This window comes from Flavobacterium profundi, assembly GCF_006491645.1.
Taxonomy (GTDB): Bacteria; Bacteroidota; Bacteroidia; order Flavobacteriales; family Flavobacteriaceae; genus Flavobacterium; species Flavobacterium profundi.
The window spans coordinates 1-57,671 of the sequence record NZ_VDCZ01000006.1 but is presented as its reverse complement, the minus strand read 5'-3'; the positions used below and the strand labels follow the sequence as shown (position 1 = coordinate 57,671).

Sequence of the window (57,671 nt, the reverse complement as noted above, 5' to 3'; positions counted from 1 at the left end):
TCCGTTAGTGTATTTTAACTTATTTGTATTAGTTCCGAAATTTGTTTTAAAGCCACACTATTTAAAATTTGGGCTTGCACTTTTGGCCAGTTTATTTCTCATCTATTTATTAAAAACGGGACTAACGTATTTTTTAATTTCTGAAAATATTTGGCCCGAAGCCAATAGAGAATACAAACCTTTTGATGTGAATCATATCGTAGCAGTTTGTATTGGAGAACTGTACGTTTTGTCTATGGCATCATCAGTCTATTTTACGCTAACTTGGTTACGAGAAAGAGAAAGAAATAGAGCCTTAACGGAAAGCCAGTTTAAAATAAAATTGAAATATTTAAAAACGCAAATTCAGCCCCATTTCTTTTTTAATACGTTGAATAATCTATATGCTTTATCTTTAGCTTCATCAGATAAGGTTCCTGTTGTGATTTTAAAGCTTTCAAAATTAATGGAATATGTACTTTATGATATTAAAGACACCAAATTTGTTCCCTTAATTAAAGAAATCGATTATATCGAAAATTACATTGAAATTGAAAAACTTCGCTTTGAAGAAGTTGATGTAACTATCAATATAGATTCAGATATAGAAAATGTAAAAGTACCACCTTTATTATTCATTTCTCTTATTGAAAATGCGTTCAAACATGGTGGTATGAATAATAAACATTTAAAAATTACAATTAACTTCAAAATGGATAAAAATGAGAGGTTACATTTTGAAATAATAAATAATTTTGTATCTTCACAAGTGCCCAATTTAAAGAAAGGAATTGGTTTACAAAACACTAAAAGTAGACTCAAATTGCTTTATAAAGATAATTTTATTTTTGAACAAAAAATAAAATTCAACTATTTTATTATTCTTTTACAAATACCTGTGTATGAAGATTAAATGTGTTTTAGTAGATGACGAACCACTTGCTGTAAAAGTTTTGCAAAATTATTTCATTAATTTTCCAGAATTTGAAATTGTAGGGGTCTTTTATAACTCTTTAGAAGCGCTAGATTATATTAAAAATAATCCAGTTGATGTGGCATTTTTAGACATCAATATGCCTGTAATGAGTGGCTTTGATTTAATAAAGTTGATAGATACTCGAGTGATTATCACCACTGCTTTTAGAGAATTTGCAGCAGAAAGTTATGATTTAGATGTGGTAGATTATTTGGTAAAACCCATTCCATTATCCCGTTTTATTAAATCTATTGGCAAAATAACTGCTGAACTAGATGTAAAAAACGGAATTAAGCAAGAAACATCTAAAACCGATCATCATATTTTTATTAAGTCTGATAAAAAAATGATTAAAATTCTAATGGAAGAAATTCTTTTCATTGAAGGAATGAAAGAATATATTAAAGTAGTTACTGCCGATAAATCATACATTACTTTAAAATCTTTAGCATCCTTATCAGAAGAATTACCTATAGATAAATTCATTCGCATTCATAAATCTTTCATAATAGCTATTGATAAAATTAAATCCATTGAAGGAAACAGAATTCAAATTTTGACTCATAAATTACCTATTGGAAGAAATTATGGGAAAGAAGTTAAAAATAAAATCTTAAATACTTAAAATAAAAAAGCAGTGTCCTAATAACACTGCTTTTTACTTTGTAGTTACATCTTATTTTTTGATAAAACGTCTTTCTTCTTTTTTACCTTCATTTTCTAACACAAGACTATAAACTCCTGGTTTCAAATGAGAAACATCAAGTGTTTCACCTTTTACTTTCACTTCAATTGCAGTTCCATCTTGAACATTGAAAATCGCAATTTTTGAAGTTGCAATTTCCGTATTAAAGTGAAGCGTGTTTTCAACAGGATTTGGATAAATCACTAATGCTTTAGTATCTTCATTAGAAGAAACCGTATTTCTAGAAGTAATTGTACCAACTTTAGTAATTCGAATCCAATTCAAATTCACACCACTACTCTGAATGTAAATTCCAAAATTATACGTTCCCGCATTTATAGTAACCGTGTGAGAAACCGTTTGCCAATTTTGCCAACCGCCAGTATTAGGAACCGCTACATTTCCTAAGGGAATAGCACCTGCATTAAAATCGGCAGACAAAGCAGCACCATTTACTGCACTAGCCACACGGTATTCAATTAAATAACTTCCAGAAGAAGGAAATGTAATTCCATTATACGCCATCCAATCCCCTGTATCGGCATAACCTACATTAAGACCTCCACCAGTATCAGTAGTAGGTTCCGTTTGAACCCCATTCATAGCACTATAATTTTCCGCTTGAATTAATACCGAAGAACTATTAGTAGCTGGTCTTACACGTACAGAAGTCGCTACATCATTAAAATTATTATCAACCAAACAAGTATCGTCACCTCTAACAACAATTGAATTACCTGCAAAATTATCATTGGCATACAAAACCATTTCATAACCACTTTGCACTTTTACAGATGAAATATCATTGTCTAAAACTCCTCTAGCTTGTAATTGACCTAACGTATAATTTCCTTCGGGTAGAGAAACCGCATAACCACCGTAATTGCAATGCTTATAAACTGTTGCCACACCATTACTTGGTGGGTTTACTCCTTTTTGGTACACTCTAACATAATCAATCAACATTCTTGCTGGAAAACCGTTATTATCAATGTTAAATCCTGGCCAGTTGCCACCAACTGCTAAATTAAGTAAAATAAAAAAGTTATTATGAAATTCACTTGTTCCATTAACCCCACCTGCAATACTCACTTCATGATATTTTACGCCATCTACAAACCATTTAATTAAGTTTTCGTCCCATTCAACCGTATATAAATGATAGGCCGTTATATTGGCATCTGTATAACCCGAATAAGAAGCATGGCCGTTTTCTTCCCAATGGATAGTTCCTACTACTTGTCCGCCTCCATTTACGTGCTCCATGATGTCAATTTCTCCACAACTTGGCCAACCAACTGAGCTGATATTATCTCCTAACATCCAAAAAGCAGGCCATATACCTTGAAAAGAAGGCATGGCAATACGAGCTTCAATTTTTCCATATTTCCAAGATTTTCGTCCTTGAGTTTTCATTCTTGCGGAAGTATAGTTAGATCCTCCAAAAGATTCTCTCTTAGCCGTAATAACTAAGTTGCCGTTTTCAACTGTAGCATTTTGTTGTCTGTAGTATTGCAATTCATTATTTCCCCAGCCACCATTACCAGTTTCGAAAACCCAGTCTGGACCAATTCCATTTGTAAATTCGTCTTGCCAAACCAATTGCCAGTTCTGCGCATATAATACAGGAACAGAACACACGAATAGCAACGTATATAGAATATTTTTCTTATTATAATTCATATTTTTAATTTTTAATTAAAAGATACAACAAAGCCCTAAAACTACTTCTAGGGCTTTTTGTTATTTTATTTTTTTATAAACTTTTTGATAATTTTTGTTTCAGAAGTATCAAAAACAATGACATATATTCCTGATGCTAATCCAGATACATCTAAATAATTTTCAACAGTTTCAGTTGTAATTACTGGTAAACCAGAAAGTGTATATACGGTAACTTTTACACCCTTCATTGGAGAACTAAAATTCAAACCGTTTTCAACTGGGTTCGGATAAAAGTTAAAATCGATTGGAGTTGTTTCTTTTTGCTCCTCTTCTAAAGCAACAGTTCTAGCAGCGTTACTTACTTTCGTAATTCTAAACCAATTTAAATTGACACCACTACTTTGGATATAAATACCAAAATTATAGGTTCCTGCATTTACATTTACTGTATGTGAAACCGTTTGCCAGTTTTGCCAGCCTCCTGTATTTGGAACAGGGACATTACCTAATTGAATTGATCCAGCGTTTAAATCCGCTGAAAGCATAGCTCCATTTACAGCACTCGCAACGCGATACTCAATTAAATAAGCACCAGAAGTTGGAAAAGTAATACTATTATAAGCCATCCAATCACCGGTATCGGCATAACCCACATTCAAACCACCGCCGGAATCAGTAGTGGGTTCTGTCTGAATGCCACTCATATTAGAATAGTTTTCGGCTTGAACAAAAACAGAAGAAGAATTTGTAGCAGTACGAACGCGTATTGAAGTGGTAGCGTCATTAAAATTGTTATCTACTAAACAGGCATCGTTTGAAGTAATAGTTACTGCAGTACCAGTAAAATTATCATTTGCGTACAGTACAATTTCGTAACCACTTTGCACTTTTACAGAAGAAACATCATTATCTAAAACGCCTCTAGCTTGCAATTGACTTAAGGTATAATTTCCAACTGGCAAAGAAACGGCATATCCATCATAATTACAATGTTTATAAACCGTCGCAACTCCATTTTGAGGTTGGCCACCATTAATAACTTGATCAATAGCAGTTAATAACGATTTTGAACCTACAGCATCTTGAGCCAATTGCCAAATCATAACGCCACCAGCATTTTGAACGGCAAAAGTAGTTTTCTGTTTAATCGTGGGAATACCATTATAATAAATTGTATTCGCTACTTGATCTACATTTTCTGCACCTGGATAGGTATTTACAATGTCAGCATATGAAATTCCTTGATTGGCTGAGCTTCCAAAACCATATCCATAAAAAGGAACACCAATTATTGCTTTACTACTAGGTAATCCTCTACCGGTCCAATAATTTAACTGATCTACCGCCATACTATAGGGAGAATGTTGGCCAGGATTATTAGGATTCCAAGGTCCAGTAGCATCATAAGCCATAATGTTAATCCAATCGAAATAAGAAAAAGTATACGAAGGCACATTGGCTCCGCCATATCCTTGAGATAAAGCAGCCGTAATTTGTTTATTATTAGCATGCATACTATTAGCTAAATCAATAATAAAACTGCCATAATCTCCATTAATTGCTGGGCCTTCTAAATCTACGTCAATCCCATCAAAATTATGACTAATTACATAGTTGGTTAATTTTTGTACGAATGAAGCTCTGTTACCTGCACTCATTTGATTGAAAAAATTATCACGAATAGCACCTCCTTCTGAAATAGCACCTCCACCGATTGAAACAAATACTTTTACATTATTTGAATGCGCTCTTTGTATAAGCGTATTGTTTGCACTTTGAAAGGAAAGATAGCCATTGGCATCAGGGTTTTCAAATGCAATATTAATATGGGTTAATTTACTGTATTGAATACTATTGGAAAAAGCATTCAAATCAATCCAATTGGGAACATATCCAATTACTTTTTTTTGTGCATGGGAAAAATTTAAAATTCCTAACACTAAGATGAAAGCCAACTTATAGGATAGCTGTTGTATTTTTATCATAATACCAGTATTTTTAAATTAGGAACCTCACTTTTGTGAGGTTCCTAACCTATTTATTTTTTTATAAAACGTCTTTCTTCCATTTGACCATTGTGGTCTACTAGAACAGAATAAATACCTGGTTTAAGACTAGAAACATCTATACTTTTACCATCCCCTTTATTAACAGGAATAAAAGTACCTGTTTGTGCGTCAACTATTGTAATTTTAGAATTTTGAACATCAGCAGTAAAGAACAATGTTGTTTCTACTGGATTTGGGTAAATTACGAACATTTCTTTAGGCTCTTCGGTTGCCTCAGTTCTTGCTGCATTACCTACTTTAGTAATTCTAAACCAATTTAAGTTTACACCACTATTTTGGATATAGATACCAAAATTATAGGTTCCTGCATTAACATTTACCGTTTGAGAAACCGTTTGCCAGTTTTGCCATCCACCCGTATTAGGTACATTAACATTACCAAGAATAATACTTCCCGCATTTAGATCAGAAGAAAATACAGCACCATTCACCGCACTAGCGACTCTGTATTCGATTAAATAAGAACCAGAAGTTGGAAAATTAATAGCATTATAAGCCATCCAATCGCCTGTATCTGCATAACCCACATTTAACCCACCACCTGCATCAGTAGTTGATTCTGTTTGAATACCACTCATAGCAGAATAATTTTCGGCTTGAATTGTAACACTTGAAGAGCTACTTGTTGCTCTAACACGTAAAGAAGAAGCCAAATCATTAAAACTATTATCTACTAAACAAGCATCATTGCTTCCAACAACAATAGAGGAGCCAGTGAAATTATCATCAACATATAATACCATTTCATAGCCACTATTTACTTTTAAAGAAGAAATATCATCATTTACAACTCCTTTAGCTTGTAGCTGACTTAATGTGTAATTACCTGGTGCTAAGCTCACCGCATAACCACCATAATTACAATCTTTATAAACTGTTGCTACACCATTATTTGGAGGAATTGTACCAGTAATAGTATAACTTCCTATTGAACCATAAGCAGAATAACCTCCGTAACCAGCGTCACCAGCACCTGTACCATCAACACCTATATAATAAGTCCCTGCTGCTAAATTTGCATTCAATGTAGCATTTAGAGCAAATGGATCAGAGTTCCAGTACGTTCCAATTTGAGTTCCAGAAGCATTAAACAAACGTATTATTAAATGTAAATTTCCGTTTCTACTTACTGTATTTGCATTAATGACAACATTTCCACCACCTGTAGTGAATGTAAAGAAATCATAATCCGCTTCACTAGAAATGATACCACTTTTTTGATTGATACTTCCGTTTGCATTATAACTTAAAGCCGCTGCACCAGAAATACCATTACTGTAATCATCACCTCTGTAACCAACTCCAAATTTAGAACCCGCAATTGTAGCTACATCATCTTGTAAGTTATTGGCATAATTATATTGTCCTTTGCTCCATTGAACTACAGGTCTGTAATAACCTGCACCCATAATTGGCGCCCAAGAAGTACCATCAATTCCAAGAAAATAACCTTCTTCTGGATTTGTACGTCCATCATGACCTAAATCGAAAGTATGCCCGATTTCGTGAGAAGAGGCATCACCACCCGATTTACCTGAGGTAATAAATACCCAACAAGGCACATCATTATCCCAGTTAAAAGAACCAATATACGCGACACCTCCAGCACCAGGCGCTGCGGTGTTTGTTGGTGTAACAACTACTCTCATTCTTCTGTTTCTAGGATAGGAATTAAATACAGATTCGCTAGTAGTAACATTTAAATTAAAAGGTCTATAATCTTCAGATACAACTTCCCAATGTTCTTGAACTGCAGCATCGCTCATTCCTGACGGAGCTGCATTAATCGCATTCCCATTGTTCCATAAATTACCCGCTGGCATATAATATCCATCAAAATCTAATAATACACAACCAGCTGCTCCTGGTAAACTTTGTAAGTTCAAAAGTGCTTGTGCAATTGGAGCTTCTTGAGGTGTATCTACTCTTTCAGAATTCGTTAGTAATTCATTTTTAGGAACATTTTGATAATTGATACATATTAAGCTATTAATATCTACTTCTTTTACAAATGCATTTCCGTTTTCAGAATAATATTTATAAGCCTTTTCAGTAGCTTTAATAATAATATGACCTTCAAGCTCTTTTTTACTAATGTCTAAGTAAAAAGTTCCTCCATTACTTTTTATTTCTCCAATAAGATACTCACTTGAAGCACTGGATTTTTGGAAATTGATTTTTCCGTTAAGCGAAATGTCATTCGCAATTTTTAAAAGGATGTCCTTTTCATTTCCTTTTGCTGTATTTGAAGCTAAATTCTTTTTAACATTGGATAGAAAAGTCTCATTTTTTCCTAATGAAGTTTGTGATATAGCCCAATTACAAAATGTAACCAAAGCTATAAAGCTAAAGTAAATTCTTTTTTTCATGTTTGTTTGTTATTTGTTTATGTTAAGATTTTAGATAGTAATTCTAAGAGAAGCGTCTTTTTTTATACATGGATATCTTTTTAAAAAAGTTAAAAAATATTTTTTATTGATACAAAATTTCAATTATCTATATAAATGTATTGTAACATTTTTTTTGAAAAAAATAAATTAAACGAACAGCGTTTTATTTTCAACGAACAGCATATTTCAATCAACAAAATGCCTTTTTGCCATCAATTTAAGCAACTAAAAAATATTTATAAATTATTCATTTTCAAAAGAATATTTATTTCTTAAAAAGAGAATACAGGAAACAAAAGGCGCTAGAATAAAAAGCGCTCAAACTTTATTTTCATATTCGTTTGAGCGCTAACAACCTTATTTTTTTATAAATTTCATTTCTGTTTTTACGCCATCTTTTTCAATAATAACCGCATAAATACCCGGTTGAAGATTTGAAATATCTAAACTATTTGCATCTGCTTTAGGAACTTTTAAATAAAGACCTCTTTGAAAATCTGCCACCTGAATGGTTGCTTTATCCAAAGATGTGTTAAAATGCAAAATATTTTCAGCTGGATTTGGAAACAAGGTTACCACTTCTTTTTCATCTGAAGAAGTTGCTACTCTAAGAGCATTGCTAACCTTAGAAATTCTAATCCAATTTAAGTTAACACCTGAATTTTGGATAAAAATTCCAAAATTATAGGTTCCAGCGTTTACATTTACGGTTTGTGAAACAGTTTGCCAGTTCTGCCAACCACCCGTATTTGGAATATTTACAGAGCCTAAAACAATTGAACCTGCATTTAAATCTGAAGAAATTTGGGCTCCGTTAACAGCACTAGCCACACGGTATTCAATTAAATAAGCACCACTAGTTGGGAAAGTAATATTATTATAAGCCATCCAATCACCTGTATCAGCATAACCTACATTTAGACCACCTCCAGTATCTGTAGTAGGTTCTGTTTGAACACCATTCATGGCAGAGTAATCTTCAGCTTGTATGAATACTGATGAAGCATTGGTTGCAGTTCGAACTCTGATAGAACTAGTAACATCATTGAAATTATTATCCACTAAACACGTATCATCTGAACCAATAATAATAGAATTACCAGAATAATTATCATTCGCATATAACACTACTTCAAAACCACTTTGTACTTTTATAGAAGACACATCGTTATCTAAAACTCCTCTCGCTTGTAATTGTGCTAATGTATAGTTTCCAACAGGTAAACCGACAGCATAACCACCATAATTACAATGTTTATAAACTGTTGCAGTACTTGGTGCCGCATTTCCAAAACCACCGAAAACTGCTACAGCTCTAGTAGGTTGTGTTGTGTGTAATGATGGAGAATGATCCGCAACATCATCATATGCAAAACCATACGAAAGATTATCAACACTTATTCCTGGTAAATGCCAAAATTTAGAATAATGATTCATTGGATTCGCTTGATAAAATGAAGCAATGTTATGCCAGTTTTGTTGACCAGGATTTGCACTTGTAACATCTACAACGTGTCTATTGATAGCTGCTGTTAATTGTGCTTGAATCACTAAGTCCAAATCACCATCTACTAATCTTCTATCTAATACACCTTTTCCTTCTAAAGCTTCTTGAGTAGAGGGTCTATATTGTACTCTACCTGTTCTTCCTACGAAAGCCCCAGATTGTCCAACCATTTCCAATTGTTCTCCTATAACTCTTCCTTTAAAGACACCTGCTTGACCTGCATAAAAAATTAAATCTTGATTTTTATACTTGTTCCAAATTGCGTCAATATACGATTTCAGATAATTTGCATAAGGTCCTGGAGTTGTACCACCAGTTCCATCTGCAAAAGCAGGAGTTTTAGAAGGTGCAGTAATTTCTCCAGTCGTATTATTTAAACAACCTTGAAATTCTGTTGGAACATTAGCTCTAAAAGCAGCTACAATCTCGTCATGCTTTTTTAATTCCCCTACTCTTTTGTAATATCCATTTGCACCATACAATTCCAATCCCATTGGATATTTATAGGAATCTACACGTGTTGGGTTGCCAAAAAAACCATATTGGTTATTGGTTAATTCAATCATTTCATATAAAATTCCATTATTTGGATCTGTTGGATTTAAAGGGTTATGTCCTGCATAACCTGATGGTGCTCCCGTAGATCCAAAGAAGTAAAGATACATTTGTGATCCTTTAGAAATAAAAACTCTACAACCTGCAATTAAAGGTAATGTAAATGTCTTGTTTGGAATGTCACTTAATCTTGTAAAACAGTTAGCATACTTCCCATTGCCTCCTGGACCAAGGTTTCCACCTGGTGTAGGCCCTTGAACTGTATTATAAGAAGAATTCATTGGGTACACCTGACTTGTTCTCGCATCTACCCAAACGTGTGCTCCTGTATTGTAATTAATCCCTACAATAGCCACATACAAATCGGAATCATTAAATGTAGAGGTATTCTTGATTTCAAATGGTATAGGACCTTGACTATAACCCAAAGAAGTAATCAATAAGAGGAAAAGAAATTTCCAACTTACAGCATAAGTTTGTTTTGTTTTTTTCATGTTTTGTTTGTTAAATGTTAATAAATAGTTTGGTTTCACATAGCAATTTTATTTTATGAACTTTTCTATTTGAGAGCTTCTTATAAAGAAACATAGTACAATAAAGAGTAAATCGTTTTTTACGCTTCATTACAATTTTTAACAATACATTTTTATTCCTAAAAATGATGCAACAAACAGGAACTTAGTTATTGATATACTTTGATATAATCGATACTAAATTCTTGAGGAAATACACTATTATCAATGTCGGGACCGCCAAAGTTTCCGCCAATAGCCATATTAATTAAAAAATAAAAAGGTTGGTTGTAAGGCCAAGTATTTTCATTTTTAACTTCAGGTTTAAAAGTATATACCAAATGATTGTCTACATAAAATGCAATTTGATCTTTATTCCAATCAATTGCATAAAGATGAAAGCCTTCTTCAATCCCTTCAATTTTAGTTTTTTTTGTGTTGATTGTATTTCCATGACTATCTTGTGTATGTAAGGAAGTAAAAACTTGTCCTGGTTCTTTTCCTATATACTCAAGAATGTCAATTTCACCCGATTTTGGCCAACCCACTTGAGAAATATTGGATCCTAACATCCAGAATGCTGGCCATAATCCTTTGCCTTGAGGCAATTTTGCACGCACTTCCATTTTACCATATTGAAATTCCTTTTTATCTTTTGTGGTAATTCTTGTGGAAGTATACTGCGTTCCATCATAAGCAGCAGTAATCGTTAGCATACCATCTTCAACTTTATGATTATTCTTCGTATAAATTTGAGATTCATTATTTCCCCAACCACAAATATTAGGGCATCCATTTCCTAATTCAAAATTCCAAACCGTAGTATCTAGAGCTTTTCCATTAAAGTTTTCTTCCCAAATTAATTTTCTATTGTCTTTTTGAGCATACGTCAAATTAATAAGGAGTGCTAGTAACGCTATTTTTTTCATTATATCTTAATTTAAAAATTGAAAAGTATCTTCTAAAGTAGCATCAGAACTACCTCCAATAAATACTTTGAAATCTCCAGGTTCTGTTTCCCATTTCTTATTGTTAGTATAAAAAGCTAGCATTTTTTCATCTATTACAAATGAAATTACTTTGGATTCATTAGCATTTAATTCAATCATTTGAAAGCCTTTAAGCTCTTTAACAGGTCTTGTTGAACTTGCCACTAAATCTCTGATATACAATTGCACAACTTCTTTCCCTTTAACTTTACTATTATTTTTTAGAGTTACAGAGGCAATAATTTTTTCAGAAGTATTTAAATTCTTTTTACTCAAAGTAAGATTTGAATATTCGAACTTAGCGTAGCTTAATCCATGACCAAAGGCAAAAAGTGGCGTATTTTTTTCATCGATATAATGAGACCAAAAAACACTTTCTGGTTCATTCATGATAGGTCGACCTGTGTTTTTATAATTATAATACAATGGAACTTGACCTACACTTCTAGGAAAAGTCATGGGTAATTTACCACTAGGATTATAATCACCATACAATACCTGCGCAATTGCGTGACCCGATTGTGTTCCTAAGTGCCATGCTTCAACAATGGCCGGAATATTTTCTTTTGCCCAAGGAATAACCAATGGACGTCCATTATTTAATACTAAAACAATGTTTTTATTTACTTTGTAAACAGCTTCAAGTAATTCTTGTTGTAGACCAGGCAAACCTAAATCAGATCTACTTCTTCCTTCTCCAGATTGTAAACCGTGTTCACCTAAAACCATTACAACTACATCTGCATTTTTAGCAATAGCAATTGCTTTCGAAAATTCTGAATTGTCTGAAGTATTAATTTTGGTTTCCCACATAAATTCAGTTCTACCTGTAGCTACAGTAGTTCCTTTTGCAAAAGACAATTGATTCCCAACGTAAGCTTCCATCCCTTCTAAAACTGAAACAGCTGTTTCGTCGTCAGCACCGATTCTCCAACTTCCTAACGGACTTGTTTTATCGTTAGCTAAAGCTCCAATTAATGCTATTTTTTTACCGGTTTTAGATAACGGTAATAAGTCATTATCATTTTTAAGCAAAACAATCGACTTTTTAGCCATTTCTAAAACGCCATCATGAAACTCTTTTTTACCAACTGTTGCTTTTTCATAGGCTTCATCACAGTATTTATAAGGATTTTCAAACAACCCTAATTCAAATTTTGTCCTTAGAATTCTTCTAGCTGCATCTTCTACATCAGTTTCTTTAACTTTGCCTTCCTCAATTAATTTTTTAAGATAAGTAACATATGCATACGATTCCATATCCATATCAGAACCCGCATTAACGGCTATTTCCGCAGCATGTTTACTGTCTTTTGCATAACCATGAGCAATCATTTCGTTAATAGAACCCCAATCAGAAACTACAAAACCATCAAAGTTCCAATTTCCTTTAAGAATTTCTCTTTGCAACATTTTATTCCCAGTAGCAGGAACTCCATTTAAATCGTTAAATGAATTCATAAATGTACGCACACCTGCATCAACAGAAGCTTTAAAAGGAGGCAAAATAACATTTTGAAGTGTTTGTTCACCTACATCAACGGTATTGTAATCTCTACCGGCTTCAGCAAAACCATATCCTGCAAAGTGTTTGGCACAAGCCAGAATTGTTTTTTTAGAAGCTAAATCTTCACCTTGAAAACCTTTAATTCGAGCTTCAGCAATTTTACTTCCCAAATAAGGGTCTTCTCCAGCTCCTTCCATGACTCTTCCCCATCTGGCATCTCTTGAAATATCCACCATTGGAGCAAAAGTCCAATTAATTCCTACTGCCGCAGCTTCTTCAGCCGCAATAGCAGCAGATTTTTGAATAACTTCTAAATCCCAACTTGCAGCTTCTGCTAAAGGAATGGGACTAATTGTTTTATAACCATGAATAACATCAAATCCAAATAATAGCGGAATTCCTAATCTGGTTTCTTCTACAGCAATTTTTTGTAAGGTATACACTTCTTTAGCTCCTTTTACATTAAGCATAGAACCTACTAGTCCTTTTTTTAAATCTTCATATTTTTTTGCAGCTTGTCCTTCTTTTGGAGCTGGACCTGTAATTTCCCAAAAGCCATTGTATTGATTCATTTGACCAATTTTCTCATCTAAAGTCATTAACTTTAGAATGGAGTCTACTTTTTGTTCAATCAAATCATTTTTTTCAGATGCAACTGTTTTTTTTGTTTGGCTTTTGTTACATCCAATAAAAAACAAAAAGGATAAAGATAAAATACTATATGTAATAGGTTTGATTTTCATTAGAGATAGGTAATAATATTCCAACCCTTAAGAAAGCTAGTAATTGAGATACTAGACTTTCTTAAGATTGAAATGATAAAAAATATTTTATAAAAAAATGAAAAAGTATTATTGATAAACTCTTACATAATCCACTTCCATTGAAGATTGTGTAAAACTTGGATCGATTGCTCCACCAAAAGTTCCTCCCATTGCTACATTTAGAATTAAGAAGAAATCATGGTTGAATGGAACTGCGTTTGAATTAGGTACAGAGTGAAACAATACATCATCTACAAATATTTGAATTGATGTTGGGCTCCAAATCGTTTTATATATATGAAATTCAGTGCTTGCACCAGTTATGGTTGTTGTATTTCCATTACCATTTCCACCAGAATTACCTGGATAATGCAAAGTTCCATGAATAACATTTGGGACATTCCCTTTGTGTTCCATAATATCAATTTCCCCACATGCTGGCCAAGCGAATCCTGCCTGGTCATAATTAGCTCCTAACATCCAAATCGCAGGCCAAGTACCACCACCAACAGGTAGTTTTGCTCGAACTTCAACTTTACCGTAAGTAAATTCAAATTTATTTTCAGATTTTAATCTTGCTGAAGTATAATTTCCGCCAGAATTGATTGCTGTAATGACTAAATTCCCATTAGACACCACTGAATTTGTAGCGCTATTGGTATAGTTTTGTGCTTCTTGATTTCCCCATCCTCCAGCACCTAAATCATAGCCCCATTTTGTAGCATCTGGTGCCCCATCAACATCAAATTCATCCGACCAAACTAAATTTGTATAATCTGTAGTTGGATTTTGAACAGGTCTAGTAGTTGTAAAAGTATGATACCATGCTAATCCAGGATCATTCCCCATAATTGCTCTTACTACCATTCTATTTGCAGTTAAAGAAAGTATTTCATACGAATTTTGTCCTATATAATAACCCATAAATCCATTATCTGAAAAAGTCATTACAGTACCTCTCGTTTGGGTAGCTGCATTTGGGTTCATACTCACTACAGATTCTGACGGGCTCAAAGTAACAATCTTAACTCCAGATACATCATAATTATAGCACATATCTGAACCTGCACTTCCACCTACAACACCTTCAAAAGCCGTATTGAAAAATGTATTTCCTCCGTTATCTAATTCATATTTTAACATATCACCATCTTTAGTAAATGTTAAAACATTATCATATAAACAGCTAGAATCAGGACTTGCTGCTTTTTCCCATGGAGCAGCTTGGTACCAAAAACCAAAATAATTTTGAGTTTCATCAGTACTGTTAGGACCAACTCCTAAATGTCCAGGTTCCGATGCTGACCAATACCAATCTTTACTTGTACCATCAGTTAGAAGTTGAATTGCTTCATCATCTGAGAAATCACTTCTGACTTCAACACTTATAGTTTTATTAGTAGCCACACCACCTTTTCCGGATGCAACTACAGTAACATCATAAACATTTATTCCTGGTTGAGCAAAACGTTTTTGAAACACCCCTAACGGAGAATTCTGCGAAGTTCCATCACTAAAAATAAACTTATATGAAATCGCATTATTTGCTCTTGCGCTAAAAATCACAATACCAGTTCCATCACCATAAGGATTTGAACCATCTTGTCCTTGAATCTCAGCTTCTATAACTAGATTATCTGGAGCTATTATATCTCCAAAACTTTTATCTTCTTCTTGACAACTTACCAAAAATGTAAGTGTTACTACTAGTAAGATATATTTTTTAATATTTTTCATTTTATTATATTTTAATTGGATAATTGAATGTCATCAAAATAGTAAGAAGCTCCTGTACCCGCATTCCCAAAATCAAAAAATACAACTACTCTCTGATAATTATTCGCATTATTTATTCCTGTAAAGTCATAAGTAAGCTCTTCCCAAGCATTTGACTGAGTTGTAGTAGCATCTAATTCTGTGTTAATTGTGCCTCCATTCAATAAGTTTTCTAATTTTAGTTTCACAACAATACCAGCTTGAGGAGACCATACTTTCATTTTAATTTTTTGCATAGTAGCAAAATTAATTGGGTTACCTAATTCAATAAAAGATCCTGCCCAAACCTCAGCTCCATTTGCTTTTACCAATTTACCAACAGTAGCAGAAGTATTTATTCCAGACATATCAGGATTACTTACTACTGTAGTAGCAGCACCTCCAAAATTATCAAATGAATAGGTTAAAACAGTAGATTCAAAATCTAAAGGCAATTGTACAGATGGTGCACCTGAAGTTAATTCTATATCATCAAAATAATAATTTGCTCCTGTTCCAGCGTTCCCAAAATCATAGAATACAACAATTCTTTGATAGTTATTTCCATTATTAACGCCACTAAAGTCAAATGTTAACTCTTCCCATCCGTTAGCCATTGTATTCGTTGCATCAACTTCAACATTAATATTAGAGTCTAATAAATTTTCTAATTTCATCTTCACCACAATACCAGCTTGAGGAGCCCAAGATTTCATTTTTATTTTTTGCATGGTTGAAAAATCGATAGGTGCACCTAATTCAATTAAAGAACCTGCCCAAACTTCTGATCCGTTATTTTTTGTCAAACGAGCTACATTAGCACTACCATTATTAGCATCTATATTTGGATTAGCTACTTTTACTGTATTTGCTCCACCAAAACCAACAAAATCGTAGTTTAATGTTGCTGATTCGAAATCAATTGGCAATAAAACAGGATTTGTAATAGTAACGTCCTCAGTATATTCAGTTGTTGCTACACCACCACTTAGAGCCACTACTCTAACCGTATAAGTACCTACAGTTGCATAGCTAAATGTAATTGTTTCACCTTCCATAAATACAACAGGAGTTTGATTAGGGTCTTCTCCAAAATAAACTTCAAAAAAAGTTTCATAATCAGCTGTTGCTGCTACCGTAATACCTAAATTATTTCCAGGAACTGAGTTAATTGTTACTTCTAAATTTTCTGGAGCCACAAAAGAAACGGTTAAATCTTGAGTTGCTTCTGAAGATTGACCATCTAATGTTTTTCCAACAATTCTAACCTGATAATTCCCTTCAGTATACACATGTTGAGTTGAAGCTCCAGGATTTACAAAAGCTGGTGTAGTTGTTGTGTCTCCAAAATACACCTCGTATTGGGTTACACCTTCTCCATTAGGGACTATAGTTACAAGACCTGAATTATCTTGTTTTATGGTCATTACTGCCCCTATATTTTTAGGTGCACTAATACTATCTAAGTTTACAGTATCATCATCTTTGGAACATCCCATAAAAAGAGAGAAAACCAATAGACCTATTACTATTTTAATTTTATTCATAATACGTATATTTTAATAGTTTGGATTTTGTTGCCAATTTCCATTAGCAAATTGCAATTCTTCAAAAGGAACTGGGAAAACTTCATGTTTATTAGCCGTAAATCCTGCAATTGTACCCACAGCTTTATTGGTTCTAACTAAATCAAAGAAACGATGTCCTTCACCCACTAATTCTAACCTTCTTTCTTCTAAAATAAAATCTGTTAAAGCAGCTCCTGAAGCTGAAATATCATGATTGGTATCACCAAAAGCTCTTCTTCTCACTAAGTTTAGATATTGTCTTGCTTTAGCGTCATCAATTCCACCTCTGTTGAAAGCTTCAGCAGCCATCAATAATACATCTGCATAACGAATTGCTCTATAATTATTTGGATTTGTTAAATTTTGATCACCCATATTTGCATCTCCTTGACGAGGTAAATATTTACGGTTGAAAAAACCAGTATGTTTATATCCTTCTCCATAAGTAGCACCCGTATTAGCTGCCCAATCAACGATATTTAAAATAGCAACATCTCTTCTATTATCACCTACTTCAAAAGCATTATAAACTTGTTGAGTAGGTACATTAAAACTATATCCTGAATCGAAAAGTGGTCCACTGTAATTTCTTATTCCATTAAAGCCAACTGCTACATTTCCTTGACTACATTGCAAACAATCAAAACTAGCTCCTTGTGCATCTGTGTATTGCACTTCGAAAACAGATTCTGGTCCATTTTCTGCATTATTTTCGAAAAGAGTAGAATAATCCGCAACAAGAGAATAATTACCATCTAAAATAACTTGTTCTAAAACTGCTGATGCATTTACATATTTATTTTGGTATAAATATACTTTTCCTAATAAAGCTTGCGCAGCCCCTTTAGTAGCTCTTCCTTGTTGAGAAGCTGTAGGATTTAGATTGTCAATTGCAAATAATAAATCACTTTCTATATTAGCATATACTTCGGTAATTGGTGCTCTTGGAAACGTTTTTTCATCTCCTGGTAAAAAACGAGCATCTGGTTTAATGGGTATTGGACCAAACCATTTTACTAATTCAAAGTTATAATAAGCTTTTAAAAATCGAGCTTCAGCAATAATTTGATTTTTACCTTCAAAATCAATTTTATCTTTAAATTCTAAGATGTAACTGGCTCTATAAACACCTGCAAACATCCAATCCCAAATATTTTTAAGTTGAGCATTTACTGGAGTGTGTATCATTTCATCAACTTGCTGAATTCCAATTACATCATTAGCACTTTCACCTCCCGAAAGGGTGTTATCTGATGCAATTTCTCCTAACATAACGTTTAAATAAGTAGCATGTAATAATTCATATGCTCCAATTAAAGCATTGTTATAGTCTTGAGGATCATTAAAATAATTTTCAGAATCAATAGTATAAGGAGGTGCTTCATTCACAAATTCATCTGAACATGCTGAAATTAGAGACACCAATAATGTCAGAATAATTCCAATTTTTACTGTATATTTTTTCATAGTCATATTTTTTAAAAAGTAACATTTAAACCTAACATATAAATTCTTGGAGAAGGATAATAACCAAAATCAATTCCTCCAGAAATGGGTTGGCCACTGTTAGCTGCTGGATCAAAACCTCTGTATTTTGTAAATGTGTATACATTGTTTATCGATCCATATATTCTCACTTTAGTTAATTTAATATTTTCAATGAATTTGGATGGTAATGAATATCCTAATTGAATGTTTTGAATTCGTAAGAACGATGCATCTTCTACAAAATAATCTGAAAAAACATTATTAGCAGAAGGTCCAGCTGTTACTCTAGGAACTTCTGTACTGGTTCCTTCACCTGTCCATCTACCTAAAACATAATTCATTTTATTCAATCTATTTTCAGTTCTTTCATAATTACGAATCATATCATTTCCAATTGAAGCAAAAGAATAAGCCATAAAGTCGAATCCTTTATAATTTAATCCAAAATTAAAACCTAAATTATAATCTGCTATTGCTTTACCTATAAAAGCTCTATCGTCCAAATTAATAACACCATCACCATTCATATCTTTATAACGTATATCACCTGGCTGTGCTGGTGCACCCAAAGCCACTTGTGAAGGATGATTGTTTACTTCTTCTTGATTTTGAAAAATTCCATCCGTTACATATCCAAAAAATGACCCAATAGGTTGTCCTTCTTGCATTCTTGTAGGTATCGGTTGACCTACACCAAAAGCCCCAATATCGATAAACCCTGATCCATTATTAACCTCATCTACATTGTTGTTTATAGAAGTAATATTAAATCCAATATTGTACTTGAATTCATGGTCATTATTTTTATAATCTACTGCAAACTCAAACCCCTTGTTAGTAACACTACCCGCATTGATTGTTGGATTACCTGATCCAGGTGCTCCACCACCACCAATTCCTGAAACAGGTGTTCCTATTATTAATAAATCTTTTCTCTTATTTTGATAGTATTCAATAGTTACTTCTAACTTATTATTGAACATTTTTGTATCTAAACCAATATCTAATTTGGTATCTGATTCCCATTTTACAGATTTATTTGGAATAACCCCAGGAGCAAAACCATTAAGAATAGTTCCATCTAAAACGTAACTTGATGTTACTAAGTTTGATCTAAACACATTATTATCAATTGCATCTACACCTAAGCTTCCATAACTAGCTCTTAATTTTAGAAAATTTATTTTACCATCAGTATTAAAAAAATCTTCATCAGAAATAACCCATCCAGCAAGTATCGAATTAAAGTTACCCACATTAAAGTCTGGACCAAATTTTGATGATTGATCTCTTCTAGCGATTAAGGATAATAAATATTTACCCTTGTAATCATAGTCTAAAGTCGCAAATAATGACGGCCTTTTGTAAGTTGGAGATTTATAAGATCCATTAGGTTTAACGCCGTCTGGAACATTTCCATTTGCTAAAGCAATATCTGCATACTCCCATGAATTATATGGAACATCATATCCTGTAGCATTAACACCTTCACCAGTTTCAGCATATAAAGTTCCTCCTAAAGTTACTTTAAACTTATGATTTTCAAAAATTCTTTTTTCATATTCACCAAATACATCCAAAGTATAATTACTGAATTTTCTTGCGGATTGATTTACAAAACTTCTAGTATTATTAAAGACTTTACCTGTTCCATAAAAAATTTCTGGGCTAAAACTTTTCGATACATCGTTAGCAGTACTAAAACCATATCGAGTCGTAACTTTAAAATCTGTAAAAGGTTTGTATTCTAAAACAAAATTTCCGTTAATTTTTTCTTGGTTATAGGAATTGTAGGTATTATGTATTTGAGCCAAAGGATTAATTACTTCCAATCCGTACCCCGAAGTATCAGGTATTAAAGTATAATTCCCATTGGAATCATAAGGAGTTAAAGTAGGTGGTGCATTTAAAGCATTGAATAAAACAGATCCTAACCCACCTTCATTTAATCCTTGACGATTATAGTCGGTATAAATAATATTAGTTTTAAAATTTAATTTTTCAAATAAATCGATACCAAATGCTAACCTAGCTGTACTCCTATCAAAACCAGATTTTTCTAAGCCTACAATGCCATCTTGCTTAATTTTTGAAGCACTTAACATATAAGTAGTTCTGTCTGTACCACCTGATATAGAAAAATCATTATTTGTAATTGGTGCTTTTTGGAATACTTCATCCTGCCAGTCTGTTCCAATACCAATATTTTCAACATTAGGATAAGGCAAAGCTTGACCGTTATTTGCAAAACTTTCATTTAAAATTAGAGCATACTCAGTTGCATTTAAAACATTTAATTTTTTAGTTGTTTCTTGAAATCCTGTATACGAATTGAAAGATACTCTAGTTTTTGTATTTTTCTTACCTTGTTTTGTAGTAACTAAAACCACTCCGTTTGCACCTTGAGCACCATATACAGATGCTTGAGCATCCTTTAATACAGTAATAGATTCAATATCATTAGGATTAAGTAGACCTAAATCTCCTGCATATCCATCGATTAATACTAGTGGACCATTTTGACCATTGGAAGAAATTCCTCTGATTCTAATATTAAATCCTGAACCAGGAGCACCTGAAGCAGATGATACATACACACCTGAAACCGTCCCTTGCAAAGCTTGTGTAGCAATAACAGGCCTTAAATCTTCGATTGTTTCAGATCCTACTACACTAACAGAACCCGTTACGTCCTTTTTAGCTTTTGTATTATATCCTATTAATACAACTTCTTCTAAAGCTTTTAAATCTTGAACCATACTAATTTTAATGATTTCAGATTTGGTTACTTTGTATTCGTAATTATTGTATCCCACATAACTAAAAACTAAAGTAACACCTACTGGTACATTAGAAAGAGTAAAATTCCCATCAAAATCTGTGGAAGTTCCAATCTTATAATCTTTAGCAAAGATGTTAACACTAGGTATTGGTTCCCCAGTACCTAAATCAAGTACACTTCCAGAAACATCTACGTTTTGTGCAAAACCCATAGCTGTTAATAATAGAAATGCAATTAGTAAAAAATTTGATCTCATAATATGTTTCGGTTTATAAAGCTAAAATTAAACGATTGATTTAATAATAAATTTAAAATAACCTCAACAAAAAATATACACTGTAAAAAAAATATCTTTTTATTGCGTTATTGATAAAAAACCGTCCTATTTTTAAGCATTATACAATCTTAAAAAAATCTTAAAATTAACAACGAAAACGTTGATGTTGTGGCAATGTATAGGTAAAATTTTAATTGTATAGGTATTAGAAGGACAAGATGTACTCTACTAGTCCTTGCTCATGATCTAAATTCATCTTTTTACGCAAACGATACCTTTTAATTTCCACGCTTCTTACAGAAATATTCAGCAAAGGAGCAATCTCTTTTGAAGACAAATTTAATCTTAAATAGGCGCAAAGTCTTAAATCATTTGGAGTTAGAGTAGGATGATCTAGTTTTACCTTTTTAAGAAAATCATTATCTGCATTATCAAAAGCTTCTTTAAAAATATTCCAAGAATCTTCTTTATTTATATTTTTTGTAATGGTAGTAATTACCGATTTAACACTTTTGTTAGTAATTTCTGGTGCGTTTTTTAAATCTTCCTTAATCAAAGCCAATAATTCGTCTTTTTTAATTAAGCTCATCGTTGAAACAGCCAATTCTCTATTTTTACTGTCTACATCTTGTGCTAATTGCTCATTTTTAATTTTCATTAATTGTTGGGCATTTTCAAGCTCCTTAATTTCTAGTAATAAATTATTCTCTTCTATTAATTTTTGTTCTTTTTGGATATAATACCTTTTATACCTTCTATGAATATAAATTGCAATTACCACTAAAATTAAAACATAAATTAACAACGCTAAATTTGTGAAATACCATGGTTTTAGAATAGTGAAACGATAGGTTACGATATCATCAGGTTTAGAATTTGCAATTTTTGCCCTCACTTTAAACGTATAATCACCAGGTGATAGATTTTTAAAATTAGAACTTGTTTTTGAAGTCCATTCACTCCACTCATCTTGAAAACCTTCTAATAAAAATTGGTATTCTGCATTGATATATTTATTATACTCAGGAACTGAATAATTAAAAATGATATTGTTTTCATTGTATTTAAAAAGTCCGTTATCCACAATAGAGCGACTACTCAATTTTTCATTAAGTTTATTAATAGCAATATTGGTTATTTTTAATTTATAATCTTTAAAAGTCAGATCATTTAAGTTTATTGTATAATAACCATCAGTAGTTCCAATTAAATACGTGGAATTATATAACTGAGTAATATTTTCATAACCCAGCATAGAATTTGTTAACGAAGCTGGAATTGGAATTACATTTTCTTTCAATTGATTACTTAATTTACTTAGAGAGAAATAATGAATGTAATTTTTGGTAAACAACCATAATTTATTGGATTGATCTACAATAAGTTTCCCAGAGGTATATTCGTCTTTTTCAAAAACAGCGCTTAAAACTAAATCTTTTTCAAATTGCTTGTTTTTAGGGTTCAATTTAAAAACTCCCTCTTTGTAAGCATAGTATATACTATTATTATATTGTATTAAGCAAGAATTTTTCCCTTTTGAAGGAGAAGGATAGGTATAAAAAGAAGTTGCTTTAGTGAAATTTGGATCCAATTGCAGACGAAATACACCCTTATATTCATGACTAATATAAACTTCTAGCGATTTCGTCAATTCAAAATGTTTGGATGAGTAATCAAACCCTTTAATTTTATGACTAAAAACCCATTGATTTTTCACTTTTTTTAAAATAGTCAAACCAATATAGTTTCCTTGAAGTAACAAATCGGATCTATTGGGTATTTTTTCAATTTTCCAAGTACCTGAACCAGCATATAAAAGATTTGCTTTAGTATCATCTATCAAAAAAGTGCCAACATTATGCGCGCAAAATAAATCGTCCTTCTCTGCAAATAAAGACCAAACTTGCCCTTTAGTTCCTTGAATAAATTGAAAAGAATCATCATCTTTTATTTTTTTAACAAACAAACCTTGATTGGTTCCCACATACAACTTATCCTTATGAACTATAGAAGCATAAACCGTTCCTAAAATTCCGGTATCATCAGAAAAGCTTTTTATGGGGGATTGTAAGTTAATGCAATTAATACCATTATCAAGACCAATCCATAAATTCTTATCAACATCTTCAAAAAGTGATAAAGCTGTATTATTACTCAATCCTTTATTTTGTGTTAAATGGTATTTAATTTTCCCATTACTATCTAATACAAAAACACCATTTGATACCGTTCCAACAGCAAAACTACCATCAGATAATAACAAACTACTATACACATTACTCGATGCAATTTCTGTATCTGCATCTGTAACAAATTTATTTAATTTACCGTCTTTTAATTTGAAAAATCCTAAAAACTCAGTTTGTACTAATAATTCTTCATTTATAAAAAACAAGTTTACAATTTTACTATTTAAAAAAATTGGATCATTTGAAATGAGTTTGCTCTTCCCTTTTTCAATTTCGAATAATCCTTTATTAATGACATGAAAATAAATCGCATTATTAACCACAAATGCTTTTAATATCGCTTCTGTTTCAGAAATAATATTAAATTTCTCTGTTTTAGTATCATAAATATAAATTCTATTAAAAGATTGAAAAATAATCCATTGTTCATAATGCAGTATGTTCCAAAATTGTTCATCATCAATTAATTTCTCTTTTACTTTAGAGCTTAATGAAGTGTACACCAATTCGTTATTTGGATTTCGAGACCAAAAACCAAATTCCATATAGGCACCTGTAAAAACTTTATCGTCAATAGCATTAACCGATCGAATAATCGTCTCATTAGGCGATGGATATAAAATCCAATTGGCACCATTAAATTCTAACAATCCTTCATTATTAGCAAAAAAAACAGAATGCATTTTGTCTTGAGTAATCATCCAGTTTTGATTCCCAGCTAAGTAAGCACTTTGAGGATACTTTACTATAGGCGGCAATTCTTGAGAAAAACTATTCAAAAAGCAAAAAAATAGAAAAAGAAAAATTTTTGATCTCAAAATATATAAATTAGTCGATTAAAAGATTTAAAAATAAAGTATGACATTATAAAAATATAAAAAAAGGTATGCACAGCACACCTTTTTCATATTTTAAATTATAAAACAATTAATTTTTAATAAAAATCTTTGTTATTAAATTATTATCTGATTGTAACGTAACAAAATACTGTCCCTTTTGCAACCCATCAACATTAATTGAGAATTGATTATCATTTATTGTGTTTACCAAAATTACTTGCCCTAATTGATTAAGCACCTTAATTTGATGAATTGTTTCGTTCGATTTAAAATTTAGAGCAGTTGTCGCAGGATTAGGATACATCTGTAAGTTTTGTACATCAAAATTATCCGCATCCAAAGCTGCAGACGTGAAATAAATATTATCAAAATAAACTGTACCAGCTGTAGCCGCTACCACATCAAACTTATACTGAAACCAAGTAGTTGGATTAAATCCTAAATTAGTAAAGTAGGACATGGGTATGGTAACACTTTTCCATGTATTTAAAACAATTGCTTCTTGTTCTGGTAAGCGATACACATATTCCATAACTGGGCTATTTGAAATCAAATACAACCCAAACGTAGTTGCATCACTTGTCCAATAATCAAAATGAACAAACTGAGCACTCGTTACATCTGTTTCAGTATATCCTGCTCCAAAACCCGCTACAGCAAAATTTAATTTTAATGCATTGTTAACTCCCGTTCCAGAATCTAAATCTACATCAGAACCTGTTCCAAAAGAATATTGATACGTATTTGGATACGATTCACTATACATACTCACTACAGTTGATGGATCTGCTGTAGGAACAGGTGCAGGCCCAGAAGGTGTTGGCAACGGTGGTGGTGGAGCTACATTGGTTCCTCCAGCAAAATCATCCACCCAATACGTATCTGTTTCGTAGTTATTGAAATCGGTAAAAAACACCACTTTTGAATAATTCCCTAAACCACTTCCAAAATCTAACGATATAGTTTGCCAAGTTGTTCCAGAAGTAGTAAAAGGTAATTCTACTGTAGCTGGACCACCTACTCCACCTTCAAACTTCAACAAATGATTTCCTGAAGTTGTACCAGCAGCTGGTTTAATTCTAAAAGTAATGGTATTATTCGCATCGTCTGCTAAATTTAAATTCTGAGCTAAATCTAATTGCGCTGTATCGTATAATTGTCCACCTCCCACAACTTGAGCCACCATATCACCTGCATCATCAACTATGGTAACATTACAACCATCATAGCCCGTCATTAAATCCAAAGGGTCTGAAAAATCAAGAGGAAAAGATTGGGAATACCCTATCGAAATTCCTAATAAGATAATTAAAAGAGTAATTTTTTTCATATTATACAATTAAAATAGTTAAAAAATAAGAATATCTAAATTTATAAACTAAAAAGTCATGAAAAACAAAATGAGTGTTATAGAAACTATACAACTATATATTTTAAGACAAACTATTACAAAACATACTAAAACACTGAAAAACAAAGATTTTAACGCTAATAATAAATTTGAATCAGAACATTTTCAAGTCAATTACAACGCTTTCGTATAGGTTATGTATAGGTAAATATTAAGTATAAGAACAGGGTTAAGACCTATAAAAGTTAAAAAAAATCTACAAATTAAAATGAAATGCTAATGCATATGGAACTTATTTTTAGATTAATTATCTTTGCATTCCTTTAGATTTTATTATGGTAAAAACAGATTTTTCAAAATTAGAGCCTAAAAAAAACATCCTTATTAAAGGAGCTCAATTGCATAATCTCAAAAATATTGATGTTGCTATTCCTAGAAACAAACTTGTAGTTATAACGGGTTTGTCTGGATCTGGTAAATCAAGTTTGGCTTTTGATACCCTTTATGCAGAAGGTCAAAGACGTTATGTTGAAAGTTTATCTTCATATGCGAGACAGTTTTTAGGTCGTTTAGACAAACCTAAAGTAGAATACATTAAAGGAATTGCACCAGCTATTGCCATTGAACAAAAGGTAAATACTACCAATGCACGTTCTACTGTTGGTACTTCTACCGAAATATACGATTATTTAAAACTGTTATATGCCAGAATTGGTAAAACCTACTCTCCTATTTCAGGAAAAGAAGTAAAAAAAGATACCGTCACTGATGTTATCCAAGAAATAAAGACTTTCGATTTAAATTCAAAATGGTTGCTTTTAGCTCCTATTCATTTGGAAAAAGGAAGAGCATTGGAAGACAAATTAAAAGTATTGCTTCAACAAGGATTTGCTCGTATTTTGGTAAATAATGAAATGATTCGTTTGGATGACTTCTCGACTTCGCTCGAAGTGACCTCAGATAATGAAATATTTTTGATTATTGATCGTATTATTGTAAAAAAGGAAGAAGAATTCTACAATCGATTAGCTGATGCCGTTCAGACTGCTTTTTATGAAGGTAAAGGAGAGTGTTATTTACAAGAAGTAGATACTCAAAAAAGACTACATTATAGTTCCAATTTTGAATTGGATGGGATTACTTTTTTAGAACCTAACGTCCATTTGTTCAGTTTTAACAACCCTTATGGAGCTTGTCCTAAATGTGAAGGTTACGGAAACATTATTGGTATTGATGAAGATTTAGTAATTCCAAATACAGCATTATCAGTCTATGAAAATGCTATTTTCCCTTGGAGAGGAGACAGTATGAGTTGGTACCGCGACCAATTGGTAAACAATGCCTATAAATTTGATTTTCCTATTCATAAATCCTTTTTTGAGTTAACCAAAGAACAAAAACAACTCATTTGGGACGGAAATAAATACTTTACGGGTTTACATGATTTCTTCACGGAATTAGAAGAAAAAAATTATAAAATTCAAAATCGCGTTTTATTATCTCGTTATAGAGGTAAAACCAAATGCACATTGTGCAAAGGTAAAAGGTTGCGACCAGAAGCGAATAATATTAAGATTGCTAATCATACTATAACCGAATTGGTAGATTTACCAATTGTGAATCTAATTGAATTTTTCAAAAAACTTGAACTTAATGAATACGATGCTAAAGTAGCAAAACGATTACTCATTGAAATTAATAATCGTTTAGGCTTTCTAGCGAATGTAGGCTTAAGTTATTTGACGTTAAACCGAAATTCTGCGTCTCTTTCAGGAGGAGAATCACAACGTATTAATTTGGCTACCTCTTTAGGAAGTAGTTTAGTGGGTTCGATGTATATTTTGGATGAGCCAAGTATTGGTTTACACCCAAAAGATACCGAACGTTTAATAGAAGTATTGAAAAACCTACGTGATTTAGGAAATACTGTAATTGTAGTGGAACACGATGAAGACATCATGAAAGCAGCCGATATGATTATAGATATTGGTCCGGAAGCAGGTACTTTTGGTGGAGAATTAGTAGCACAAGGGACCTATGAAGAAATCTTACAATCGGAATCTTTAACAGCTAAATATCTAAATGGAAAAGAACAAATTGCTGTACCTCAAAAAAGAAGAAAGTTTAAAAATTATATCGATATTATTGGGGCTCGTGAAAACAACCTAAAAAATCAGAATTTCACTTTCCCTTTAGATTGTTTAACAGTTATTACAGGAGTTTCTGGTAGTGGAAAAAGTACGTTAGTTAAGAAAATTTTATTTCCAGCCATTCAAAAAAAATTAGAAGGCGTTAGTGAAAAACCTGGACAATTTACAGAGATAAATGGCAGTTTTGCAAATATTAAGCATATTGAATATGTAGATCAAAATCCTATTGGGCGAAGTTCGCGTTCCAATCCAGTGACTTACATTAAGGCCTATGATGATATTCGAGATTTGTTTTCCAAACAAAATTTATCCAAATTAAGAGGGTATCAAGCCAAACATTTTTCATTTAACGTAGATGGAGGTCGTTGTGAAACTTGTAAAGGAGATGGTGAAGTAACCATTGAAATGCAATTCATGGCAGATGTGCACTTAGAATGTGAAACCTGTAATGGAAAACGATTTAAAAAAGAGATTTTAGAAGTTACTTTTGAAGGCAAAAACATCGATGACATTCTAACCATGACAATTGATGATGCGGTAGCATTCTTTGATCTTCATAAACAAACTAAAATCACTCAAAAATTACAACCCTTACAGGATGTTGGTTTAGGCTATGTGCAATTAGGACAATCTTCATCTACCTTGTCTGGTGGTGAAGCCCAACGTATCAAATTAGCTTCCTTTTTAGTAAAAGGTACTATTAAAGACAAAGCCTTATTTGTTTTTGACGAACCAACAACAGGTTTACATTTTCATGATATTAAAAAATTATTACAATCCTTTGAAGCCTTGATTGAAAAAGGACATTCCATTATTGTAATTGAACATAATTTAGATCTAATAAAATGTGCCGATTATATTATTGACATTGGTCCGGAAGGTGGTGAAAATGGTGGTGAATTAATTGCTTTTGGCACACCAGAAGAAGTGGCAAAAAATAAGAATTCAGTGACTGGGAAGTATTTGAAAGAAAAGTTGAATTAATTTTAGGGTTTGTTGATTTGAAGATGAAAGTAATTTTAGAAAAACCATTTTATATTTTTTGGATTTTAGTTCCAATAATTTTGCTTATTGGATTTTTTAATGCAAAAAGAAATATTGAAATAAATATTCATGACACATATTATATCGCTACAATAAAAACACTCTTAATTATCTTAAGTTTTTATTTTTGTTTGATTGGTTTAATATATTTCTTAATTAATCATTTTCAAATTAATTTAATTTCTATATTAACAAAATCACACCTATTGATTTCTTTATTTACTTTTCCAGTAATTTATTTAATTAGTCTGTTTTATAAAAATGAAATTAGCTACGATGTGTTTACAATATTAAAAAATGAAAAATTCAATGATAGAATAACATACATAATATTTTTTATTTTAATCATATTTCTTCTAAATCAATTCCTTTTTATTTTTAATATTTTATTTTCACTAATAAAAAAATGAACATCAAATTACTAACTATAGGAAAAACGGATAATAAAAATTTGCAAGCTCTAATTGATGAGTATACCAAGCGTTTGGGTTTTTATATAAAATTTGATTTAGAAATTATTCCCGATATAAAAAACGTAAAGAATTTAAGCGAAGCCCAACAAAAAGAAAAAGAAGGCGAATTGATTCTTTCCAAAATTACAGCAACTGATCATTTGATTCTTTTAGACGAAAATGGAAAAACATTTTCAAGCGTAGGTTTTTCTGAGTTTTTACAAAAGAAAATGAATGCAGGTATTAAAACTTTAGTATTTGTGATTGGCGGCCCGTATGGTTTTAGTGAAACCGTTTACAAACAAGCGGTTGGAAAAGTTTCTTTATCAGAAATGACCTTTTCCCATCAAATGGTACGTTTGTTTGTAATCGAACAAATTTATAGAGGTTTTACTATTTTAAGAAATGAACCTTATCATCATCAATAAAATGAAAAAAATATTTTTTTATTTCTTACTATTTACCTTACTATCCTATTCTCAAGAAGAAACGCATATTGATAATTTATTTACTATTATTGATGCTCAAAAACAAATTCACACTTACAGTACAAAAGTCAAATTCAAATTCATTAATATATTACTTAAAAACAACCAATATTCATCGAAATTAGATCCAGCAATCGATGAAAATTTTATTGTATTTGAGGAAGAAATTTACTTTTATTTGAGGAAAAGGTATTTAAAAAAATTTAGTGCTAAAAAAGTAGAAAAATTAATTTTAGAAATGAATCAATATGAAAAAAGAATTGATTTTTTGAAGAAAATCGATTTCTTTAAAGAACTAGAAAAAGCAAAGAAATGTCCAAAAGAAAAATTAAAAATAAACCTACAAAATGAATTTGAACGACTAGGCATCGAATAAAAAGATTCTTTTTTAAATTTTAAATTAGACAATTTATTTTTTGTCAGTATGAATTTTTAACATATATTTAGCAAAAATAAATAACACTTAACCCAAACTGATAAAAGTTATGAAAAAAGTCATTATTGCCCTTGCATTAATCTCAAATTGTATTGCATTTGCCCAAATTAAAGTGATTGAAACCACTCCTGTAGTAAGATTAGGATCTATCGGCCAAAATGATATGTTTATTCAACATGAAGGTGAAGAATATACGTTCTTCTACAAAAACGTTGAAAAAGAAGAAGAAACAAATACACGTTCTTTCTCATTTAAAGATATTGATAATGATTTCGCAAAATTGCAAGAAATTATCGTTTCTGGTTTTAATGCAGATCCATTATTAGACATTAAATTAGAATTACCAAACCAATTTGTATGGTTACATTATTCTAAAAACTTAGATCGTACTTTTGTACAATTCATGAGTAAAAATAAAAACAATGAAGTAACTGGAGTTTCTAAAGCGTTTACTTTAAGTCAAATTGACAAATTATTTGAGAAAAAAGCAACGAACGGAAAAAGCAAGAAAAAAGCTGACGATGTAATGTCGGAATTCAAATAAAAAATAAAATTTATACAATTGAAAAAGGTATCCAAATTTGGATACCTTTTTATTTATATGAAAATTAAATCTTACAATTTACATCCACATTCTGGTAATTGCGCTTCATCATAAACAAACTCATAAGAAGATAATTGAATGGCATCAGAGGTTAATTGCCAAGCCATCAATTTATTTTGAATGTATTGTCCATAAGTAAGTCTTTTGTCAAAATTTAAATGAATGATGGTCGTTTTTTCACCACTCATAAAATCAGCAAAATCTTTAATAAAAGCAATAAATTCTTCACGTTCTACTTCATTTCCATCTACTGTAATTTGGTTATCCTTATTAAAATTTACCGTTAAATTAAAATAATCCAAATACAAATCGCCATGATCTTTGATATAAAATTTAGAAAAATCTTTATCGTATTTAAATTGAACATCTGTAAAAGGCAAAAAGGCCAAATTCTTGGTAATACTATCGGAATATGAAAACACATTTATAGCTTCTTCATTCGTATGACTGGCTCTTTTTTTCATAGATTGTAACACTCTCACTTCCGGAATAACCAAGTCAAGAGTCAATCGCTTATCTATGTTAAATATCCAATTGGTCGTGCTAATACTATTTTTGGCATTCACTAAAGCAATCGTATCAGTTGCATTTGCTTCGTAAAATAAATAAATAGGAGAATGATCTGTAATGGTTTCCATAACAGACATATTAGCTTGTGGAAGCAAAACATCTTCTTTTTTACAAGAAAATAAAAGAGCAGTTACTATTAGTATCAGAACACTCTTCAAGGCTTGGTTTATTTTCATTAGTTCAATAATTAGGTTATTTTTTTAATTCTTCCAAAATAGTAATACATTCCACTGCTTCTTTTACATCATGAACTCTTAAGATTGAGGCTCCTTTCTGTAAAGCTATAGTATTCAAAATAGTAGTACCATTTAAAGCATGCTCTGGAGTGGTTTCCAATAACTTATACAGCATCGATTTTCTGGAAACACCAATTAATATTGGCAAATCTAAATGCTGAAAGTAATTTAAATGCTGCATCAACTGATAATTATGTTCCAATGTTTTAGCAAAACCAAAACCAGGATCGAGTATGAGATCATTAATACCATAACTTCGAGCAACTGCAATTCGTTCAGAAAAATAATACATCATTTCTTTAAAAATATCTTCATAAAATGCCAAAGACTGCATGGTTTCAGGAGTTCCTTTCATATGCATCATAATATAAGGGACTTGTAATTTGGCAACCATAGATAACATCTTTTCGTCTAAAAATCCAGCAGCAATATCATTAATTATACTGGCTCCATGTAACACTGCTGCTTCAGCAACGGAACTTCTAAAAGTATCTACAGAAACTAAGATTTCAGGAAAACGATTTACAATTAAATCAATTATTGGTAACAAACGATTGATTTCCTCTTCTTCAGACACAAAAGCAGCTCCAGGTTTACTCGAGTAAGCTCCAATATCAATAAAAGTGGCACCTTCCTTGAGCATCTTTTCTACTTGTTGTAAAATAGCTTGGTCATTTTTATACTTGCCTCCATCATAAAATGAATCTGGAGTCGTATTCAAAATTCCCATGACTTTCGGGCGACTTAAATCGATTAGTTTTCCTCTACAATTGATAGTCATAAACTCAATTCCTCTTTATAATAGTAATAGATTGAAACTTAAAATAAAAATCTTTATCTCGAATACTTCAATCTTAATACTATATTCTTTATTTTTGAAAAAATTTCATACAAATATACCGAATAAATGAAGAATACTTCACAACAATATGACACCATAATTACAATTTGTCGCGATTTGTTTACCAAAAAAACAAAAGATTATGGAACCGCTTGGAGAATTTTACGTTTGCCTTCTTTAACTGATCAAATTTTTATTAAAGCACAACGCATTAGAGGACTACAAGAAAATGAAGTGCGAAAAATTGATGAAGATGAAACCTCAGAGTTTATTGGAATCATAAATTATTGTATTATGGCTTTAATCCAAATTGATAAAGGTATTGCTACCCAACCCGATTTAAATTATGAGGAAGCGGTACAATTATATGATACTAAAATCGCACTTACAAAAAAATTAATGGAAGACAAAAACCATGATTATGGTGAGGCTTGGAGAGACATGCGTGTAAGTAGTTTGACTGACTTGATCTTGCAAAAACTTTTACGTGTAAAACAAATTGAAGATAATAAAGGTAAAACTTTAGTTTCTGAAGGTATAGATGCCAATTACCAAGATATGATTAATTATTCTGTTTTTGCATTGATTCATTTAGGAAAAGCTGTATAAACTCCCTTTAACAACTGATTAACATCTTATTTACAAGTAAAACTTCTTGAAAAAAGTAACTTTGACAAAAAAGTATTCATGAGAAATATAATTACACAAATAGCACGAGTTTTAGTAGGTATATTATTTATAATTTCTGGACTAATTAAACTAAATGATCCTCTTGGATTTTCCTATAAATTAGAAGAATATTTTAATGCGAATGTATTAAACATGGAGTTTTTAATTCCAATGGCATTAATTATTGCTTGTTTTGTGGTCATTTTTGAAATCGTTTTAGGCGTGATGTTGCTCATTGGCTTTAAGACTAAATTTACGCTATGGAGTCTTTTAGGGATGATTGTATTTTTTACATTTCTTACCTTCTACTCTTGGTATTTTGATAAAGTAAAAGATTGTGGTTGTTTTGGAGATGCCTTAAAATTAACTCCATTTGAGTCATTTATTAAAGATTTAATTTTAACAGCACTAATTTTAATCCTGTTCTTCAATCAAAAATACATCAAACCTTTATATGGTAAATCGGCATTGAATTTAACGGTTTTTGCAGCTTATTCCTTATGTTTATTAATGGCGTACTATGTTTTACAACACCTTCCTATTATCGATTTTAGAGCGTATAAAGTGGGTAATAATATTCAAAAAGGGATGGAAATTCCAGAAGGAGCTCCAAAAAGTGAATACGAAATGGTATTTATCTACAAAATAAACGGTGTAGATACTGAAATTTCATATGCTGATGTGATGTCAAATAAAGTTCCTGAAAATGCAGAATTTGTAGACCGTAAAGACAAAGTTATAGTAGAAGGATACATACCTCCTATTCATGATTTCAGCATCGAAAAAGACGGTGCTAATTATGTAGAAACCATTTTGGAAGAACCTAAAGTGGTCCTGCTAATTACCTATGATTTGAATAAATCAAAAGAAAAAGGAATGAAAAAATTAGAAGAATTGAACCAAAAAGCTAAAGCAAAAGGGTATGAAGTAATTGGTTTAACTGCTTCTGATGCCAATTTAAGAGATGCTTTCCAAAAACAATTTAACCTTACATTTGATTATTATTTTTGCGACCCGACTACACTTAAAACTATTGTAAGAGCTAATCCAGGTATCGTTGTATTAGAAAAAGGAACCATTGTACAAAAAGTACATTTTAATGATATTGACAAAGTGATTTTAAAGTAATACTTTCATCATATTATAAAACGAAAGTAACAAAACAGCACCAATACGTTAACTAGATAACAAAATGCTTCTTTTATCATTTTACTAACAAATATAAAATTCAGAAACCTTATTTTTGAACTATAAAAAATAAATACAAAAATGAAAAAAATAATCGCTTTATTAAGCTTTGCTTTGTTCATCACCTCATGTTCAAATGCACAAGATACCGAATTCAAACAAGATGCCTTAGATAATGTTATGGTTTCAACCAAAAACGAAAATATAACATTTAAAGAGATTTTAGACCAATATAAAGGACAAACGGTTTTAATTGATGTTTGGGCTTCTTGGTGTCCAGACTGCATTAAAGGAATGCCAAAAGTAAAAACTTTACAAAAAGATTTCCCTAATGTGACTTACTTATTCATTTCAATGGACAAAAACTACGAAGCTTGGTTAAAAGGTATTGAAAAATATGAAGTAAAAGGAGAACATTTCCTTACAACAGATGGAATGAAAGGTATTTTTGGGTCTTCTATTAAATTAGATTGGATTCCAAGATACATGATTGTAGATAAGGAAGGCAAAATTGCTTTATTCAAAGCTATTGAAGCAGATGATGAAAAACTAATAGCTACTTTAAAAGAACAAGTAAAATAATTTTTTTACTTCATAAATTACATACTAAAACTAAAAACAATGAGAAAAAATATTGTAGCTGGGAATTGGAAAATGCATAAAACGCATACTGAAACCCTAGCTTTATTAGACGAAATACTAGCCAAAAAACAAGATACACCCGCTGAAATTATTGTAGCGCCAACATTTGTTAACTTAAAAGCCGCCCAAGACAAAGTTGCTGGAAAAGGAATTACAGTGGCTGCTCAAAATATGCATCAAGCTGAAGGTGGAGCTTACACAGGTGAAATCGCTGCCCATATGCTAACAGATATCAATGTTAAAACAGTTATTTTAGGTCATAGTGAAAGACGTGCCTATTTTCATGAATCAGATGCGCTTTTAGCAAACAAAGTAGACACGGCTTTAAAGCATGAAATGCGTGTAATATTTTGTTTTGGTGAAGAATTGAAAGACCGACAAGCAGACAACCATTTCAATATTGTAGAATATCAATTAAGAGATGGCTTATTTCATCTTGAAAAGAAAGATTGGGTAAATATCGTTCTAGCTTATGAACCTGTTTGGGCAATTGGTACAGGAGAAACTGCTTCTCCAGAACAAGCACAAGAAATGCATGCTTTTATTAGAAACTTAGTTGCAAAAGTATATGGTAATGAAATTGCTGACAATCTAACTATTTTATATGGTGGTAGTGTTAAACCTGATAATGCAAAAGAAATTTTTTCAAAACCTGATGTAGATGGAGGATTAATTGGTGGAGCATCTTTAAAAGCTGAAGATTTCTTAGCAATTGTGAATGGTTTTTAATCAATTATATTTAAATAAAACTAACCCTTATTATAAAAACATAATAAGGGTTTCTTTTTTATAGAATATTTTAAACAAAAAAAGTAACAAAATGTAATGTAAAAAGTCTTATAAGAAATCCTTAATATTATGAGATTTCCAACAATCCTAATTATTGTTTTTTTAACGTTCAGTACGTCAAATTCCTACTGTCAAAATGATTCTTTTATTGGTTACGCGGTATCCAAAGTAAATCAAGATAGTATTATAAGTTGTACTACTTTTGGTTATGCCAATGAAGAAAATAAAATAGTTTATGCAAAAAATACAATTCAACCCATTGGATCTGTTAGTAAAACTTTTATTGGTCTTGCCCTTACTATTGCTCAAGAAAAAGGAATTATTGATTTAGATACTAACATTAATGAATATCTCGATTTTGAAATTAGTAATCCTAATGTAAAAGGCAAAAATACGATTACCTTAAGACATTTAGCTACACATACTTCAGGAATTATAGATGATGAAACGATCTATGAAGCTTCCTATACTTTTGAGGTTGTTCCAAAAAATAATTTACACGATTTTTTTTATAAAAATTTAGTAGTAACATCCAAATCCAAAAAGAAACTCTTTAGCAAATACAAAGCTGGAGAAAATTATTCTTATAGTAATGTTGGAGCAGCTTTAGCGGCTTACGTTCTTGAAAAAGCAAGCGGAAAACCCTTTAATGAATTTACAAAAGAGTACATTTTCACTCCTTTACAAATGAAGAATACGGGTTGGTTTTTTGACGAAATAGATACCTCAAAATTAGCCCTATTATATGACGAGAATAAAGCACCTTTAGCAAAGTACTCTTGTGACACCTATCCTGATGGAAGCCTAAAAACGACCATTACAGATTTATCGCTTTATTTAATCGAACTTATTAAAGGCTATAATGGAAATTCTACTTTAATGAGTAAAAATGGCTGGTCGACTTTCTTTTCTAAGCAATTTTCTGAGAGTCATTGGCAACCCAAAAATAGTAATCCCAAAGAACCCAATTCCGGGATTTTTATTTTCTATTTTCCTTCTGGAGAAATTGGACATACCGGTTCCGATTTAGGGGCTTCAAGTGTACTTAAATTTAATCCTAAGACGAATACAGGGCAAATTTTTATGGCCAATGAAGATCTAACAAAAAATAATGTGGCTACTTTCAAAACCATTTGGAAAAAAGAATAAAATAAATGAGATTGACTTTTTGTTTACCTAAAAAGATTATGTTATTTTTAGGGTAAACATATACACATGAAAAAAATAATTCTATTAGTTACGCTCTTGTATTTAGGAATCGCTTGTCAATCCAAAAAAGAAAAAGAAACTCCAACCGTAGTAAAAGACACCCTTACTTCAACTTTTTCACAATCAGAAGAAATGGGTATTTCAGAAACATTCTGGAAAGGATATATTAATAAATCAATTCCTATTTACTTACATTACCAAATAGAAAATGACATTATTGTAGGTGAAATAATTTATTTAAATACACAAGAAAAACAACCTATAAAAATTATTGGCAGTTTTGAAGAGGATCAGCTTCGTTTACTAGAATTTGAATCTTCTGGCAACATCTCAGGAATTATTACAGGTACCGTTACAAATGAAAATCATTTCGTTGGTGATTGGTTTTCACCCAAAACAAGAAAGAATTTTACTTTAGATTTAACAGAAAAAGATACTACCGTAATTGCACCAAGTATTGTTGCCAATGAAAATAAACTATTTGGCAAATACCATTATGGATTTAGCGATGCTGGTCCTCAAGGGTATTTTACAATTGAAAAATTAAATGATAATCAAGCTGTTTTTGAAATTGAAAGTGTAACCAGTGATCCAGCACGAAATATAGCTACTGTAGATAAAGATACAATTACCCTTGATGGAACAAATTTTACTTACATGATTCCAGATTCAGATAATTGTTCATTTAGAGTACAGTTTTATAAGGATTTTGCAACAATTATGTATACAAATGGTTATTGTTCAGGGCAATTTGGTCACAATGCAACAATTGAGGGAACTTTTTTAAAAATAGAATAATTTCTGACAAATAAACATTCATTAATATTAAAGCTACAAATATACTACTATGAATTTCAAAAGCAGAAGCCATACAATTCTTTATTTAATTGGGATGCTTTTAATTGCTTTTATCTTTTGGAATACTTTACTTATCTACCCTATCAAACTTTTTGTGGTGATGCTTCATGAAATGAGTCATGGATTAATGGCACTTCTTCTTGGTGGAAAAATTCTTCAAATCCAAATTGATTCTCAGATAGGAGGTTATTGCGAATATCAAATAAAAGCTGGCTTCTGGGGGCAATTCATGACAGCTAGTGCCGGTTATTTAGGCAGTTTAATTGGTGGTATTTTAATTTTATTAGCCGCAATTAAATCTATAAAAGACAAATACATTACTTTAATAATAGGTATCATTTTGCTACTACTTTCTTATTTTGTATTGCAATCGGGTGAATTATTTGGTACCGCAATTACTTTAGGTTTTGGGTTTTTCATGATGCTAGCTTTTAAATATGGACAACCTCTTTTTCATGATTTATTTTTAAAATTTATAGGCATTACATCTTGTGTATATGTTATAATTGATATTAAAGAAGATGTACTTTTCCCTTTAACGAACCAAGTTAGTGACGCCCAACAAATTGCAAATCTAACAGGCATTCCAAGCAGGATAGTAGGTATATTTTGGATGCTAATTGCATTATTACTTCTGTTTTATACTTTTCAATACATATATAGGCATCAAAAAAAATAATTTCTACATTTTTTTAATCAATCATAATTCTTAATTTGATTAAAATATCTTTATTTTTTAACATTTGTTCACCAAAATAACAAAACGAATTAATAAAAATATAATTATTTTCTAATTATTATAAAAGATTAAAAAAAAGCCTCAACGCTTATATTTATTGGTTTCATAACATTTTCACTACTTCTTTTTAACACAATAATAGTATTATTTTTGTATAAAAATACATTTTATCGGATTTTTTATTGCTTTTGTCGATTTTTTTATTACTTTAGCAAAATAAACTAAAACTCTGATTATGAATATACTACTACAAGGCTTCCACTTCGCCAAAGAAGTTAAGTGCAAAGTGTTTGGCCATAAATTATTGACTACCAAGAATGTAACCGAATACATCAAAGAATACCAATGCAAATGTTGCGGTTTAGAGTTAACAAACAACTATAAAGGCGTAAAAAGTATTCTAACTCCAGAATTAAAAGATGTAAATGTTACTGTAATGGATTTTTGCCACAGAAGACATCAACGTCAAACCGCTTAAACAAAACCCAATTTACCCAATTCGGTAATTATCCAATCCCTTTTTCTGCGCTTTAGAAAATAATAAAGTCGCAAATACAAAGTTGCGCTCTTGAAAGCAATTCTTAAAAATTACTGTTATTAACCCAAAAAGTAATTTTAAACACTTTTAAATTTTATTTAATGCAATAAATAGCGTTCTAAAAACGAATGCTAAAATGGCTATTGTCTTATGTAAATTAAATTACCCTAACCAGCCTTCTCGATCTAAACTTCGATATTGAATGGCTTCCGCTATATGGTGGGATTGTATACTTTCAGAAGCATCTAAATCAGCAATAGTTCGAGCCACCTTTAAAATGCGATCATAAGCTCTTGCTGATAAATTCAATCGTTCCATAGCTGTTTTTAAAAGTTGCAACGACACCTCATCTAAAACACAATACATCCGAATTAATTTACTACTCAATTGCGCATTATAATGTATATGTGTATACTCTTGAAAACGTTCTGTTTGAATCGTTCTCGCTCGTGTAACTCTCGTTCTAATTTCTGAACTGCTTTCTGCTTTTCTTGTATCGGATAGTTTTTCAAATGGAACGGGAGTTACTTCAATATGAATATCAATTCGATCCAATAAAGGTCCAGAAATCTTACTCAAATAACGTTGCATTTCTACTGGATTTGTTGCTACTGGAGCATCCGGATCATTAAAATAACCACCCGGACTCGGATTCATACTGGCAACTAACATAAAAGAAGACGGATACGTAATGGTAAATTTAGCTCTCGAAATAGTGACTTCTCTATCTTCTAAAGGTTGTCGCATTACTTCTAAAACCTCTCGTTTAAATTCGGGTAATTCATCTAAGAACAATACGCCATTATGTGCCAAAGAAATTTCACCAGGTTGCGGATAACTTCCTCCACCTACTAAAGAAACCGAACTGGCACTATGATGAGGCGAACGAAAAGGTCTTTGGGTTAACAAACCTGTTTCTTTTACTTTTCCAGCTACGGAATGAATTTTTGTCGTTTCCAAAGCTTCTTGCATACTCATAGGTGGCAAAATACTAGGCAATCGTTTCGCAAGCATCGTTTTTCCTGAACCAGGCGGACCAATTAAAATAATATTATGACCACCAGCCGCCGCAATTTCCATACATCTTTTGATACTTTCTTGCCCTTTAACATCTGAAAAATCAAATTCGGGGAAAGCTAAAGTTTTATGAAATTCTTCCTGACAATCAATTACAGTAGGTAACAAACCTTCTTTTCCATCGAAAAAATCAATCACTTGTACTACATTTTCCACACCATACACTGCTATTCCATCTACAACCGCCGCTTCTTTTACATTTTGTATGGGCAAAATAACACCTTTAAACCCTTCTTCTTTGGCCTTAATCGCAATAGACAAAGCCCCTTTTATGGGCTGTAAACCACCATCAAGCGAGAGTTCTCCCATAATGATATAATCGGTAATTAAATCTGTTTTTATTTGTCCAGAAGCAGCTAAAATACCTACAGTTAAGGTTAAATCATAGGCAGAGCCTTCCTTACGCAAATCGGCAGGTGCCATATTAATGGTAATCTTTTTTCCAGGTAAGGAGTAATTGTTGTTTTTTAGAGCTGCAGCTATGCGGTAACTACTTTCTTTTATCGCAGAATCGGGTAATCCTACCAAGTGGTAGCCTATTCCTTTATCAATATTTACCTCAACGGTAATCGTGGTAGCTTCGACACCGAAAACGGCACTACCGAATACTTTTACTAACATGGCGTATACTTTTAATTTTGGCTTATAATAGATACAAATATATTAAAAAAAGAATTCTACTATAGAAAAACATTGTAACTCTTACATTTTCGAAATATATTTGAAAATAATCATAAAAATTCTTCTAAAAATGAAATTCTATTACATAATACTACTTTTTGTTTCTATATCTAGTTATTCTCAATCTTATGAGGAATTGAAAAAAAATAATGAGCAACTAAAAAGAGAAAATAAACAACTAAATAAAGATATTCAGGAAAGAATAAAAGAATTGGATACATTAAGCAAAGAAAATGAACTTATAAAAGCGGACATTGATAATACAAAAAAAGATGTAGAAGCTTTATTCATAGATTTAGAAAATACCTTTAAAACAATAGCAACAGAAAAAAAGATTCATCTTTTATCTGATTTATACAAAAATTACTTTTTAGATTTAAACATAAGTGAAGAAAATTTTGAAATTATACATTCTACTCTTGATTTGGATTTAAAAAATGTAAATTCAGAAAAACCAAAAAAAATAGAAGATTTTGAATTAAAGAGTAAAGTTTTTTTAGTTGCAAATCAACCAATAAACAAAGTAAATGATAAATTATTTTTAGTAAATAGTAAAAATCTAATTTTAAACTATAAATTTCTTTTACTAAAAGAAGAAAATGATACTCTAAACAATATCGTAACAAAAATAACTAGGGGTTCTGGAATTAATTTACAATTAGAACTATCTTCAAAAGAAAAAAATATTTCTTTTTCTTCACTATTAGAATTAGCTAAAAATAATACAATAAACAAAAGTTATAAAATTAGCCTAATAGGTATAAAAGATGACCTAATTAAAAAAGTAATAACTGAAGGTGAATTTACAATTGAAAATTATCCAAAAATTATAGCCGAAATAGATACAATAATTCAAAAGCTTACTGAAACTACTATATTATATCCAGAACCAATTAAAAAAAACGTTCACTCTATCAATCAGTAAATCAAGCATTTTCATTCCCTTTTGTTACTTTAACGTACAAAGTCTCCTAACTTTAAACAATATAACAAACTACCAAAGTCTATACTCCTCTTCAACAAAGTGTAACAACACACTATACACCTGTAACCTACTCCAATCGCACTATTTTACTACCAACTACACCTGCTACCAACACCAAACGCATTGTGTTAGTACCAACTACAGCTGCTACCTACACGAAACGCAGTGTTTTAATACCAACTGCACCTGCTACCTACACTAAACGCAGTGTTTTAGTAGCGACTACACCTGCTTTTTTTTAGGGTTTTATACAAACAGTCACAGCGGCTACTTTCTTCTATCCTACTCTAATTTTTTGAGGCAATTTTAAATAGCCTTTTGGCATTGTTATTGTTAATATTCCAAATTATAACTTAGTAGTATGTTAACTTAAAATTAAATGCAGTAATTATGGAAACAAATGCAAACAATTTCAAAAATGAAAAACCTAGTAAAACTAGAAACGTTCCAGTAGCCGATATTAACTTCGGTAATGTTATTACAACAGTAAGTGAAAAATGGGCAGCTTCTAGTTGGCTAGCATTAAAATGGTTAACGGTTGCACAATTTCAGGCGGATGCAACGAGTTACAACAACACATTATCCATTAGATTATCAAAAGGGGCTACGCGACCACAAATTACACAAACTTTAGATACCTTAGAAAAAACAATGGATACGCATTTGTCCTATGTAAAGGGTTATATTACTGAAAAATATAAAAAAGAAAACAGTGCCAGCTATTATGCAACTTTTGGTATTGAACACAAAGGCAATCGCTACCTGTTACCAACAGATAAAAACAAAAGAGTGGAAGCTTTGAAATTAATGATTAGCGCACTAACAGAGCACGGATTTGAAGACAAAGAATTTGGATTGGCTTTCTGGACTTCCTTACAACAACAATATAGTGTTTTAGTAAAAGAAGCCACCACAACAGATGGTCAGGTTTCGGTTAAAGTAGGCGATAAAAACATCTTAAAGAAAAATCTAAATAAAGGTTTAAATGCTATTATTCATACTATAAAAGCCAATTATCCTGATACATACAAACAAGAATTAAGAGATTGGGGTTTTCAAAAAGAGAAATATTAAGCTTTACCGTGTTTTTTTAGTAAACAAAAGTGTTTGCAAATTCAATTCCTATTATGAAATATAATAGGAATTTTTATTATGTATTGTCAGGTTGTCTTTTCTTTAGTATCAATACCTAAGCAAAGTGGTCCATTTTTAAAATAGTTTTCATATAAATGTACTTTTGCAATCAACTTATCTCAGGGAGTTGCACGTTTTCAACTAACCACTAACAACTAACTACTTAACCCCAAATTAGGCATTCCCATTCCTTTTTTGTACCTTTGCACTTTGTGATTTTGTTTATTTCGTATAAACATCTATTAAGATTCTATATGTAGAATCTTTCTTTTTAATCGTTCGATTTGTAGTTAAGACTACATCAAGCCTTAGGAAAATCCTATACAGGCAATAAAATTTGAAATTGAGAATATAATGCACACGATAGATTATTTAATCTTTGTGGTTTACATGCTAGTAATGCTAGGTGTAGGCTTTTATTTTTACAAAAAAAACACCTCTTCAGAAGATTTTTACGTTAGCGGACGCAACATGAGTAGTTGGCACATTGGTTTATCAGTAGTGGCAACCGATGTAGGTGGTGGGTTTTCTATTGGTTTGGGAGGCTTAGGTTTTACCATGGGAATTTCAGGTTCATGGATGCTATTCACTGGATTAATTGGGGCTTGGCTAAGTGCCGTTCTCTTAATTCCTAAAGTTAGTAAACTGGGCCATATGCATAAGTTTTTCACTTTCCCCCAAATTTTCAATCATTTTTACAGTCCAAGAGTTGCACTACTAGCTGGAATTATTTCAGCCATTGGTTACATTGGTTTTACCAGTTCTCAAGTTTTGGCTGGAGCCAAATTAGCTTCTGCTACTATTGCAGGTTTGGATTTGCAATGGGCACTTCTTATCATGGGAGCTATTGCAGTAATTTATACGGCTGTAGGTGGTTTAAAAGCGGTAATTTACACCGATACCATTCAATGGATAATTTTAATTTCAGGCTTGGTTTTTATTGGTATACCCATGGCTTATCACGCTGTAGGTGGTTATGAAGTGATCCAATCTACATTGGCTCCTGAATTTTTATCGCTAACTAATGTGAGTTGGCACCAACTCCTAAACTGGGCGGTAACGATTATTCCAATTTGGTTTATTGGGATGACTTTGTACCAACGCATTTATGCTTGTAAAGATGAAAAGGAAGCAAAAAAAGCATGGTTCATTGCTGGATTATTTGAATGGCCAATTATGGCTTTTATGGGAGTTATCTTAGGAATGTTAGCCAAAGTGGCTGCCACACAAGGAATGTTTGAGGGTATTGCCAATGCGACCACCATGGATAGCGAAATGGGATTACCCATTTTATTAAGTACTATTCTTCCTGTAGGTTTAATGGGATTAATGCTATCTTCTTACTTTTCCGCTATCTTATCCACTGCAGATAGTTGTTTGATGGCTGCTTCCGGAAATATCGTAACAGATATTATTGAAAAGTTCACCAAAAAAGAGTTTACAGAGAAAAAAATGCTTCAAGTTTCACAGTTGGTAACCTTATCAGTAGGTGTATTTGCCATTTTATTGGCTTCGCAAATGCAAAACGTATTAGAGTTAATGCTCTACTCCTACGCCTTTATGGTTTCAGGGTTATTTGTTCCTGTACTAGGAGCCTTATTCTGGAAAAAAAGTAATCCTACTGCCGCTTTCTGGAGTATGTTATTAGGGGGTTCAACCACTATCGGGTTAATTTTATCACAAAATAAACTTCCGTTTAATTATACTTTACCTAAAGAATTAGATGCTAATATTTTTGGTATTAGTATTTCGTTAGTCACTTTTCTACTCTTATCCAACTATTATCATAAAAAATTAGTAACAATATAAAAAAGAAACTATGGAATTTAAAATAATTACTCCAGAAACAGGAGAACATAAAACATTTACTCATCAAACTATTGCTCAGTTTTTATTTACACATTTGGAACAATATGGCGATAAAATAGAAGACATTTTAAAATGCATTCGCTATGCTATGAATCCTGAAAAAGGAGGAAATATAATTGTGGGGTTAGACCAAGAAAAAATTGTTGGTGTAGTGATTCTAAATAATACTGGAATGGGCGGATTTATTCCTGAAAATATTTTGGTCTACATCGCTGTCGATAACAGTCAACGTGGTAAAGGTTATGGCAAACAATTGATGCAAAAAGCCATTGAAACGGCTCAAGGTGATATTGCTTTACATGTGGAACCCGATAATCCAGCCAAAATTTTGTATGAAAAATTAGGTTTTACCAATAAATATCTGGAAATGCGTTTAACTAAATCTTAAGTTTTGGAAGAACTTATTCAATTTAGAAAAGAGTTACATCGCTATCCAGAAATTTCGGGAAAAGAAACCAAAACGGCACAACGTATACTTGATTTTTTATCAAAATATAAACCTAATGAAGTAATTACCCATTTAGGTGGTGAAGGCATTCTAGCCGTATATCAAGGTAAAAAAGAAGGTAAAACGGTACTGTTTCGTTGTGAATTAGACGCTTTACCGATTACCGAAATCAATACATTCGAACATCAATCCGTCTATTCTGGAGTTTCCCATAAATGTGGTCACGACGGACACATGGCAATTGTATGTGGTTTAGCAAAAGAATTATATGAAAACCCATTAAATAAAGGGACCGTTTTATTGTTGTTTCAACCCTCTGAAGAAGAAGGAAATGGAGCCAAAAATGTATTGGAGGATTCTAAATTCAAAAATATCCATCCCGATTTTGCTTTTGCTTTACACAATTTACCTGGGTATTCAAAACATCAAATTGTAGTTAAAGAAGGTACATTTACTTGTGCAGTTCATAGTATAATCATACAACTGAATGGAAAGACAGCACATGCGGGAGAACCTGAAAAAGGGATAAATCCGGCTTTAGCAATTGCTCAAATTATCAATCACTTTAATGCAAAAATAAATACAGATGTATTTTCCAATGCGTATTGCCTGATTACCCCAATTCATATTACTATGGGTGAAAAAGCTTATGGAGTTTCAGCAGGTTATGGAGAAGTGCATTTTACGGTGAGAAGTAACAGCAATTTGAACATGAAAAAGATAGCCGAAGATTTAGAAGATGAAACACATGCAATTGCTACTTCTTTTGGTTTAAAAAGCCAAATACACTGGACACAAAGCTTTCAAGCCAATGAAAATGATCCAAAAGCGGTTCAGTATATAAAGAAAGCTGCAACTACATTGGGAAATAACCTAATCGAAAAAGAAGTTCCTTTTACTTTTGGAGAAGATTTTGGTTGGTTTACCCAAAAATTTAAAGGAGCCATGCTCGGATTAGGTGCTGGTGAAGCAACACCCGCTTTACACAATCCTGATTATGATTTCCCGGATGATATTATACCAACAGGAATTCAATTGTTTTATCAAATCACTAAAGAAGTACTGGATGCATAAAAATTCGGTTATAGAAATTAGTCAAAAAGCGCATAAAAAGAATATCGATTTTTTACAGAAAATCTTCGGTAAAAAAGTGATTCTTTCTTCTGTAGTTAAAGGCAATGCTTATGGTCATGGTTTAGCAGAATTTGTACAAATGGCGTTTGATAATGGTATTCAACATTTTTCTGTTTTTGATGTGGAAGAAGCAAAAATAGTTTTTGATACTCTTCAAAACAAAGCAACCATTCTTATCATGGGATTTGTTGCTGATGAAGATATGGAATGGGTGATACAAAACCAAATTGAGTTTTTTGTATTTGAACGTTATCGATTGGCTAAAGCCGCGAAAACAGCTAAAAAATTACAACAAAAAGCGATTCTTCATCTTGAAGTTGAAACGGGTATGCATCGTACAGGTTTTGAATTAAAAAATATTTCTCGTGTAGCCCAATTCTTAGTAAAAGAAAAGGAGAATATCTATTTCAAAGGTTTATGTACGCATTATGCAGGTGCAGAAAGCATATCCAATTATTACCGTGTTTCACAACAAATTCAACAATTTAACAAAGCCGAAGCCATCTTAAACTCTTTTGGCATTCGTCCCGAAATAAAACACTCCGCCTGTTCAGCAGCTTCAATGATGTTCCCAGAAACTCGAATGGATTTGGTTCGAATAGGAATTTTACAATATGGTTTATGGCCTAGTCCTGAAGTTTTTGTAACTTACCTCAATACAAAGAAAACAAAAGAAGATCCCTTACATCGGGTAATTCGTTGGAAAACAGAAATAATGAGTGTTAAACGCGTAAAAACAGGTGAATTTGTAGGTTATGGAACCAGTTTTATGGCAACCGATGTTATGAAAATTGCGACTATTCCATTAGGCTATGCACACGGTTATAGCCGTTCCTTAAGCAATCAAGGTCGAGTATTAGTCCATGGAAAATCCTGCCGTGTGATAGGAACTGTTAATATGAATATGCTTACTATAGATGTTTCAGAATTGGAACATGTAAAAAAAGGAGACGAAGTTGTAGTCATCGGATCACAACAAAATGCTACGGTTACAGTAGCTTCTTTTAGCGATTATAGTAACCAATTAAATTATGAATTACTCACACGAATAGCAAAAACAATTCCACGTAAAATAATATAAAAATGGCTTTTTTAAAATTATACAAACAAAAGTTACAGGAAAACTACATATTTTTAGATACTATTTTTAAAGAAAGAAATATTCAATGGGGTGTTGTTACCAAATTACTCTGCGGCAATACTATTTATTTAAAAGAAATTATAGCCCTTGGTGTTACAGAAATGCACGATTCCAGAATTAGTAATTTAAAAAAAATAAAAAAACTCAATCCATCCATTCAGACAGTATATATTAAACCCCCTTCCAAAAGAAATATTGAAAGTATAGTCAAATTTGCCGATGTAAGTTTCAATACGGAAATTTATACCATTCAAATGATTTCCAAAGAAGCTAAAAAACAAAATAAAACCCATGGTATCATTATTATGATTGAAATGGGCGACTTAAGAGAAGGTGTTTTAGGTGAAGAACTCCTAAGTTTTTACGAACAAGTGTTTAGTTTACCTCACATTGAAATTAGAGGTATTGGTACCAATTTAAATTGTTTAAGCGGTGTAATGCCTACTCAAGACAAATTAATCCAATTGAGTTTGTACAAACAATTAATTGAAGCTAAATTCAATGTGACCATTCCTTGGGTTTCTGGAGGTACATCTGTAGCGGTACCCTTGATGTTGAAAAATGCGCGACCTATGGCTGTAAATCATTTTAGAATTGGTGAAGCCTTATTCTTTGGTAAAGATTTATTTACCAATGAAACCATCACAGGTTTACATAATGATGTATTTATGCTTTATGCAGAAATTATTGAAATTACGGAAAAAGCGAATAATCCAGTCGGAGAACTAGGTGAAAATGTGGCTGGAAACACCTATGAAATGGCTGAGAATGTAGATTTAAGTGAAACTTCTTTACGCGCTATTTTAGACTTTGGGTTACTCGACATGCAACCCCAATATTTATCTCCAATAGATGAAACAATAGCTATTATAGACTCCAGTTCAGACATGACTGTTATAGATATTACTAGCAGTACTAAAAATTATAAAGTGGGCGATGTGGTTGCTTTTAAATTACAGTACATGGGTGCTTTATACCTTTTAAATTCAGATTATATTGAAAAAATAGTAGAATAAGAATAAAAAAAGTCCTAAGTTAATCTTAGGACTTTTTTTATTTTATAAATTAAAATTATTGCTTTTTAAAATTAGCAATACCTTCCTCTAACCAAGCTTTGTATTCTTCAATATCTGGTGTATAACCAACAGGTTCATTTAGATCTTTTCCTTCATTATCCAATACAACATAATAGGGTTGAGAATTAATATTGTATCGTTCAATTTGAAATTCTCTCCATTTTTTACCAATCGTAGTTACTTCATTACCAGATATTTTTGAAATATAAACTTCTTCTGCTGGTAATTCGCGTTGATCATCACCATATAAAGAAATTAAAACAATTTCATTCTTAAGTATTTTAAATATTGCAGGGTTTGACCAAACATTTTCTTCCATTTTTCTACAATTAGCACATGCATGTCCTGTAAAATCTAATAAAACTGGTTTATTAACTTTTTTTGCATAGGCAATCCCCTCTTCATAATCATGAAAAGCCATCAAACCTAATGGCCCTTTATGTACATTTTCAGTAGTTTTTTCTTTAGAAAAATCGGCTATTATAACTTCATTTTTAAATCCAACACCATCAGGACTTTCACTGTAGGTCATTGGAGGCGTATAACCACTTAAAATTTTCAAAGGTGCTCCCCATAATCCTGGAATTAGGTAAATCGTAAAAGTACTAACTAACAAAGCCATAAACAATCTACCAACTGAAATATGATTTTGAGGAGTATCATGAGGCAAAGTTAATTTGCCCAATAAATAAAACGCCCATGTACCAAATACAGCTATCCAAATCGCTAAGAAAACTTCTCTTTCTAACAAATGCATTTGTAACACTAAATCTGCATTAGATAAAAATTTAAATGCAAATGCTAATTCCAAAAACCCTAATGATACTTTAATCGTGTTTAACCAGCCTCCTGATTTAGGTAGAGAATTCATCCAACCAGGAAACATTGCAAACAGCATAAAAGGTAAAGCAATAGCGAAAGAAAAACCAAACATTCCTACAATAGGACCTATGCCTCCTTGTCTTGCAGACTCTCCTAAAAGAGAACCAACTATAGGACCAGTACAAGAGAATGAAACTACAGCTAATGCTAATGCCATGAAAAATATTCCCACTATTCCACCTCTATCTGCTTGTCTATCAATTTTGTTTAACAAAGAATTTGGCAAAACGATTTCAAAAGCACCTAGAAATGAGGCTGCAAATATTATCAATATAACAAAAAAGATTAAATTAAACCATACATTAGTCGAAAGTGCATTCAGTGAATCGATTCCAAAAATAGCTGTAATGATTAAACCTAAGCCAACATAAATGATAATAATTGAAATTCCATAAACAATTGCATTTCTGATACCTTGAGCTCTATTCTTACTCTGTTTTGTAAAAAAACTAACTGTCATTGGAATCATAGGAAAAACACATGGAGTCAATAAAGCTGCAAAACCTCCTAAAAAGGATAAAATGAAAATCGTCCATAAATCTTTTTTCTTATTCTCTTTTGTATGTTTATTAGTGGTTTTGATCAACTGAGAATGAGAAGATTGAACAGTATCTTTTTCGTCAGCAGCAATCACTTCAGAAACTATTTCTTTTAAAGAATCAACTTTTTCAGCACTTACCACTACTTCTTTTACTATTGGAGTTTCAGTTGATTTTTTATCTTCAATTTTAACATCAACTTGTTGTGTATTTACTTGTTTTTCATCAATTTTTAAGTTCGGTAACGTAAATGTTAAATTGTCTTCTTCTTGCACACATCTTCCATCAATACACGTTTGCCCTTCTAAAGTAACTTTAATCTCTTTTAAAGCGGGATTGGTTACTTTTATAAGTTGTTTAAATTGAGCGGTATTCGTAAAGAAATACTCGTCCACTTCAAAAACGTCGCTGTATTCTTTTTGATAATTTCCTTGTTTGGTTTTCCCAATGAGTTCATAGTCTTTTCCTGCATTTTTAAAGGTAAAAACTAAAGGTTGTGAACCTCCATCAGGTGTATTTAAAGCATATAAGTGCCAGCCAAAATCGATTTGGGCATCCATAACCAATTCAAACTCGGTATTGGATTTTTGAATCAATTTGGTTTTCCATTTTACGATATCGACAATTTGGGACTGTCCTAAAAATGAAAATAAAAATGCGAAAGCAACAAGTAATTTTTTCATTATTTTAATTCTATTTTTACTATTTCTTTTGTATTTGATTGGGCTAAAAAACGTTGATCTGCTCGTTTACCAATGACCCAAACAATCTCATTATTTGAAGTGAGTAGCCATTGTTTTTCTTTATCTAACAACGAGTATTTTTCATCTTTAAAATATTTACTCAACTTCTTTTTTCCCTTCATTCCAGAAGGATAAAAATAATCACCTTCCTGCTTTTTACGTACTACAAGTGGAAACGATAATTTATTTTGGTCTACAAAGATACTATTGTTCGTTGGTTCTAAAATGTCATCTGTCTTACAAAGGGACACATTTAAGGGAAATTTAAGATTTTCATTTATCTTTTCAATGTAAAACACCTTTTCTTCTTCCCCTTTATTTTTTGGTGAAAGTAGCAAGAAATCTCTATCTTTTAAAAGCAAATGAGTGGAAGAAAAAATATGTTTGCCAGTTTGCGCTTCTAACAAATTATAAATATCGTTCCAAGCAGTAAAACCATATTCTTTTAACCATTGGTACAAATAGGCTTGATACGAATCATATCGCACTAATTTTTTAAAATCAATTTTAATAGTTTCCTTTTCTACTAGTGCAACTTTTTCAAAAATCCTTTCACTAGAATCTGTTACCAAATCAGCAGCTTGTTGTAAATGCGCCAATGTATTTTGAAAACTAGTTAAAAAACTCGGGTTTAATTCCTTTAAAACAGGAACAATATGGTGTCTTATTTTATTTCTAACATACTTATCTGAAGCGTTACTCGCATCTTCTCTCCAACTAATATGGTTTTCTTTCGCATAAACTTCAATTTCAGCTCTTGAAATTTCTAAAAACGGACGCATAATGTTTCCATTTTTAGCAGGAATGCCCACCAGCCCTTCTAAACCCGTACCCCTAGATAAATGAATTAAAAAAGTTTCTACTTGATCGTCTAAATGATGAGCCGTTACAATAAAATCATAATTTTCACGAAGTAATACTTCAGCAAACCAATTGTAACGCAATTTTCTAGCAGCTACTTGGATAGAAACTTTGTGTTCATTAGCATAATCTTCTGTAGTAAATGCTTGCAAAAAAAAAGGAACTTGTAACGCTTGGGCTTGTTCTTTCACAAAAAGAGCATCTGCATCACTATCATGACCTCTTAATTGAAAATTACAATGAGCAACACCAATTTCTAAGGCTAATTTTTTAAAAACAGACAGTAAAACCATACTATCGATACCGCCACTAACTGCCAAAAGCAGTTTCTTCTCTTTTACAAAAGAAAAATGTTCCTCTAAATGTTTTTGCATTTTTTGTAGCATAGCCAAAAATAAGAAATTAATTGCTTTGCAAAACCTCAAACATAGCTTTGGCTTTTAACAAACATTCTTCATATTCGTTTTCTGGAATGGATTGCGCAGTGATGGCGCTACCAACAGAAAATGAGAGGTATTGCTTTTTAGCATCATATAAAATACTTCGAATAACTACATTAAAATCAAAATCTCCTGTGGGTGTAAAATAACCTACTGCCCCACTGTACAAACCTCTTTTAGTAACTTCCAATTCTTCGATGATTTTCATGGCTGAAATTTTAGGTGCACCCGTCATACTTCCCATAGGAAAAGTGGTTTTAATAATCTCTACTGGTGAAACCGTAGCATCTACTTTAGAAGTAATGGTCGAAATCATTTGATGTACTTGTTTGAAAGTATACACTTGGCACAATTCTTCTACAATTACAGAGCCTTTAGTAGCTGTATGGGATAAATCGTTGCGCACTAAATCGACTATCATAATATTCTCAGAACGCTCTTTGGCACTATTTTTTAATTCTTTCTTCAAAAAAATATCTTGTTCTAAATCAAAGCTTCTTTTGGCTGTACCTTTTATAGGTTGAGAAATTACTTTTTGAGCTACTTTTTTCAAATATCGCTCGGGTGAAGCAGAAAGCAAATACTGCTCTCTATTTTTAAAAAAAGTAGCAAAAGGAGGTTCCGAAATAGCATCTAATTTTTCATAAACCGTTACAGGATCAATTGCTGCCTTTTCAGCATAAAATTCCATACAAAAATTAGCTTCATAAATAGATCCTATATGAATGTACTCTAACATTTTTTCTATTCTTTGAAGATAACTCTCCTTAGAAACGCGCTGTTGAATAATGGGCTTATTAAGGTTTGAAAGAGAAATAGGAATTTCAATCGTTGAAATCGTTTCAAAATCTTCTTCCACTTCATCATCACAAAGATTTAAATAGTGTATAACCAACTCATTCCCTTTTAAAAAAAATATTTTTTTGGGTTGAAAAAAAAACAAATCTGGAAAACCTAAACCATCAAAATTGTGAGATTGCAACGCTTCCGTATCATTTTTTAAATCATAGGAAAGATAACCAAAAAGCCAATCTTTACTGTGTGATTGATATTGGTACAAATCTTCAAAAGCATTTTGACAATCGGTAGTTATTGAAGTAAAAGCATCAACCGCTACCATACAATCATAAGAGCTATAGGCTTGCTGAAACTCATTAGAATCTAAAAAGACAACTTCTCTATATTGGTTGGCCCAATGCAAAAGTTGGCTTTTAAATTCTTGAGGTTTTGAAATATGTTTTGTAATAGCTGTTCTCAATTGTAAATCATAACTAGAAGTTCCAAAATTACAATTAAAAAAGAATCTACTTGATAAATTCGACAATTAAGTTACATCCGTTAGCCAATAAAACCGTATTTGAGTCAGACAAATTAGAATAAACACCTATGGCTTGATAGGCATTCAAATTAACTAATTTAACAATAGAAATTGTTTTGGTCTCACCATTTGAAACAGATGTATACGTTCTTGTTCCGGCAACTTCAGATCCATAAATTCCTAAATAAAATTCAGGATTAATAACACTTCCAGAATTTTTTCTGAGAGAAATTGTATATGAAATACGGTACAAACCAGTATTTTGCACTTGAATATTGGAACTATTTAATGTAACACCAAAATTCACACCATTTACTCCCATGGTAACAGCTCCAGAATTTAAAGCAGTATTAGAATTACTATAAATTTCTCCATAATATTTTTTTGCATTCAAATCGGTCCAAGTGGCTTTTCCATTGGCATCAGACACTAAAACTTTACCATTGCCTTGGTTTCCATCTACAATTTTAACGCTTCCTACAATATGTAATCTTTCATCAGGAGTATTGGTACCAATACCTATTTTATTATTAGCATTACTGGAACTTCCTAACACAATAGAATTAGCTTGAGTAGCAGTAGCTTGATATCCAATAGCTGTTGCGTTTTGACCACTTGAATTCGCTTGTGTTCCAAGGGCAGTAGCTTGTTCTCCAGAAGCTACTGAAGCATTTCCGAGTGCCAAGGCATTGTTATTTGAGGATGTTGCTCCTACACCAATTGAAATTGAACGATATCCAGAGGCTGCAGCAGTACGACCTAAAGCTACGGTTTCATTATTACTAGCTGTAGCATTTATTCCTAATGCAAAAGATTGATACCCACTTCCATTCGCAGCATTTCCAATGGCCACAGCTTCATTCGAATTTGTAGCAGTAGCATTTGTACCAATAGCAATCGAGTTGTCATTATGCGAAGCAGCTCCTCTTCCTAGAGCTAAACCTCCATTTGGATGAAACTTTCCAAAAGCATTATTATTTACTTTGAAAGTTAACGAATTATAATTATTAGTTCCCAAATATTCATTACCAGTAGCAAGCGTGTTACCTGTTAAACTCCAAGCATCCGTTGCAACTCCTGCTGAAGCAGTTGATTTGTCTAATCTTTTCCAAATTCCATCCCAATAATAAAAGCCAGGAGTTACATCAGAAACTGTAGCGGTATTGTATATTAGTAAACTTATAGCAGGATTTAAAATTGTAGCTACATCTGTAGTAGATTGTAACGTAATTCTAGGTATAAGTAATCCAGAATTTGCACTTTTTATTTCTAAAGCAGAAGATGGAGACGGAGAAGTAGTACCAATTCCAACTTGTGCATGTACAAAAAATGAAAAACTTGATGCAATGGTTAATAGCATTCTTTTTTTCATAAAAATAAAATAGGTTAATAGCGGCACAAAAGTACAAGATTAAAATTATGATAAAGAATTAATTAACGTTATTTTATAGAATAATTTTTTCAAAGTGATTTGTTAATTTTCAAAATAATAAAATATTAAAAAAAAATAAAGAAAACGATTTTTATAACCCTAATAAATTATGAATATGATAAAATATAATTTAAAAATTATCAAATCTAAAAATCAAACGTTTTCGCAAGAAAAGGTCAAAAAAAAGGTCATTATTTGTTATATTTGCCTCACTAAAAATTAATTAAAATAAAATACATAATTCATGTCAAACCAACCAAGAATCATTTATACGATTACTGACGAGGCTCCTATGCTGGCAACTCATTCATTTTTGCCTATAGTAAAAGCCTTTTCTAAACCGGCAAATATTACTTTGGAAACAAGAGATATTTCTTTAGCTGGAAGAATATTAGCCAATTTTCCTGAGTTTTTAAAAGACAATCAAAAAATAGCAGACGCACTAACTGAATTAGGTCAATTAGCTACCACTCCAGAAGCTAATATCATTAAACTTCCCAATATTTCTGCTTCAGTACCGCAATTAAAAGAAGCCATTGCAGAATTACAATCACAAGGATACGCAATTCCAAGTTATCCTGAAGAACCCCAAAATGAGGAAGAAAAAACAATAAAAGCAAAATATGCCAAAGTATTAGGTTCAGCTGTAAACCCAGTACTTCGTGAAGGAAATTCAGATCGTAGAGCTCCTAAAGCTGTTAAAAATTACGCTAAAGCACATCCACACAGTATGGGTGCTTGGTCAAAAGATTCAAAATCACATGTTTCTCACATGAATTCAGGTGATTTTTATGGTACTGAGAAATCAGTAACTATTCCTGAAGCAGGAAGTTTTACTATTGAATTCACTAACGCTGCAGGTACAACTACCGTATTAAAATCGAGTTCTCCTTTAAAAGCAGGTGAAATTATAGACACTTCTGTAATGAATATGAATCTATTAAAATCATTCATTGCAGAACAAGTTGCTGATGCAAAAGCAAAAGGAGTATTATTTTCTGTGCATTTAAAAGCGACAATGATGAAGGTATCTGATCCTTTATTATTTGGTGCTTTTGTAGAAGTATATTTCAAAGATGTTTTCGCTAAATACGCAAGTCTTTTTGAAACATTAGGAATTGATACACGAAATGGATTAGGAGATGTATATGCAAAAATTCAAGGACATCCTCAACAAGCTGAAGTGGAAGCTGCATTAAAAACAGCAATGGAAAATGGTCCTGCATTAGCTATGGTAAATTCTGATAAAGGAATTACCAATTTACACGTTCCTTCAGATGTAATTATCGATGCGTCTATGCCTGCTATGATTCGTAATTCGGGGCAAATGTGGAATGCGGAAGGAAAATCCCAAGACACAAAAGCGATCATTCCAGATCGTTGCTATGCTGGAATTTACCAAGCTACTATCGATTTTTGTAAAAAGAATGGTTCTTTAGACCCTAAAACAATGGGAAGTGTTCCGAATGTGGGATTAATGGCTCAAAAAGCAGAAGAATATGGTTCACATGACAAGACGTTTCAAATGTCAGAAAACGGAACTGTGACAGTTAAAGATGCTAATGGAACTGTTTTAATGGAGCAAAAAGTAGAAAAAGATGACATTTTCAGAATGTGTCAAGTAAAAGATGCACCGATACAAGATTGGGTTAAATTAGCAGTTAATCGTGCTAGAGCAACAGGTGATCCAGCCGTTTTTTGGTTAGATGACCAAAGAGCGCACGATCGTGAATTAATTAAAAAAGTAAAATCCTATTTAAATAATTACGATACATCTGGATTAGATATTCGCATCATGAATCCTGTTGAAGCTACTCAATTTTCATTAGAAAGAATTGTAAAAGGTTTAGATACAATTTCTGTAACAGGTAATGTTTTAAGAGATTACTTAACCGATTTATTTCCTATTTTAGAAGTTGGTACTTCAGCAAAAATGCTATCTATTGTTCCGTTAATGAACGGTGGTGGTTTATTTGAAACAGGTGCTGGTGGTTCAGCTCCAAAGCATGTGGAACAATTTATTGAAGAAGGTTATTTACGTTGGGATTCTCTTGGAGAGTTCTTAGCATTAGGAGTTTCTTACGAACATTTAGGAAATGTTTTCAATAATCCAAAAGCTTTAGTTTTATCAGAAACATTAGATGAAGCTACTGAAAAATTCTTAGAAACGGATAAATCACCTGCTAGAAAAATTGGAAGTATCGACAATAGAGGTTCTCATTTTTATTTAGCTTTATATTGGGCAAATGCTTTGGTAAACCAAAATAAAGATGCGGAATTGAAAGCTATTTTCACTCCTATTGCAACAGAATTAAATGCGAATGAAGCTAAAATTAATGAAGAATTAATTGCTGCACAAGGCAAACCACAAGCAATTGGTGGTTATTATCATCCAAATTTTGAAGCTACTGATAAAGCAATGCGCCCAAGCGCTACTTTTAATGCGATTTTATCAAAATTGAATTAAGAATCAGTTTATTATAATAAAAAAAAGCGACCTAAATAGACTGCACCCAAAAAGTTAGACAAATTTAAACTTAATTTTGATAATAATGAGCTCGATATTTTATCGGGCTCATTTTGTTTAGATTTGATTTAATTCTTTCGTTGT

41 protein-coding genes (1 of these 41 running past the window's edge) are annotated in these 57,671 nt (G+C 31.8%); 22 read left to right on the top strand and 19 right to left on the bottom strand.

The window, feature by feature from the left end; all coding sequences use genetic code 11:
* Both FHG05_RS09285 and FHG05_RS09280 read left to right on the top strand, forming a co-directional pair.
* Positions 1–892, top strand: partial view of a sensor histidine kinase gene (locus FHG05_RS09285; RefSeq protein ID WP_140997741.1) — the 3' portion only. It extends 149 nt beyond the left edge of the window; only the last 892 of its 1,041 coding nucleotides appear in the window; its start codon lies off the left edge, out of view; the stop codon is at positions 890–892.
* Positions 882–1,580, top strand: coding sequence for a LytR/AlgR family response regulator transcription factor (locus FHG05_RS09280; protein ID WP_140997740.1), 699 nt, complete (start codon positions 882–884; stop codon positions 1,578–1,580). Before FHG05_RS09285 ends, FHG05_RS09280 begins: the two co-directional genes overlap by 11 nt.
* Before the next feature lie 51 nt (positions 1,581–1,631).
* On the opposite strand, the gene FHG05_RS09275 is transcribed toward FHG05_RS09280, so the two are convergent.
* The 12 genes from FHG05_RS09275 to FHG05_RS09220 form a co-directional block, all read right to left on the bottom strand.
* Positions 1,632–3,323 (bottom strand): carbohydrate-binding protein, encoded by a 1,692-nt coding sequence (locus tag FHG05_RS09275; protein ID WP_140997739.1) that lies wholly within the window; start codon positions 3,321–3,323, stop codon positions 1,632–1,634.
* Positions 3,324–3,388: 65 nt separating this feature from the next.
* Positions 3,389–5,290 carry a glycosyl hydrolase family 18 protein gene (locus tag FHG05_RS09270; protein ID WP_140997738.1) on the bottom strand — a complete coding sequence of 634 codons (1,902 nt, stop codon included), beginning with the start codon at positions 5,288–5,290 and terminating at the stop codon, positions 3,389–3,391.
* A gap of 53 nt (positions 5,291–5,343) precedes the next feature.
* Positions 5,344–7,743: a carbohydrate-binding protein gene (locus FHG05_RS18605; RefSeq protein ID WP_232338072.1), complete on the bottom strand. Its 2,400-nt coding sequence runs from the start codon at positions 7,741–7,743 to the stop codon at positions 5,344–5,346.
* Between the two features lie 378 nt (positions 7,744–8,121).
* A complete protein-coding gene (locus FHG05_RS09260) occupies positions 8,122–10,320 on the bottom strand; it encodes a beta-1,3-glucanase family protein (protein WP_140997737.1) in 2,199 nt (732 codons plus the stop codon).
* A gap of 188 nt (positions 10,321–10,508) precedes the next feature.
* On the bottom strand, positions 10,509–11,267 hold the full coding sequence (locus FHG05_RS09255; protein WP_140997736.1) for a glycoside hydrolase family 16 protein: 759 nt from the start codon (positions 11,265–11,267) through the stop codon (positions 10,509–10,511).
* 6 nt (positions 11,268–11,273) lie between these two features.
* Positions 11,274–13,577 (bottom strand): beta-glucosidase BglX, encoded by a 2,304-nt coding sequence (bglX, locus tag FHG05_RS09250; protein WP_140997735.1) that lies wholly within the window; start codon positions 13,575–13,577, stop codon positions 11,274–11,276.
* A 108-nt stretch (positions 13,578–13,685) separates the two neighbouring features.
* A complete protein-coding gene (locus FHG05_RS09245) occupies positions 13,686–15,335 on the bottom strand; it encodes a glycoside hydrolase family 16 protein (protein WP_140997734.1) in 1,650 nt (549 codons plus the stop codon).
* Positions 15,336–15,346: 11 nt separating this feature from the next.
* On the bottom strand, positions 15,347–16,900 hold the full coding sequence (locus FHG05_RS09240; RefSeq protein WP_140997733.1) for a hypothetical protein: 1,554 nt from the start codon (positions 16,898–16,900) through the stop codon (positions 15,347–15,349).
* A gap of 12 nt (positions 16,901–16,912) precedes the next feature.
* Positions 16,913–18,388 carry a RagB/SusD family nutrient uptake outer membrane protein gene (locus tag FHG05_RS09235; RefSeq protein ID WP_140997732.1) on the bottom strand — a complete coding sequence of 492 codons (1,476 nt, stop codon included), beginning with the start codon at positions 18,386–18,388 and terminating at the stop codon, positions 16,913–16,915.
* Positions 18,389–18,399: 11 nt separating this feature from the next.
* Complete coding sequence (locus FHG05_RS09230) at positions 18,400–21,447, bottom strand: SusC/RagA family TonB-linked outer membrane protein (RefSeq protein ID WP_140997731.1); 3,048 nt, start codon at positions 21,445–21,447, stop codon at positions 18,400–18,402.
* Between the two features lie 226 nt (positions 21,448–21,673).
* The gene (locus tag FHG05_RS09225) at positions 21,674–24,436 is read right to left on the bottom strand and encodes a triple tyrosine motif-containing protein (protein ID WP_317130141.1); all 2,763 of its coding nucleotides are present in this window, start codon (positions 24,434–24,436) and stop codon (positions 21,674–21,676) included.
* Positions 24,437–24,584: 148 nt separating this feature from the next.
* On the bottom strand, positions 24,585–25,826 hold the full coding sequence (locus FHG05_RS09220; protein ID WP_140997730.1) for a T9SS type A sorting domain-containing protein: 1,242 nt from the start codon (positions 25,824–25,826) through the stop codon (positions 24,585–24,587).
* A 356-nt stretch (positions 25,827–26,182) separates the two neighbouring features.
* Here FHG05_RS09220 and uvrA point away from each other — a divergent pair, with 356 nt between their 5' ends.
* The 4 genes from uvrA (at position 26,183) to FHG05_RS09200 (ending at position 30,961) form a co-directional block, all read left to right on the top strand.
* Positions 26,183–28,981: an excinuclease ABC subunit UvrA gene (gene uvrA, locus FHG05_RS09215; RefSeq protein ID WP_140997729.1), complete on the top strand. Its 2,799-nt coding sequence runs from the start codon at positions 26,183–26,185 to the stop codon at positions 28,979–28,981.
* Positions 28,982–29,447: 466 nt separating this feature from the next.
* Positions 29,448–29,921 carry a 23S rRNA (pseudouridine(1915)-N(3))-methyltransferase RlmH gene (gene rlmH / locus FHG05_RS09210; protein WP_140997728.1) on the top strand — a complete coding sequence of 158 codons (474 nt, stop codon included), beginning with the start codon at positions 29,448–29,450 and terminating at the stop codon, positions 29,919–29,921.
* A 1-nt stretch (position 29,922) separates the two neighbouring features.
* The gene (locus FHG05_RS09205) at positions 29,923–30,357 is read left to right on the top strand and encodes a hypothetical protein (protein ID WP_140997727.1); all 435 of its coding nucleotides are present in this window, start codon (positions 29,923–29,925) and stop codon (positions 30,355–30,357) included.
* Between the two features lie 109 nt (positions 30,358–30,466).
* Positions 30,467–30,961, top strand: coding sequence for a hypothetical protein (locus FHG05_RS09200; RefSeq protein ID WP_140997726.1), 495 nt, complete (start codon positions 30,467–30,469; stop codon positions 30,959–30,961).
* A gap of 71 nt (positions 30,962–31,032) precedes the next feature.
* On the opposite strand, the gene FHG05_RS09195 is transcribed toward FHG05_RS09200, so the two are convergent.
* A complete protein-coding gene (locus FHG05_RS09195; RefSeq protein WP_181369159.1) occupies positions 31,033–31,767 on the bottom strand; it encodes an ExbD/TolR family protein in 735 nt (244 codons plus the stop codon).
* A gap of 16 nt (positions 31,768–31,783) precedes the next feature.
* Positions 31,784–32,608 (bottom strand): dihydropteroate synthase, encoded by an 825-nt coding sequence (gene folP, locus FHG05_RS09190; protein WP_140997725.1) that lies wholly within the window; start codon positions 32,606–32,608, stop codon positions 31,784–31,786.
* Between the two features lie 126 nt (positions 32,609–32,734).
* On the opposite strand from folP, the gene FHG05_RS09185 reads away from it, so the two are divergent.
* The 8 genes from FHG05_RS09185 to FHG05_RS09150 all read left to right on the top strand — a co-directional run bounded on the left by FHG05_RS09185 (position 32,735) and on the right by FHG05_RS09150 (position 39,240).
* The gene (locus FHG05_RS09185; RefSeq protein WP_140997724.1) at positions 32,735–33,277 is read left to right on the top strand and encodes a DUF1599 domain-containing protein; all 543 of its coding nucleotides are present in this window, start codon (positions 32,735–32,737) and stop codon (positions 33,275–33,277) included.
* Positions 33,278–33,355: 78 nt separating this feature from the next.
* Complete coding sequence (locus tag FHG05_RS09180) at positions 33,356–34,465, top strand: BT_3928 family protein (RefSeq protein WP_140997723.1); 1,110 nt, start codon at positions 33,356–33,358, stop codon at positions 34,463–34,465.
* Positions 34,466–34,606: 141 nt separating this feature from the next.
* Positions 34,607–35,107 (top strand): TlpA family protein disulfide reductase, encoded by a 501-nt coding sequence (locus tag FHG05_RS09175; protein WP_140997722.1) that lies wholly within the window; start codon positions 34,607–34,609, stop codon positions 35,105–35,107.
* Positions 35,108–35,146: 39 nt separating this feature from the next.
* Entirely contained in the window at positions 35,147–35,896 is a 750-nt protein-coding gene (gene tpiA, locus FHG05_RS09170) for a triose-phosphate isomerase (protein ID WP_140997721.1), read from the top strand.
* A 129-nt stretch (positions 35,897–36,025) separates the two neighbouring features.
* The gene (locus FHG05_RS09165) at positions 36,026–37,105 is read left to right on the top strand and encodes a serine hydrolase domain-containing protein (RefSeq protein WP_140997720.1); all 1,080 of its coding nucleotides are present in this window, start codon (positions 36,026–36,028) and stop codon (positions 37,103–37,105) included.
* 66 nt (positions 37,106–37,171) lie between these two features.
* Positions 37,172–37,963, top strand: a complete 792-nt coding sequence (locus FHG05_RS09160; protein ID WP_140997719.1) for a hypothetical protein — start codon at positions 37,172–37,174, stop codon at positions 37,961–37,963.
* A 49-nt stretch (positions 37,964–38,012) separates the two neighbouring features.
* Positions 38,013–38,702, top strand: coding sequence for a M50 family metallopeptidase (locus FHG05_RS09155; protein WP_140997718.1), 690 nt, complete (start codon positions 38,013–38,015; stop codon positions 38,700–38,702).
* 295 nt (positions 38,703–38,997) lie between these two features.
* Positions 38,998–39,240, top strand: a complete 243-nt coding sequence (locus FHG05_RS09150; protein WP_140997717.1) for a hypothetical protein — start codon at positions 38,998–39,000, stop codon at positions 39,238–39,240.
* A 222-nt stretch (positions 39,241–39,462) separates the two neighbouring features.
* Here FHG05_RS09150 and FHG05_RS09145 read toward each other — a convergent pair whose 3' ends face one another.
* Positions 39,463–40,998 carry a YifB family Mg chelatase-like AAA ATPase gene (locus tag FHG05_RS09145; RefSeq protein ID WP_140997716.1) on the bottom strand — a complete coding sequence of 512 codons (1,536 nt, stop codon included), beginning with the start codon at positions 40,996–40,998 and terminating at the stop codon, positions 39,463–39,465.
* 196 nt (positions 40,999–41,194) lie between these two features.
* On the opposite strand from FHG05_RS09145, the gene FHG05_RS09140 reads away from it, so the two are divergent.
* The 7 genes from FHG05_RS09140 (at position 41,195) to FHG05_RS09110 (ending at position 48,785) form a co-directional block, all read left to right on the top strand.
* Positions 41,195–41,983: a hypothetical protein gene (locus FHG05_RS09140; protein ID WP_140997715.1), complete on the top strand. Its 789-nt coding sequence runs from the start codon at positions 41,195–41,197 to the stop codon at positions 41,981–41,983.
* Between the two features lie 450 nt (positions 41,984–42,433).
* Positions 42,434–43,117, top strand: coding sequence for a hypothetical protein (locus FHG05_RS09135; protein ID WP_140997714.1), 684 nt, complete (start codon positions 42,434–42,436; stop codon positions 43,115–43,117).
* Between the two features lie 414 nt (positions 43,118–43,531).
* Positions 43,532–44,986: a sodium:solute symporter family protein gene (locus FHG05_RS09130; RefSeq protein ID WP_140997713.1), complete on the top strand. Its 1,455-nt coding sequence runs from the start codon at positions 43,532–43,534 to the stop codon at positions 44,984–44,986.
* A gap of 10 nt (positions 44,987–44,996) precedes the next feature.
* The gene (locus tag FHG05_RS09125; protein WP_140997712.1) at positions 44,997–45,434 is read left to right on the top strand and encodes a GNAT family N-acetyltransferase; all 438 of its coding nucleotides are present in this window, start codon (positions 44,997–44,999) and stop codon (positions 45,432–45,434) included.
* Positions 45,435–45,437: 3 nt separating this feature from the next.
* The gene (locus FHG05_RS09120) at positions 45,438–46,568 is read left to right on the top strand and encodes an amidohydrolase (protein ID WP_140997711.1); all 1,131 of its coding nucleotides are present in this window, start codon (positions 45,438–45,440) and stop codon (positions 46,566–46,568) included.
* A complete protein-coding gene (gene alr / locus FHG05_RS09115; RefSeq protein WP_140997710.1) occupies positions 46,561–47,709 on the top strand; it encodes an alanine racemase in 1,149 nt (382 codons plus the stop codon). Before FHG05_RS09120 ends, alr begins: the two co-directional genes overlap by 8 nt.
* Before the next feature lie 2 nt (positions 47,710–47,711).
* Complete coding sequence (locus tag FHG05_RS09110) at positions 47,712–48,785, top strand: alanine/ornithine racemase family PLP-dependent enzyme (RefSeq protein WP_140997709.1); 1,074 nt, start codon at positions 47,712–47,714, stop codon at positions 48,783–48,785.
* 55 nt (positions 48,786–48,840) lie between these two features.
* Here the strand turns inward: FHG05_RS09110 and FHG05_RS09105 are convergent, their stop codons facing one another.
* Genes FHG05_RS09105 through FHG05_RS09090 form a run of 4 tightly spaced genes read right to left on the bottom strand, consistent with a single transcriptional unit; the run spans position 48,841 to position 55,000 of the window.
* Positions 48,841–50,949, bottom strand: coding sequence for a protein-disulfide reductase DsbD family protein (locus FHG05_RS09105; protein ID WP_140997708.1), 2,109 nt, complete (start codon positions 50,947–50,949; stop codon positions 48,841–48,843).
* Complete coding sequence (gene tilS / locus FHG05_RS09100; RefSeq protein WP_232338071.1) at positions 50,949–52,244, bottom strand: tRNA lysidine(34) synthetase TilS; 1,296 nt, start codon at positions 52,242–52,244, stop codon at positions 50,949–50,951. Before tilS ends, FHG05_RS09105 begins: the two co-directional genes overlap by 1 nt.
* A gap of 28 nt (positions 52,245–52,272) precedes the next feature.
* Complete coding sequence (locus tag FHG05_RS09095) at positions 52,273–53,568, bottom strand: anthranilate synthase component I family protein (RefSeq protein WP_140997883.1); 1,296 nt, start codon at positions 53,566–53,568, stop codon at positions 52,273–52,275.
* Between the two features lie 46 nt (positions 53,569–53,614).
* Positions 53,615–55,000 carry a hypothetical protein gene (locus tag FHG05_RS09090; RefSeq protein WP_140997706.1) on the bottom strand — a complete coding sequence of 462 codons (1,386 nt, stop codon included), beginning with the start codon at positions 54,998–55,000 and terminating at the stop codon, positions 53,615–53,617.
* A gap of 304 nt (positions 55,001–55,304) precedes the next feature.
* On the opposite strand from FHG05_RS09090, the gene FHG05_RS09085 reads away from it, so the two are divergent.
* Positions 55,305–57,527, top strand: a complete 2,223-nt coding sequence (locus FHG05_RS09085) for an NADP-dependent isocitrate dehydrogenase (protein WP_140997705.1) — start codon at positions 55,305–55,307, stop codon at positions 57,525–57,527.
* The last annotated feature ends 144 nt before the right edge of the window (positions 57,528–57,671 follow it).

What these genes read in the sequence shown, in the direction of transcription:
- FHG05_RS09255 (WP_140997736.1), bottom strand. Translation starts at nt 11,267, where the DNA reads ATGAAAAAAATAGCGTTACTAGCACTCCTTATTAATTTGACGTATGCT.
- FHG05_RS09125 (WP_140997712.1), top strand. Translation starts at nt 44,997, where the DNA reads ATGGAATTTAAAATAATTACTCCAGAAACAGGAGAACATAAAACATTT.
- FHG05_RS09280 (WP_140997740.1), top strand. Translation starts at nt 882, where the DNA reads ATGAAGATTAAATGTGTTTTAGTAGATGACGAACCACTTGCTGTAAAA.
- FHG05_RS09175 (WP_140997722.1), top strand. Translation starts at nt 34,607, where the DNA reads ATGAAAAAAATAATCGCTTTATTAAGCTTTGCTTTGTTCATCACCTCA.
- FHG05_RS09230 (WP_140997731.1), bottom strand. Translation starts at nt 21,447, where the DNA reads ATGAGATCAAATTTTTTACTAATTGCATTTCTATTATTAACAGCTATG.
- FHG05_RS09085 (WP_140997705.1), top strand. Translation starts at nt 55,305, where the DNA reads ATGTCAAACCAACCAAGAATCATTTATACGATTACTGACGAGGCTCCT.
- FHG05_RS09270 (WP_140997738.1), bottom strand. Translation starts at nt 5,290, where the DNA reads ATGATAAAAATACAACAGCTATCCTATAAGTTGGCTTTCATCTTAGTG.
- FHG05_RS09160 (WP_140997719.1), top strand. Translation starts at nt 37,172, where the DNA reads ATGAAAAAAATAATTCTATTAGTTACGCTCTTGTATTTAGGAATCGCT.
- FHG05_RS09275 (WP_140997739.1), bottom strand. Translation starts at nt 3,323, where the DNA reads ATGAATTATAATAAGAAAAATATTCTATATACGTTGCTATTCGTGTGT.
- uvrA (WP_140997729.1), top strand. Translation starts at nt 26,183, where the DNA reads ATGGTAAAAACAGATTTTTCAAAATTAGAGCCTAAAAAAAACATCCTT.
- FHG05_RS09260 (WP_140997737.1), bottom strand. Translation starts at nt 10,320, where the DNA reads ATGAAAAAAACAAAACAAACTTATGCTGTAAGTTGGAAATTTCTTTTC.
- FHG05_RS09155 (WP_140997718.1), top strand. Translation starts at nt 38,013, where the DNA reads ATGAATTTCAAAAGCAGAAGCCATACAATTCTTTATTTAATTGGGATG.
- FHG05_RS09205 (WP_140997727.1), top strand. Translation starts at nt 29,923, where the DNA reads ATGAAAAAAATATTTTTTTATTTCTTACTATTTACCTTACTATCCTAT.
- FHG05_RS09200 (WP_140997726.1), top strand. Translation starts at nt 30,467, where the DNA reads ATGAAAAAAGTCATTATTGCCCTTGCATTAATCTCAAATTGTATTGCA.
- FHG05_RS09245 (WP_140997734.1), bottom strand. Translation starts at nt 15,335, where the DNA reads ATGAAAAATATTAAAAAATATATCTTACTAGTAGTAACACTTACATTT.
- FHG05_RS09240 (WP_140997733.1), bottom strand. Translation starts at nt 16,900, where the DNA reads ATGAATAAAATTAAAATAGTAATAGGTCTATTGGTTTTCTCTCTTTTT.
- FHG05_RS09150 (WP_140997717.1), top strand. Translation starts at nt 38,998, where the DNA reads ATGAATATACTACTACAAGGCTTCCACTTCGCCAAAGAAGTTAAGTGC.
- folP (WP_140997725.1), bottom strand. Translation starts at nt 32,608, where the DNA reads ATGACTATCAATTGTAGAGGAAAACTAATCGATTTAAGTCGCCCGAAA.
- FHG05_RS09135 (WP_140997714.1), top strand. Translation starts at nt 42,434, where the DNA reads ATGGAAACAAATGCAAACAATTTCAAAAATGAAAAACCTAGTAAAACT.
- FHG05_RS18605 (WP_232338072.1), bottom strand. Translation starts at nt 7,743, where the DNA reads ATGAAAAAAAGAATTTACTTTAGCTTTATAGCTTTGGTTACATTTTGT.
- rlmH (WP_140997728.1), top strand. Translation starts at nt 29,448, where the DNA reads ATGAACATCAAATTACTAACTATAGGAAAAACGGATAATAAAAATTTG.
- bglX (WP_140997735.1), bottom strand. Translation starts at nt 13,577, where the DNA reads ATGAAAATCAAACCTATTACATATAGTATTTTATCTTTATCCTTTTTG.
- FHG05_RS09110 (WP_140997709.1), top strand. Translation starts at nt 47,712, where the DNA reads ATGGCTTTTTTAAAATTATACAAACAAAAGTTACAGGAAAACTACATA.
- alr (WP_140997710.1), top strand. Translation starts at nt 46,561, where the DNA reads ATGCATAAAAATTCGGTTATAGAAATTAGTCAAAAAGCGCATAAAAAG.
- FHG05_RS09165 (WP_140997720.1), top strand. Translation starts at nt 36,026, where the DNA reads ATGAGATTTCCAACAATCCTAATTATTGTTTTTTTAACGTTCAGTACG.
- FHG05_RS09235 (WP_140997732.1), bottom strand. Translation starts at nt 18,388, where the DNA reads ATGAAAAAATATACAGTAAAAATTGGAATTATTCTGACATTATTGGTG.
- FHG05_RS09105 (WP_140997708.1), bottom strand. Translation starts at nt 50,949, where the DNA reads ATGAAAAAATTACTTGTTGCTTTCGCATTTTTATTTTCATTTTTAGGA.
- FHG05_RS09185 (WP_140997724.1), top strand. Translation starts at nt 32,735, where the DNA reads ATGAAGAATACTTCACAACAATATGACACCATAATTACAATTTGTCGC.
- FHG05_RS09195 (WP_181369159.1), bottom strand. Translation starts at nt 31,767, where the DNA reads ATGAAAATAAACCAAGCCTTGAAGAGTGTTCTGATACTAATAGTAACT.
- FHG05_RS09130 (WP_140997713.1), top strand. Translation starts at nt 43,532, where the DNA reads ATGCACACGATAGATTATTTAATCTTTGTGGTTTACATGCTAGTAATG.
- tpiA (WP_140997721.1), top strand. Translation starts at nt 35,147, where the DNA reads ATGAGAAAAAATATTGTAGCTGGGAATTGGAAAATGCATAAAACGCAT.
- FHG05_RS09145 (WP_140997716.1), bottom strand. Translation starts at nt 40,998, where the DNA reads ATGTTAGTAAAAGTATTCGGTAGTGCCGTTTTCGGTGTCGAAGCTACC.
- FHG05_RS09090 (WP_140997706.1), bottom strand. Translation starts at nt 55,000, where the DNA reads ATGAAAAAAAGAATGCTATTAACCATTGCATCAAGTTTTTCATTTTTT.
- tilS (WP_232338071.1), bottom strand. Translation starts at nt 52,244, where the DNA reads ATGCAAAAACATTTAGAGGAACATTTTTCTTTTGTAAAAGAGAAGAAA.
- FHG05_RS09220 (WP_140997730.1), bottom strand. Translation starts at nt 25,826, where the DNA reads ATGAAAAAAATTACTCTTTTAATTATCTTATTAGGAATTTCGATAGGG.
- FHG05_RS09180 (WP_140997723.1), top strand. Translation starts at nt 33,356, where the DNA reads ATGAGAAATATAATTACACAAATAGCACGAGTTTTAGTAGGTATATTA.